Annotated in this window: 54 protein-coding genes and 1 pseudogene (2 of these 55 cut by a window edge); 27 read left to right on the top strand and 28 right to left on the bottom strand. The window is 63.4% G+C overall.

From position 1 onward, the window contains the following. Both CAPP_RS10800 and CAPP_RS10805 read left to right on the top strand, forming a co-directional pair. Positions 1–233 (top strand): annotated as a pseudogene (locus CAPP_RS10800) (heavy metal translocating P-type ATPase) (its annotated part extends 1,438 nt beyond the left edge of the window); the annotation flags it as partial. Between the two features lie 53 nt (positions 234–286). Next, positions 287–1,615 carry an MFS transporter gene (locus tag CAPP_RS10805; protein WP_076598314.1) on the top strand — a complete coding sequence of 443 codons (1,329 nt, stop codon included), beginning with the start codon at positions 287–289 and terminating at the stop codon, positions 1,613–1,615. Here the strand turns inward: CAPP_RS10805 and dnaB are convergent. The 8 genes from dnaB to CAPP_RS10845 form a co-directional block, all read right to left on the bottom strand. Then, positions 1,612–3,144, bottom strand: coding sequence for a replicative DNA helicase (dnaB, locus tag CAPP_RS10810; protein ID WP_234958687.1), 1,533 nt, complete (start codon positions 3,142–3,144; stop codon positions 1,612–1,614). The genes CAPP_RS10805 and dnaB overlap by 4 nt on opposite strands. A gap of 545 nt (positions 3,145–3,689) precedes the next feature. Further along, positions 3,690–4,142, bottom strand: a complete 453-nt coding sequence (gene rplI / locus CAPP_RS10815; protein ID WP_076598313.1) for a 50S ribosomal protein L9 — start codon at positions 4,140–4,142, stop codon at positions 3,690–3,692. Positions 4,143–4,190: 48 nt separating this feature from the next. After that, positions 4,191–4,769: a single-stranded DNA-binding protein gene (locus CAPP_RS10820; protein WP_076598312.1), complete on the bottom strand. Its 579-nt coding sequence runs from the start codon at positions 4,767–4,769 to the stop codon at positions 4,191–4,193. A gap of 143 nt (positions 4,770–4,912) precedes the next feature. Continuing rightward, a complete protein-coding gene (gene rpsF, locus CAPP_RS10825) occupies positions 4,913–5,203 on the bottom strand; it encodes a 30S ribosomal protein S6 (RefSeq protein ID WP_200803250.1) in 291 nt (96 codons plus the stop codon). A 153-nt stretch (positions 5,204–5,356) separates the two neighbouring features. Beyond that, positions 5,357–5,806: a hypothetical protein gene (locus tag CAPP_RS10830; protein ID WP_143313809.1), complete on the bottom strand. Its 450-nt coding sequence runs from the start codon at positions 5,804–5,806 to the stop codon at positions 5,357–5,359. 210 nt (positions 5,807–6,016) lie between these two features. Beyond that, a complete protein-coding gene (locus CAPP_RS10835) occupies positions 6,017–7,453 on the bottom strand; it encodes a glycosyltransferase family 87 protein (RefSeq protein WP_234958699.1) in 1,437 nt (478 codons plus the stop codon). A 124-nt stretch (positions 7,454–7,577) separates the two neighbouring features. Next, positions 7,578–9,998 carry a transglycosylase domain-containing protein gene (locus tag CAPP_RS10840; protein WP_076598307.1) on the bottom strand — a complete coding sequence of 807 codons (2,421 nt, stop codon included), beginning with the start codon at positions 9,996–9,998 and terminating at the stop codon, positions 7,578–7,580. A 28-nt stretch (positions 9,999–10,026) separates the two neighbouring features. After that, positions 10,027–10,419, bottom strand: a complete 393-nt coding sequence (locus CAPP_RS10845; RefSeq protein ID WP_076598306.1) for a DUF5318 family protein — start codon at positions 10,417–10,419, stop codon at positions 10,027–10,029. Between the two features lie 110 nt (positions 10,420–10,529). On the opposite strand from CAPP_RS10845, the gene CAPP_RS10850 reads away from it, so the two are divergent. The 3 genes from CAPP_RS10850 (at position 10,530) to CAPP_RS10860 (ending at position 12,603) form a co-directional block, all read left to right on the top strand. Then, positions 10,530–10,991, top strand: coding sequence for a MarR family winged helix-turn-helix transcriptional regulator (locus CAPP_RS10850; protein ID WP_076598305.1), 462 nt, complete (start codon positions 10,530–10,532; stop codon positions 10,989–10,991). Positions 10,992–11,084: 93 nt separating this feature from the next. Then, positions 11,085–12,047, top strand: a complete 963-nt coding sequence (locus tag CAPP_RS10855; protein ID WP_076598304.1) for a universal stress protein — start codon at positions 11,085–11,087, stop codon at positions 12,045–12,047. A 25-nt stretch (positions 12,048–12,072) separates the two neighbouring features. Further along, complete coding sequence (locus CAPP_RS10860) at positions 12,073–12,603, top strand: hypothetical protein (protein ID WP_234958685.1); 531 nt, start codon at positions 12,073–12,075, stop codon at positions 12,601–12,603. Between the two features lie 16 nt (positions 12,604–12,619). On the opposite strand, the gene trhO is transcribed toward CAPP_RS10860, so the two are convergent. From trhO to CAPP_RS10875, 3 genes are all read right to left on the bottom strand, one after another. Further along, on the bottom strand, positions 12,620–13,495 hold the full coding sequence (trhO, locus tag CAPP_RS10865; protein ID WP_076598303.1) for an oxygen-dependent tRNA uridine(34) hydroxylase TrhO: 876 nt from the start codon (positions 13,493–13,495) through the stop codon (positions 12,620–12,622). 10 nt (positions 13,496–13,505) lie between these two features. Continuing rightward, entirely contained in the window at positions 13,506–14,999 is a 1,494-nt protein-coding gene (locus CAPP_RS10870; RefSeq protein WP_076598302.1) for a DUF1846 domain-containing protein, read from the bottom strand. Positions 15,000–15,118: 119 nt separating this feature from the next. Then, on the bottom strand, positions 15,119–17,323 hold the full coding sequence (locus tag CAPP_RS10875) for a malate synthase G (protein WP_076598301.1): 2,205 nt from the start codon (positions 17,321–17,323) through the stop codon (positions 15,119–15,121). Between the two features lie 480 nt (positions 17,324–17,803). Between CAPP_RS10875 and aceA the strand changes: the two genes are divergently transcribed. The 3 genes from aceA to CAPP_RS10890 all read left to right on the top strand — a co-directional run bounded on the left by aceA (position 17,804) and on the right by CAPP_RS10890 (position 20,689). Further along, positions 17,804–19,096 (top strand): isocitrate lyase, encoded by a 1,293-nt coding sequence (aceA, locus tag CAPP_RS10880; protein WP_076598300.1) that lies wholly within the window; start codon positions 17,804–17,806, stop codon positions 19,094–19,096. Between the two features lie 269 nt (positions 19,097–19,365). Continuing rightward, complete coding sequence (gene rraA / locus CAPP_RS10885; protein ID WP_076598299.1) at positions 19,366–19,863, top strand: ribonuclease E activity regulator RraA; 498 nt, start codon at positions 19,366–19,368, stop codon at positions 19,861–19,863. Positions 19,864–19,873: 10 nt separating this feature from the next. Beyond that, complete coding sequence (locus CAPP_RS10890) at positions 19,874–20,689, top strand: Fpg/Nei family DNA glycosylase (RefSeq protein WP_076598298.1); 816 nt, start codon at positions 19,874–19,876, stop codon at positions 20,687–20,689. 156 nt (positions 20,690–20,845) lie between these two features. Here CAPP_RS10890 and CAPP_RS10895 read toward each other — a convergent pair whose 3' ends face one another. Together CAPP_RS10895 and CAPP_RS10900 are read right to left on the bottom strand one after the other, a co-directional pair. After that, on the bottom strand, positions 20,846–21,559 hold the full coding sequence (locus CAPP_RS10895; RefSeq protein WP_076598297.1) for an ABC transporter ATP-binding protein: 714 nt from the start codon (positions 21,557–21,559) through the stop codon (positions 20,846–20,848). Beyond that, the gene (locus CAPP_RS10900) at positions 21,560–22,549 is read right to left on the bottom strand and encodes an ABC transporter permease (protein ID WP_076598296.1); all 990 of its coding nucleotides are present in this window, start codon (positions 22,547–22,549) and stop codon (positions 21,560–21,562) included. A 115-nt stretch (positions 22,550–22,664) separates the two neighbouring features. Between CAPP_RS10900 and CAPP_RS10905 the strand changes: the two genes are divergently transcribed. From CAPP_RS10905 to CAPP_RS10915, 3 genes are read left to right on the top strand one after another with little or no spacing between them, the layout of a single operon-like run. Beyond that, positions 22,665–23,819 carry a sensor histidine kinase gene (locus tag CAPP_RS10905; RefSeq protein ID WP_084560456.1) on the top strand — a complete coding sequence of 385 codons (1,155 nt, stop codon included), beginning with the start codon at positions 22,665–22,667 and terminating at the stop codon, positions 23,817–23,819. Next, positions 23,819–24,427 (top strand): response regulator, encoded by a 609-nt coding sequence (locus CAPP_RS10910; RefSeq protein ID WP_076598294.1) that lies wholly within the window; start codon positions 23,819–23,821, stop codon positions 24,425–24,427. The genes CAPP_RS10905 and CAPP_RS10910 overlap by 1 nt, the downstream gene beginning before the upstream one ends. Positions 24,428–24,457: 30 nt before the next feature. After that, entirely contained in the window at positions 24,458–26,044 is a 1,587-nt protein-coding gene (locus tag CAPP_RS10915; protein ID WP_076598293.1) for a bifunctional ADP-dependent NAD(P)H-hydrate dehydratase/NAD(P)H-hydrate epimerase, read from the top strand. On the opposite strand, the gene CAPP_RS10920 is transcribed toward CAPP_RS10915, so the two are convergent. Beyond that, on the bottom strand, positions 26,010–26,744 hold the full coding sequence (locus CAPP_RS10920) for a YwaF family protein (RefSeq protein ID WP_076598292.1): 735 nt from the start codon (positions 26,742–26,744) through the stop codon (positions 26,010–26,012). The two genes, CAPP_RS10915 and CAPP_RS10920, sit on opposite strands and share 35 nt — an antisense overlap. 195 nt (positions 26,745–26,939) lie before the next feature. Here CAPP_RS10920 and CAPP_RS10925 point away from each other — a divergent pair, with 195 nt between their 5' ends. The 3 genes from CAPP_RS10925 to CAPP_RS10935 all read left to right on the top strand — a co-directional run bounded on the left by CAPP_RS10925 (position 26,940) and on the right by CAPP_RS10935 (position 30,059). Further along, positions 26,940–28,070 (top strand): MFS transporter, encoded by a 1,131-nt coding sequence (locus CAPP_RS10925; protein ID WP_076598364.1) that lies wholly within the window; start codon positions 26,940–26,942, stop codon positions 28,068–28,070. Between the two features lie 19 nt (positions 28,071–28,089). Beyond that, positions 28,090–28,689 carry a pirin family protein gene (locus CAPP_RS10930; protein ID WP_076598291.1) on the top strand — a complete coding sequence of 200 codons (600 nt, stop codon included), beginning with the start codon at positions 28,090–28,092 and terminating at the stop codon, positions 28,687–28,689. Between the two features lie 62 nt (positions 28,690–28,751). Beyond that, on the top strand, positions 28,752–30,059 hold the full coding sequence (locus CAPP_RS10935; RefSeq protein WP_076598290.1) for an IS1096 element passenger TnpR family protein: 1,308 nt from the start codon (positions 28,752–28,754) through the stop codon (positions 30,057–30,059). An 11-nt stretch (positions 30,060–30,070) separates the two neighbouring features. Here CAPP_RS10935 and CAPP_RS10940 read toward each other — a convergent pair whose 3' ends face one another. The 8 genes from CAPP_RS10940 to CAPP_RS10975 form a co-directional block, all read right to left on the bottom strand. Next, the gene (locus tag CAPP_RS10940; protein WP_076598289.1) at positions 30,071–30,400 is read right to left on the bottom strand and encodes a DUF202 domain-containing protein; all 330 of its coding nucleotides are present in this window, start codon (positions 30,398–30,400) and stop codon (positions 30,071–30,073) included. Positions 30,401–30,421: 21 nt separating this feature from the next. After that, positions 30,422–30,784 (bottom strand): YidH family protein, encoded by a 363-nt coding sequence (locus CAPP_RS10945; protein ID WP_076598288.1) that lies wholly within the window; start codon positions 30,782–30,784, stop codon positions 30,422–30,424. Between the two features lie 21 nt (positions 30,785–30,805). Then, positions 30,806–31,339, bottom strand: a complete 534-nt coding sequence (locus CAPP_RS10950) for a VanZ family protein (protein ID WP_076598287.1) — start codon at positions 31,337–31,339, stop codon at positions 30,806–30,808. 4 nt (positions 31,340–31,343) lie between these two features. Further along, positions 31,344–34,217, bottom strand: coding sequence for a leucine--tRNA ligase (gene leuS, locus CAPP_RS10955; RefSeq protein ID WP_076598286.1), 2,874 nt, complete (start codon positions 34,215–34,217; stop codon positions 31,344–31,346). 89 nt (positions 34,218–34,306) lie between these two features. Next, positions 34,307–34,831, bottom strand: a complete 525-nt coding sequence (locus CAPP_RS10960) for a flavodoxin domain-containing protein (protein ID WP_076598285.1) — start codon at positions 34,829–34,831, stop codon at positions 34,307–34,309. A gap of 32 nt (positions 34,832–34,863) precedes the next feature. After that, entirely contained in the window at positions 34,864–35,394 is a 531-nt protein-coding gene (locus CAPP_RS10965) for a flavodoxin domain-containing protein (RefSeq protein ID WP_076598284.1), read from the bottom strand. Between the two features lie 20 nt (positions 35,395–35,414). Next, the gene (locus CAPP_RS10970) at positions 35,415–36,860 is read right to left on the bottom strand and encodes a hypothetical protein (RefSeq protein WP_076598283.1); all 1,446 of its coding nucleotides are present in this window, start codon (positions 36,858–36,860) and stop codon (positions 35,415–35,417) included. Between the two features lie 108 nt (positions 36,861–36,968). Next, positions 36,969–38,195, bottom strand: coding sequence for a dicarboxylate/amino acid:cation symporter (locus tag CAPP_RS10975; RefSeq protein ID WP_143313808.1), 1,227 nt, complete (start codon positions 38,193–38,195; stop codon positions 36,969–36,971). Between the two features lie 184 nt (positions 38,196–38,379). Here CAPP_RS10975 and CAPP_RS10980 point away from each other — a divergent pair, with 184 nt between their 5' ends. Genes CAPP_RS10980 through CAPP_RS11025 form a run of 10 tightly spaced genes read left to right on the top strand, consistent with a single transcriptional unit; the run spans position 38,380 to position 46,924 of the window. Next, on the top strand, positions 38,380–38,811 hold the full coding sequence (locus CAPP_RS10980) for an SdpI family protein (protein ID WP_076598282.1): 432 nt from the start codon (positions 38,380–38,382) through the stop codon (positions 38,809–38,811). A gap of 27 nt (positions 38,812–38,838) precedes the next feature. Then, positions 38,839–40,380, top strand: coding sequence for an anthranilate synthase component 1 (locus CAPP_RS10985; protein WP_076598281.1), 1,542 nt, complete (start codon positions 38,839–38,841; stop codon positions 40,378–40,380). Next, on the top strand, positions 40,377–41,033 hold the full coding sequence (locus CAPP_RS10990; protein ID WP_076598280.1) for an anthranilate synthase component II: 657 nt from the start codon (positions 40,377–40,379) through the stop codon (positions 41,031–41,033). Before CAPP_RS10985 ends, CAPP_RS10990 begins: the two co-directional genes overlap by 4 nt. After that, the gene (trpD, locus tag CAPP_RS10995) at positions 41,026–42,054 is read left to right on the top strand and encodes an anthranilate phosphoribosyltransferase (RefSeq protein WP_076598279.1); all 1,029 of its coding nucleotides are present in this window, start codon (positions 41,026–41,028) and stop codon (positions 42,052–42,054) included. Before CAPP_RS10990 ends, trpD begins: the two co-directional genes overlap by 8 nt. Positions 42,055–42,079: 25 nt before the next feature. Then, positions 42,080–43,516: a bifunctional indole-3-glycerol-phosphate synthase TrpC/phosphoribosylanthranilate isomerase TrpF gene (gene trpCF / locus CAPP_RS11000; RefSeq protein WP_076598278.1), complete on the top strand. Its 1,437-nt coding sequence runs from the start codon at positions 42,080–42,082 to the stop codon at positions 43,514–43,516. 27 nt (positions 43,517–43,543) lie between these two features. Continuing rightward, on the top strand, positions 43,544–44,800 hold the full coding sequence (gene trpB / locus CAPP_RS11005; RefSeq protein WP_076598277.1) for a tryptophan synthase subunit beta: 1,257 nt from the start codon (positions 43,544–43,546) through the stop codon (positions 44,798–44,800). Beyond that, positions 44,800–45,642 carry a tryptophan synthase subunit alpha gene (trpA, locus tag CAPP_RS11010; protein WP_076598276.1) on the top strand — a complete coding sequence of 281 codons (843 nt, stop codon included), beginning with the start codon at positions 44,800–44,802 and terminating at the stop codon, positions 45,640–45,642. The genes trpB and trpA overlap by 1 nt, the downstream gene beginning before the upstream one ends. After that, positions 45,639–46,037, top strand: coding sequence for a Rieske (2Fe-2S) protein (locus CAPP_RS11015; protein WP_076598275.1), 399 nt, complete (start codon positions 45,639–45,641; stop codon positions 46,035–46,037). The genes trpA and CAPP_RS11015 overlap by 4 nt, the downstream gene beginning before the upstream one ends. 26 nt (positions 46,038–46,063) lie before the next feature. Next, positions 46,064–46,387: a hypothetical protein gene (locus tag CAPP_RS11020; RefSeq protein ID WP_076598274.1), complete on the top strand. Its 324-nt coding sequence runs from the start codon at positions 46,064–46,066 to the stop codon at positions 46,385–46,387. 6 nt (positions 46,388–46,393) lie between these two features. After that, complete coding sequence (locus CAPP_RS11025) at positions 46,394–46,924, top strand: hypothetical protein (RefSeq protein WP_076598273.1); 531 nt, start codon at positions 46,394–46,396, stop codon at positions 46,922–46,924. Here the strand turns inward: CAPP_RS11025 and CAPP_RS11030 are convergent. The 6 genes from CAPP_RS11030 to CAPP_RS11055 form a co-directional block, all read right to left on the bottom strand. Continuing rightward, entirely contained in the window at positions 46,921–48,615 is a 1,695-nt protein-coding gene (locus CAPP_RS11030) for an HNH endonuclease signature motif containing protein (RefSeq protein WP_084560454.1), read from the bottom strand. The two genes, CAPP_RS11025 and CAPP_RS11030, sit on opposite strands and share 4 nt — an antisense overlap. Positions 48,616–48,852: 237 nt before the next feature. Continuing rightward, entirely contained in the window at positions 48,853–49,407 is a 555-nt protein-coding gene (locus CAPP_RS11035; RefSeq protein ID WP_076598272.1) for a hypothetical protein, read from the bottom strand. Between the two features lie 242 nt (positions 49,408–49,649). Beyond that, positions 49,650–49,997: a branched-chain amino acid transporter permease gene (locus CAPP_RS11040; RefSeq protein WP_076598271.1), complete on the bottom strand. Its 348-nt coding sequence runs from the start codon at positions 49,995–49,997 to the stop codon at positions 49,650–49,652. Positions 49,998–49,999: 2 nt separating this feature from the next. Then, positions 50,000–50,731, bottom strand: coding sequence for an AzlC family ABC transporter permease (locus tag CAPP_RS11045; RefSeq protein ID WP_076598270.1), 732 nt, complete (start codon positions 50,729–50,731; stop codon positions 50,000–50,002). Positions 50,732–50,740: 9 nt separating this feature from the next. Next, positions 50,741–51,349 carry a YqgE/AlgH family protein gene (locus CAPP_RS11050; RefSeq protein ID WP_076598269.1) on the bottom strand — a complete coding sequence of 203 codons (609 nt, stop codon included), beginning with the start codon at positions 51,347–51,349 and terminating at the stop codon, positions 50,741–50,743. Then, positions 51,342–52,811 carry a CCA tRNA nucleotidyltransferase gene (locus tag CAPP_RS11055; protein WP_076598362.1) on the bottom strand — a complete coding sequence of 490 codons (1,470 nt, stop codon included), beginning with the start codon at positions 52,809–52,811 and terminating at the stop codon, positions 51,342–51,344. Before CAPP_RS11055 ends, CAPP_RS11050 begins: the two co-directional genes overlap by 8 nt. A 143-nt stretch (positions 52,812–52,954) precedes the next feature. Here CAPP_RS11055 and CAPP_RS11060 point away from each other — a divergent pair, with 143 nt between their 5' ends. The 3 genes in view from CAPP_RS11060 to murJ are tightly spaced (at most 54 nt apart) and all read left to right on the top strand, a layout consistent with a single transcriptional unit that may run on beyond the window. Beyond that, positions 52,955–53,764, top strand: a complete 810-nt coding sequence (locus tag CAPP_RS11060) for an NUDIX hydrolase (RefSeq protein ID WP_076598268.1) — start codon at positions 52,955–52,957, stop codon at positions 53,762–53,764. Further along, a complete protein-coding gene (locus CAPP_RS11065; protein ID WP_076598267.1) occupies positions 53,761–56,223 on the top strand; it encodes a DUF6049 family protein in 2,463 nt (820 codons plus the stop codon). The genes CAPP_RS11060 and CAPP_RS11065 overlap by 4 nt, the downstream gene beginning before the upstream one ends. Before the next feature lie 54 nt (positions 56,224–56,277). Continuing rightward, positions 56,278–56,930, top strand: the beginning of a protein-coding gene (gene murJ / locus CAPP_RS11070; RefSeq protein ID WP_084560453.1) for a murein biosynthesis integral membrane protein MurJ. Its footprint extends 2,533 nt past the window's final position; 653 of the gene's 3,186 nt are visible here — the first part of the coding sequence; it begins with the start codon at positions 56,278–56,280; the stop codon falls past the right edge of the window.

The raw sequence follows: 56,930 nt of genomic DNA on the forward strand, positions 1-56,930 counted from the left end.
TGGGCGACGACCTGCGGTCCGCCGCCGACGCCATCCGGCTCTCGCGCGCGACGCTGCGCACGATCAAGGGCAATTTGTTCTGGGCGTTCGCGTACAACGTGATCCTCGTGCCCGTGGCCGCGTTCGGGCTGCTCAATCCAATGCTGGCGGGCATCGCCATGGCTTTTTCGTCTGTGTTCGTCGTGACCAATTCGCTGCGTCTGAACCGTTTCCGGGCGGGAAGTTCTGAATAGATATCGCTCGCCCGCTTCTGTATCCCGATTGATGCTGGCTACTATTTCGGTGCATGAGCACCACTGCCAGCACAAATGCATTGTCCCGGAACGAGCGGCTCGACCGACTCCCCGTCACCGGCAAGCACAAACGCCTGCTCGTCGGCTCGGGCATCGGGTGGGCGCTCGACGCGATGGATGTCGGGCTGGTGTCGTTCATCATCGCGGCGCTGGCTGTGCACTGGGACCTGGATAAGTCCACGACCTCCTGGATCGCGTCGATCGGCTTTATCGGCATGGCCATCGGCGCCTCTCTCGGCGGTCTGCTCGCGGACAAGATCGGCCGCCGCCAGGTCTTCGCCGCGACGCTGCTGCTCTACGGCCTAGCCACGGGCGCATCCGCGCTGGCCTGGTCGGTCGGCGCGCTGATGATCTTCCGCTTCCTCGTCGGGCTCGGCTTGGGCGCGGAACTGCCCGTGGCGTCGACTCTGATCAGCGAGTTCTCCCCGCGCAAGGTCCGCGGTCGCATGGTCGTGCTGCTCGAAGCTTTCTGGGCGGTCGGCTGGATCTTGGCCGCCGTCATCGGCACCTTCGTCGTCTCCCAGGGCGAGACCGGCTGGCGGTGGGGCTTCGCGCTCGGCGCTGTTCCTGCGGTGTACGCCATCTATGTGCGCCTCGGGCTACCGGAATCGGTGCGCTACCTCGAAACGGCCGGACGACACGACGAAGCCGAAGAAATTGTCCGGTCCTTCGAATCCGCCGCCGACCCGGCGAAGATCGACCACTCCCCCGCCCCTGCTGCCACCGACGACGATGTCCGCGGCGGGATTTGGAGCCCGGCACTGCGTCGCCGCACCGCAGCATTCTGGGCAGTGTGGTTCGGTGTCTCCCTGTCCTACTATGGCGCTTTTATCTGGATCCCGTCGCTGCTGGTCGACCAGGGCTTCACCCTGGTGCGCTCGTTCACCTTCACGTTGATCATCACGGTCGCGCAGCTGCCCGGGTACGCCGCCGCCGGCTGGTTGATCGAGGTCTGGGGCCGCCGTATCACCTTGTCCGTATTCCTCGCCGGCTCCGCTCTAGCCGCCGTGCTCTACGGGTTCGCCGCCGTACCGTGGCAGATCATCGCCGCCGGCTGCCTGCTGTCATTCTTCAATCTCGGCGCCTGGGGCGCGCTCTACGCAATCGGCCCGGAGCTCTACCCCACCGCGATCCGCGCGACCGGTACCGGCGCTGGCGCCGCCTTCGGCCGGATCGGCTCCATCATCGCGCCGCTGATCGTCCCGCCGGTGCTGAATTTTGGCGGTCCGTCGGCGGTATTCTGCGTCTTCGCCGCCGCATTCGCTCTGGCTTGTATCGCGGCATTCACACTGCCGGAGCAGCGCGGTAAGGCGTTGAGCTAACCGCGCGCCATGTTGACGAAGCGCGAGTAGTGCAACTGGTGCGCCACGGCGACGGTGTCGATCGGGCCGCCACGGTGCTTCGCGATGATGATGTCCGCCTCACCCGCGCGCTCGTTGTCGCGGTCCTGCGAGTCCGGGCGGTACAAGAGCATGACGATATCGGCGTCCTGCTCGAGCGAGCCGGACTCACGCAGGTCAGCGAGTTGCGGCCGCTTGTCGGTACGGGCCTCCGGACCACGGTTGAGCTGAGAGATCGCGATGACCGGAACCTCTAGCTCCTTGGCCAGCAACTTGAGCTGGCGGGAGAAGTCCGACACCTCCTGCTGGCGTGATTCGACCTTGCGGCCGGAGCTCATCAGCTGCAGGTAGTCGAGCACCACAAGATCTAGGCCGTGCTGCTGCTTCAAACGGCGGGCCTTGGACCGGATCTCCATCATGGTCAGATTCGGAGAATCATCGACGAAGATCGGCGCCGCCTGGATCTCGCGGAGACGTTGGGTGAGCTTCTCCCAGTCGGCTTCTTCCATCTGGCCGGAACGCATCGCCGCCAGCTTGATCTCGGTCTCGGCGGAGAGCAGACGCATGACGATCTCGGAGGCACTCATCTCTAACGAGAAGATGACCGACGTCAGTCCGTTGTGGATAGAGCACGAGCGCACGAAATCCATGGCCAAGGTCGACTTACCCACACCGGGACGCGCAGCGATAATGATCATCTGACCGGCGTGCAGGCCATTGGTCAGGCGGTCCAAATCGATAAAGCCGGTGGGCACACCTGCTGCCAAGCCGCCTTCCTTCTCGTAGGCGGCGAGCTCGTCCACGGTGGGCTTGAGCAGGTCAGCGAGCGCACGGTAGTCCTCGCCTGTCTTCTGCTGGGCGACCGCGAAGACTTCCTGTTGCGCACGGTCGACGAGATTCTCGATTTCCATGCCTTCGGCGCCGTCGTAACCGAGCTGGGCGACGCGGGTGCCGGCATCTACCAGCTGGCGGAGCGTCGACTTCTCCCCCACGATGTCCGCGTAGTAGCGGGCGTTCGCCGAGGTGGGCACCTCGGAAATCAGCGTGTGCAGGTACGGTGCGCCGCCCGCACGCTCCAGCTGGTTTAAGCGGTCCAGGCGGCCGCTGACAATCAGCACGTCCACCTCGGAGCCTTGTGAGTACAGATCCAGAATCGCCTGATAGATCAGCTGGTGCGCCGGGAAGTAGAAGTCCTCCACCCGCAGTAGCTCACTGACGTCGATGACCGTGTTCGGACTGAGCAGCATCGCACCGAGCACACCCTGTTCGGCTTTCCGGTCATGCGGAGGCTGACGGTATTCGCTCAGATCATCTCGGTCCTGCGAGAAGCCCTTTCCTCGGCTGTAGCGCGAAGAACCACCGGATCGCCCGGATCCACCCCGGTAGTCCTCCGGCGGCCCGTCGGTGGGTTCCGGCGGCAGAGGCACTGCTTCATCGGCGAAGCTGTCGCCCCCGTTGGGGGTGTCCTGCGACGAGTTTCCCTCAGATGTTCCCGCTGTACCCGATGCCATATTCTCCCGCTCCTTACACGTTGTCAGGTCGTGTGAGATGTTACCTGCCAGGGTGAACCACACCCGCGTCTAGCAGCTCTTTTAAACACCCCCCAACAAAGTTATCCACAGCCCCATGTGGACAACTTCCACAAAGCCCTCGACCTATTTCACACCCCCGCAGCCTTCCTTGTGGATAACTTGTGGATAACTTCTGTAGCTATCCCCATTCAGCGCGTAAGATGCAGCTGAACAGGCTTTTATTCAGACCACAGAACCATCACGTCCGGTGAATAACTTCACAACCTGCGGGTTTGACAACAGGAAAATCAGCCTCATAATCATCGCGACCCGGTGTAATTTACGCATAGTTTTGCGCTGTGAACTGCAGCTTTTCCACCGGTTATCCACAACGTCTGTACGCAACCGCAGGTCAGCGCCGAAGAAGAAAATCGTTCAAAAGCCACGCAAAAAGAGCGTGGGCCCCACTCCTCACAAGTGGGACCCACGCTCAAAGCTGTTGTCATTGGATCGCGTCTGGCGCGATCGCCGCTAGGCGCAATTATTTATGCGCTAACGACCTCGAAGTTCACCTTGCCCTCCACGTCATCGTGGAGTCGGACCTTGACCTGGTAGCCGCCGGTGCTGGTCACGAGACCCTTCGGAACGTTGATGCGGCGTTTGTCCAAGTTCGGGCCACCTGCTGCTGCAACGGCATCAGCGATGTCGGCCGGCTTGACCGAGCCGAAGATCTTGCCACTGTTGGAGGTACGCACCTTGACGGTGACGCCCTGCAGCTGGTCGAGCTGGTCACGCAGTTCCTTTGCGTGGTCCAGGTCGCGCACTTCGCGCTCCTGCTGGGTGCGCTTAATGTCTTCAATCTGCTTCTCAGCACCGCGGGTGGCCACGATGGCCAGGCCGCGCGGAAGCAGAAGGTTACGTCCGTAGCCGTCCTTGACCTCGACAATGTCGCCGGGTTCACCAAGGTTCTCAACGGCAGCGGTGAGGATCAGTTTCATAATCCTGACCTTTCCTTCTGAAAGTTGATGGTGTTTTGTCGATGTGTTTTAGAACGGGGGCTCGTCGTCCATGCCGCCGAAGCCGCCGGCAGGGGGTGCAGAGTTCCACGGGTCGTTGGCGGGCTGGTTGTTCTGCTGGCTGCCCTGGTTGGACGGACCAGACTGACCTCCGCCTTGGTTGCCGCCGCCACCGAATCCACCGGTGGACTGGCCGCCGCCCTGGTTGCCGCCGAAACCTCCGCCGGAGCGACCGCCCTCACGCGGGTTCCGGTTCACGTTCGCGGTGGCGTACTTCAGGGACGGACCGACCTCGTCGGCCTCAACCTCGAATACCGTGCGGTTTTCGCCCTCACGGTTCTGGTAGGAGCGCTGCTTCAGGCGGCCGTTGACAATCACGCGCATGCCCTTGGTCAGCGACTCCGCAACGTTTTCCGCGGCCTCACGCCACGCGTTGCAGGTCAGGAACAAAGCTTCGCCGTCTTCCCACTGGCCGGAATCGCGGTTGTACACGCGCGGGGTGGATGCGATGCGGAAATTCGCCACCGCAAGCCCCGTCGGGGTGAATCGCAGTTCCGGGTCAGCAACGAGGTTGCCTACGACAGTGATTGGGGTATCGCCTTGTGCCATTTTTCGTCCTTACCTTTTCGACCTTGTGAACAGTGTGCTGTATCGACGTTTATTGTCGTGTGCAAGCCAGTGTATAGCCCGCACCGAACACAGCCCGTGCGCTGGGGTTTTCACCTTCGCGCGCCGTTCTAAAAGTTCAGCGCTTACTTGTTGTCGGTGCGCAGAACCTTGGTGCGGATAACAGAGTCGTTCAGGTTCAGACGACGGTCGAATTCCTGCACGGTCTCCGACTCGCAGTCCAGAGTGACGACCGCGTAGACGCCTTCTTCCTTCTTGTCGATCGGGTATGCAAGACGACGCTTGCCCCACACATCGACGTTTTCCACCGTGCCGTTATCCTTGCGGACAATTTCAAGGTACTTGTCCAGGGACGGGGCAACAGTGCGTTCATCCTGACTCGGGTCGAGAATGATCATTACTTCGTAGTGACGCACGGACCTCATCACCTCCTATGGTCGTTTCATTGGTTTCGGCCACCGCCCTTGTGGCGATGGCAGGAGGGTCGTTGCGTCAAGCAACCAGTCCAGCGTACCGCAGGGATCGAGCGCGGAGAAATTGCTTATCGACGCCCCGCGTTGCCGTCTCTACTAGTCGTCCCGGTCAACATCGCGCACTAGTCCATCGGGGTCGACATCGATGTCGATGTCGCCGAACTCGATCTCCCAGTACCCGTCATCGTCCCATTCGATCTCGACGCCGCCCTCATTGTTGTTGGCTGCAGCGAGGACGCGCTCGACTTCTTCTGCGGAAACCCCTTCATCAGCCATCTCGGCTTCCGCTTTGCCGGTGTAGCCGGTCACTTCGGCTGGCAGGTCACCCTGTGCGCTGCCCGCGGCCTGCGACTGATCGTCTTGGTCATCAGCCTGGTCATCGTCACCGTCATCTGCCGCAGGAGTGGTCTCCGTGACCTGTTCGGTCACGGTCTCAGGGGCGGCAGAAGTTTCGGACGGAGCATCGTCGGCAGTGTCGCTACATGCGGCAAGAGAGACGGAAAGAGCAGGCACAGCGAAAATCGTCGTTAGTTTCTTCAGCCTCATGATTTCCACCGTACGTAGCCATGAAGATTCGTCAACGAAATCTTTGTTCTCCCTGGGCACACCGTGAATATTGTCCGTAAGGCTCGCCCGTGGAAACTTACTGGCCCGCGTTCGGCGCGGCGACGAAGACGGCCAGGAAGACCGGGACGAAGGTCATGAAGATGAATGCGGCGAGCCCGAGCCCGACGGACAACGCTGCGGGTTTGTTCTTCACGACTGTCCAGTAGCAGGCAGTGAAGAGACCGAATGCGACGAGGATGGAACAGATTCCGAGGATTGTGGTCGCGGTGAGACCCATGTGCGTTTCGCCTCCTCCCAATCAGCCGGGCTGGTCATGAGCGGGTCGCAGCCGAAGTGGGCGTCACGGACCTTGTCGCGGCGGCGGCCGCACATCTGTTGAACGACCAGCACCATAATCGCCACGATGAACGCGTCGCGGGCGATCACGATGATGTTGAGCGCCGCGCCAGGCAAGCCGAGGTTGTCGGTGCCCATCATGTGCCACATGAGGATCGGCCACACCATCATGTCCACGGTCATCCACGTCAGCAGCAGACGCCAATAGGGGAGTGCGAGGACGGCGGGTACGACCAGCCACAGGGAGTACTGGGGGCTCCACACCTTGTTGAACAGCAGGAAGAAGCCGATGATGAGCACCACCAGCTCGGCGATGCGCGGTTCCTGCGGGGCTTTCAGCCCCGCAACCAGGACGAACAGGCACCCCAGAAGGAAGAGCACGAGAGTCACCGCGTTGAGGATGACGGGAGCGCCCTCGCCGGAGTCGAATCCGGTCCATCCGGTCATGCGCGATATCACCGCGTAGATCGTGGTCCACTCCCAGCCGCGCTCAGTGTTGAGGCGCTGGAATTCGTGCCAGGAATCGTAATTGTGCAGCATGAGCGGAACATTGACCGCCATCCACGTCGCGGCGGCACCGACGGTCAGCTTCACCCACGGCATCATGTCGCGGCGGCGCAGGAAGACAACGAGGTACGCACCGAGCAGGAAAATCGGCCACATTTTGAACGCCGCTCCCGCTCCGATCAGCACGCCGGCCAGCCAGAACCGCTTGTTGCGCGCGGCCAGCATCGCGCCGACCGCGAATGCGATGGAGGGAATGTCCCAGTTGGTGAACGCGTGCACGATCAGCAGGGGAGAGGCCACCACGAGGATCGTGTCCCAGATGCGGTTGCCGGCCAGTTCCGCGACCATGCGCGCAGTGGCCACCCAGATCACGGCCATCACGAAGGCAGTCACGTACAAGTACCAGCCAGAGTCGGGCAAAAGCTTATCGACGACCGGATACGTCGTTCTGGCGATCCACCCCATCAAACCCTGGAACAGGCCGCCCAGGACCGGGTACTCCATGTACCGGGTGAGGTCGCCCTCCACCCACGAATAGTCGTAGACGAAACCGGGCTGGTCGAGCCCGCGCCCGCCGTAAAGCGGGACGATGTCGTTGTAGCAGAACGAGGTGTACTGGCGGTTTCCGTCCCAGTTGAGCTGCATCGCGCCGTCGACAAGCTTGCCGCGTGCGCAGTTCGATTTGGACAGCGCACCGAATGCGAGGAATGTCCACGCGACCGCGATGATCGCGCGCAGGGGAGTCCACCAGCGCCCGCGGCCGATCTGCGCGAACCGGCCCATCGGTCCGCCGAGTACGCGCACCACGCCCGCCGCCGCTGGCTCGGTGGAGGCCGGCTGGATACGGTCTGCCGGATCAGGCCAGCGCGCGCCGCTGTGCTGGGTGGCGTCCTGCTTCGTGGTCACGTTATCCGACCAGTTCGTCGATCAGGCCGCCGATGTCCACCTCTGGCTGGCGTTGCGCCGGCGGTGCCGGAGCAGGCGCGGGTGCCGGAGCAGGCGCGGGTGCCGGAGCTGGTGCAGGCGCTTCCGGCGCCGGCGCCGGTTCAGCCAGAGCCTCCGGTGCGGGCGCCTCCGCCGCGCCCCCCTGGCCGGTGCCCGTGCCCCCCTGGCCGGTGCCCGTGACGGTACCGTAGTCGTAGCTCTGGTAGCTCGGGGCGGTGCCACCGCCGTACTTACCGCCCGAGTACGGGTTGATACCCCAATTGATCGGCTTGGCCTCGGGGAACTGCTCGTACTCTTGGCCCTCGAGGACTCCGTCGAGAACGCCCTTCCAGATCGCGCCCGGGGACATGGAGCCGTACATGTTGCCGCCCCACTGGTTGAAGATGGGGGAGGTGTTGTCGGCGGTGCCCACCCATACGGCGACGGAGAGCTGCGGGGTGCCGCCGATCATCCAGGCGTCCTTGTTGTTGCCCGAATCGCCCATCTGTGCGGTACCGGTCTTAGCGATCGACGGGCGGCCGCCCGCCAAGGCCTTATTCGACCAGCCGGCGATCGGCTGCATCGCCTCGATGACGTTGTCGGCGACGTGGGCGTTGACGCGGCGCTCCTTGTACTCCGGGTCGAATTCGTAGAGCACCTCGCCGTCTGCGGTGGTGACCCGCTGGACGAAGTGGGGCGGGTGCCAGACGCCGCGGTTGGTCAGGGTGGCCACGCCGGTGGCCAGATCGATCACGCGGGACTGGTACTGGCCCAGGATGATGCCGTCGTACGGGGTCTCGCCGTTCTCGGTCAGCGTGTGCGGAATATTCGGCAACTCGCGGGCGACACCGAGGGCGTGCGCCATGTCGGCTGTGTCCAACGGGCCGTTGTCCAAATCGGACTGCATGCGGATGAACGAGGTGTTGTAGGATTTCTTCAACGCCTCAGCCAAGGTGGTCACGCCGCCGTAGACACCGGAGTTGTTGTCGATGGTCCGGTCGCCCACGGTGACCGGTGACGAGTCGTAGTACGCCGAGAGCGGAATACCCTGCTGAAGGGCGGCTGCCAGACCGAAGATCTTGAAGGCGGAACCGGTCTGCAGGCCGGCGTTGGCGTAGTCCCAACCACTGGGGTCGTCGCCGCCGTAGTAGCCCTTGATCGCGCCGGTGGCCGGGTCCATGGCCACAACGCCGGCGCGCGCGTCCTCCTGCAAGAGGCTGAGCTGCTCCTCGGAGGTCTTGAGCACCTGGTCCTGGGTGCGCTGGTCGATGGTGGTGGTGATCTGCAGACCGCGGTTGGTCACGTCGGCCTCGGTGATGCCCACCTGCTCGAGCTCAGCCATGACCTGGTTCTTGATTAGGCCGTTCGGGCCGGTCGCTTCGGTGTAGGCGGAGTAGCTTTGCGGGTCGCGGGTATCAGGGAATTTCGCGCCGGCGCGCTCCTCCGGGGTGATCGATCCCATGCCCACCATGCCGTCGAGCACATAGTTCCAGCGGTTCATCGACTCCTGCTCGTTATTCCACGGGTCGAGTTGGCTGGGCAGCTGAATCAGACCGGCGAGCACGGCGCCTTCCTCGAAGGTCAGTTCGGAGGCGGGTTTATCGAAGTAGGCGTTCGCCGCCGCCTGGATGCCGTAGGCGTTGCGCCCGAAGTAAATGGTGTTGAGGTAGCCGGCGAGGATTTCTTCCTTCGACCAATGGCGGGTCATCTTGATCGAGTAGACCAGCTCGTTGAACTTGCGCTGGTAGGAGCGCTCGTTGCCCACAATGGTGTTCTTCACGTACTGTTGCGTGATCGTGGAGCCGCCGCCGGCGGAATCATCGCCGGTCAACTGGCCGAGCACCGCGCGGCCGAAGCCGGTGAAAGAAAAGCCTGAGTTTTCCCAGAAGTCTCGGTCCTCTGCGGCCAAGACGGCGTCCTGGACATGCTCGGGCACCTCGTCGAGCGGGATCTGCTCGCGATTGCCCTCGGCGGGGACGATGCGTGCGAGCTGGGTTGCGCCGTCATTGGCGAAGATGGTGGACACCTGCGCTGTTTCCATCTCGCCCGGCTGCGGCAGGTCCGCTTGGGCGTACTTCACACCGAAGATGGTCAGCGGAACTGCCATGATCAGTACGAGCGCCAGGACGAAGGCCGCGAGCCACTGGCTCTTGCGGCTCTGCTCATTCTTCCCCGCGTTCTCCGCCGTGCGCTTGCCGGACGTGGCCTCCGTTTTAGCGGACGCTTTCGCAGTCGAACCAGCTCCAGCCTTGGATCCCGCCTTGGAATTGGCCTTGCTTGCGGTGTGGTTCTGCTTGCCTGCACCGCTGCGGGTTGCGTCGGTCTTCTTCGCGGTCTCGCGGCGCGGCGCATCCGGTTTCTTGCCGGAGCCGTTGCCGGACTCTTTATCTCGGTCTCGTGCCAATTGAAGTGTTCCTGCCTACTCGATTCCTCTAGGACAGAGTACTTCCTTGAGCGCCGAATGACGGAACCGGAACAGCTTCAGCGGTGCTCAAAAGATAGTTCCAGCGGCAGTTGCCGCAAACCTCGACGGTGTGGACGGTGAACGGGCCGGTTTCGTCGATAAGCTCCGCGATCTCTTCTTCGTTGCGTGCGGACCCGCAACGGCGGCCCAAGTTGTCTCCGTAGACCCATAAGACATTCCGCATTGTGGATTCACAGATGGGGCAGGGGCGGTCGGAGTCGACGCCGTGGTGTTCGCCCGCGGCGCGGAGGAGAAAGTCAGCGTCGCAGAGTTCGTCGCGGCTCTTCTTTCCTGCCCGAAATTCACGCACGGCAGTGCGCCTTTCCCATTCGTGGGAGACAATATGAACCAGTTTGAACATCGCGACCAGCGTACTCTCTGCGCGCCGTCAATGGGCACTTTCGATAATTCGGCGTAAAAGAATGCGCGCTAGCTTCTTTATTTCGTTGTTGAGCACCTACACTTGGTGGCATGTCACAGAACTCCGCCAAGGACGCGTATACAGTCGCTAAAGAAGTCCGTCCCTTTCTCACCAAGCTTTACGTCGCCTACTTCCGCATCGCCGAGGCGTCGGATATTACTGGCCCGCAGCTCTCCATCATGGAGCGTCTAATCGAGACGGGTCCGATGCGCATTAGCCAGCTCGCGCAGGAGGAAGGCATTCGCATGCCCACTGCGTCCAATACTTTGCACCAGCTTGAGCAGCGCGATCTCGTGCGTCGCGTCCGCGATGAAACCGACCGCCGCGGCGTCAAGGTCGAGATCACGAACAAGGGCATCAAGGAGCACAACCGTGTCGCGGAGGAGCGCACGAAGTACGTCGCTGAAATGGTGTCTACCCTCGACTCGGACTCGCTCGAACAGCTCAAGGCCGCCACCCCGGCGCTCGCAGAGCTGGCGCGCACCTACAACACGGGGAACCGTCCGGGGTAACTTGTGGCCCGTCCTAGAGGGGCGAATTGTCCGCACAGCGCGCTGACATATAAAATTAAAGCGTTGTTGGTCTTTCATTAACGCTTGCGCTATATGGACACATACCCCCTCACTCCGGAGCTCCTCCCGCATGTCGGCGAGGAGCGTCCTTTGCGCATCCTTGTCGGCTGGGACCAGTCGGGGGAAGAAGCGGTCGAGTTCGCCGCTTGGCTCGCGCGCACCACGAGTTGCAGTATTCGCGTCATCAGCACTGCTCCGCGCCCGTGGTCGTCGCTGCGCGGCAAAAAGAGCAAGAAATACAAGAAGTGGTTCAAACAGACCGAGGACAAGCGCGCCAGCTCAATCCGCCACGCACTCAAGCACCAGGTAGCGCGCGACGCTTGGGACGGTGAGTGGGCGGTCTTCCGCGACGGGGCACCGCGCCGCGAGCTAATTTCGGCTGAAGCTCAGCGCTTCAAGGCAGATCTTATTCTGCTCGGCTCGAAGTCCAAAGCGAAAAAGGGCCGTTTTTTGGCCACGTCCACCGCCGACGCGATGCTGCATTCTTCGCCCATCTCGGTCGGGATTTCCCCGCGCGCGGTGAAACTGTCCAAGAAAGGCATCACACGCGTCAATTACGCGTTTCTCGAGGAACGCACCGACGCCGCCGTCCGCGGAATCAAGGTCGCGGCGTCCGTCGCAATGCTCCTCGACGTCGACCTGCGCATCATGGCTTTCTCACCCAAGGAGACGTACAAGCACGAAGCGGAATTCAACGGCCAGTCGCAGCTTATCGACGAATGGAATGAATCCTCCCTCGCCCTGCTCGACCGAGCCCGCGACTGTGTCAGTGACACCGCCGCGCAGCTCGGAATCTCGGAGCCGAAGAACTTCGAGGTGGAGACCTGTGTCAGCGCCGGCGAGGGCTGGAAGTCCGTGGTCAATTCCCAGAAGTGGAAGAAGGGCGACATCCTCTTCCTCGATTCCCAGCCCACGGAGCGGGCGCGCGTACTGACCAACCCGCGAACTGAGGATTTCCTCACCCACGCACCGGTGCCCGTGGTCATTTTCCCGTAGTTCACCCGGGACTACACTGGCGGGCATGTCCTCCAGCACGCCGAACTCGAATTCCAATCCCCGCGCCGGGTTGCGCCGCGATGTGCCCGAGCACCCGGAGAACGATCTGCACGGCGCCGCGGACTACTACAACAAGGTGCCCCCGGAGCCGCGCAATTTCGACGAGCTCGCCGACCAGCCCGATCCCGCGGAACTCGATGCCCGCAACCGCGCCTCCACACGCCAGGCGGTCATTTTCGCCGTCGCCGCCGTGCTGGGTACGCTCTTGTTCGGCGGCATTCTGGCAGCCGTTGCCCGCCTTGCAGGCGGCCCGCTGTGCGAGGCGGGGGAGGCGGTGTGGCTGTGTAGCCCCGGCTGGCGCACCGCCTGGGCGCTGCTCGCCTCGATTCCGCCGGTGGTGGCGCTGTTAGCCTGCGCGGTGATCATGGTGCGCAAGCTCAACCGTTACGAGCGTTGGGTTCCGTGGATGGGCGTGTTCTGGATCCCACTCGTACCGTTCACCATGGCGTGGCTGATTCTCACCGTGGGCATTCTCGCCCGCGACGGCGTCTACTAGAGGCTTCTAGCGATCCCTAGCTGCACGCCGGGCAGTACGGGTTTTTCTCCCGGCACGCCTCGCAGCTGACGTACTGCTGGCGGCAGTGCGGCTCGTTGGCGCAGTTGTAATGCTGATTCGACGGTTCGCCGCAGTGCACGCAGTGGCCGACTTGGACGAAGTCCTCGTCGTTCTCCGGCCCGAATTCGGTGTGCATGCGCTTATCGAAGACGTACAGCGATCCCTCCCAGAGCCCCTGGTTCCCGAATTTCTCGCCGTACTGGACGATTCCGCCGTCGATCTGGTAGACCTCCTCGAAACCGCGGTTAATCATCAGCGAAGACAGGATCTCGCAGCGGATGCCGCCGGTGCAGTAGGAGATGACCGGCTTGTCCTTCATCCAGTCGTATTTGCCGGATTCAAGCTCCGCGATGAAATCGTGGGTAGTGTTCACGTCCGGGACGACCGCATTCTTGAATTTGCCGATCTCGGCTTCGTACGCGTTGCGCCCGTCGAAGAAGACCACGTCATCGCGGGAAGCCGCCAACTCGTTGACCTGCTCCGGCGAAAGGTGGGTGCCGCCGTCGACGACACCGCGGTCGTCGACACGCAATTCTTCCGGCGTGCCGAAGGAGACGATCTCGTCGCGCACCTTCACGCTGAGCTTTGGGAAGTCCTCCGCTCCGCCCTCGGACCACTTGAATTCTATGCCACAGAAGTACTCTTTCGTCTTGCGGACGTACGCCTTGCAGGCATCCATGTCGCCGCCGACGGTGCCGTTGATGCCGTCGGGGGAGATGATGATGCGACCGTTCAGCCCCAGACCTTCGCACAGATCGCGCTGCCACAGCCGGATCGCTTCCGGGTCCGAGATCGGGCGGAACTGGTAGTAGAGCAGGATTTTACTGGGCATGCACCCAAGTTTACCGCCGGTGGTACAGCGCCTTGCGCCAGTACTGGGGCTCCGTGGTGGCCTGCACGCCGAGGTTGCGGAAGATACCCTCGTCGACCGAGCCGAGAATCGTGGTGATGTGAGCATCGCAGCCGCGCAGCGACTGCAGTTGCTCCAGGGCGAGGCGCGCATTCTCGTCGGAATTAGCCGAGGCGGACAAAGCAATGAGCACCTCGTCGGTGTGGAGGCGCGGATTGCGCGAGCCGAGGTAGCGGGTCTTCAAGGTCTGGATCGGCTCAATCGAATCGGGGGAGAGTAGGTGCACGTCATCATCGATCCCCGCGAGCTTCTTCAGGGCGTTGAGCAACACCGCCGCCGACGGCCCGAGCAGGTCCGAGGTCTTGCCGGTGACGATCTCCCCGTCGGGCAGCTCGAGTGCCGCGCCCGGGTTGCCGGTGCGCTCCGCCACAGCGAGCGCCGGGCCGACGACCGGGCGGTGGTCCACCGTGATCCCCGCCTTGCGCATGACATTCGCCGCGCGGTCGGGAACAGCCGGGTCCACGTCGCCCCGGCGCGCATCCACCTGCGCGGCGAGGAAACGGCGGATGATCTCCTGGTTCGCGGCGTACCGGCAGGCCTTGTCGTCGGAAATGCAGTGGCCGGCCATATTCACGCCCATGTCGGTGGGGGACTGGTACGGCTCGGTTCCCGTCGCCTCGCGCAGCAGCGCTTTGAGCAGCGGGAAGACCTCGATATCTCGGTTGTAGGACGAGACCTGTTCGCCGTAGGCCGCCAGGTGGTACTGGTCGATGACGTTGATGTCGTCTAAGTCGACCGTCGCCGCCTCGTACGCGAGATTCACCGGGTGGGACAGCGGCAGGTTCCAGATCGGGAACGTCTCGAATTTAGCGTAGCCCGCGGGAATTCCACGTTGATTGTCCAGGTACACCTGGCTAAGGCACGTCGCGAGCTTGCCGGACCCGGGGCCCGGCGCGGTCATCACCACGACATCGCGGGAGATCTCGACATAGTCGTTGCGCCCGAAGCCGTCCTCGGAGACAATGCGCGAAATATCGTTCGGGTAACCCGGGATGATGTGGTGGAGGCTCACGGTCACACCGAGGCGCTCCAGCTTGTCACGGAACGCATCCGCCTGCTCAGTGCCGTTCTCGTACTGCGTGATCACCACATTGTCGACGAGGAAGCCACGTTCACGGAAGACGTCGATAAGCCTCAGGACCTCGTCTTCGTACGTGATGCCGAGGTCCGCGCGGACCTTTTGCCGCACGAGGTCGCCCGCCGCGACGCACACGACGATCTCGATCTCGTCCTTGATGCGCTCGAGCATCGCGATTTTATTGTCGGGCGTGAAGCCGGGCAGCACGCGGGAGGCGTGGTGGTCGTCGAAAAGCTTGCCGCCCATCTCGAGGTAGAGCTTCCCGCCAATCGCTTTTCGACGCTCCGAGATGTGCTCCGACTGCATGTCGATGTATTTCTCGCGGTCGAAACCGATTGTGTACACCATAATCCCGGCTAACTCCTTCGCGTCGATCTCTTGCGAGAATACGCGCGCGGGTGGAAACAGGTGAAGCGCACCACGCCCGGCGGGCATGATGCGCTCCTGTTCTTCAGCGGTCGACGCTGCTATGCGATGCCGTTAGCTGCCTTGAACTCGCGGCGCTTCGCATGAAGGATCGGCTCGGTGTAGCCGGCCGGGGACTCGGTGCCCTTCAGGATCAGGTCCTTCGCCGCCTGGAAGCCGATGGATGCGTCGTAGTCCTTCGCCATCGGCAGGTAATTCGGGTCGCCGGCGTTCTGCTCGTCGACCTTCACCGCCATGCGCTGCAGCGAGTCAAGCACCTGCTCCTCGGTGACCACACCGTGAACGAGCCAGTTAGCCAGAAGCTGGGAGGAGATGCGCAGCGTCGCGCGGTCCTCCATCAGATCGACGTCGTGGATATCCGGCACCTTGGAGCAGCCGACGCCCTGCTCGACCCAGCGGACCACGTAGCCCAGGATCGACTGGCAGTTGTTGTCCAGCTCCTCCGCCTTCTCCTCGTCGGACCAGGTGTCGCCCTCAGTGTTGACCGGAACGGTGAGCAGGTCCTTCAGGGAATCGCGGCGGCCAGCCGCACGCAGCTCGTCCTGCACCTCGTGGACATCCACCTGGTGGTAGTGGACCGCATGCAGGGTCGCACCGGTCGGGGACGGGACCCACGCTGTGTTGGCACCCTCGCGCGGCTGTCCGATCTTCTTCTCCATCATCTTCGCCATGTGCTCGGTTTCGGCCCACATGCCCTTGCCGATCTGGGCACGGCCCGGCAGGTCGTGCGCGAGACCCGCGTCGACGTTGTGGTTCTCGTAGGCTTGCTTCCACGGCGCGGTCTGCATGTCCGCCTTGCGGACCATCGGGCCAGCGTGCATGGAGGTGTGAATTTCGTCGCCGGTGCGGTCCAGGAAGCCGGTGTTGATGAACACGAGGCGCTCGGCTGCCTCCATGATGCAGGCGTCCAGGTTGACTGAGGTGCGGCGCTCCTCGTCCATGACGCCGACCTTGACCGTGTTCTTCGGCAGGCCGAGGATCTCCTCGACACGGTCGAAGATCTCGTTGGTGAACGCGACCTCTTCCGGGCCGTGCTGCTTCGGCTTCACGATGTACATGGAGCCGGTGCGGGAATTTCGGTGCGGGTTGTCCTCGCGCAGACCCGGGATCGCGGCGGCGGCAGTGATCAGGCCGTCGAGCAGGCCCTCCGGCACCTCCTCGCCGTCGAGCAAAATTGCCGGGTTGGTCATCAGGTGGCCGACGTTGCGGCACAGCATCATGGCGCGGCCGTGCAGGGTCTCCTCGGAGCCGCCCCTGGTGGTGTAGACGAGGTCGTCGGCCTGGGTGCGCTCGAAGGACTTATCGCCCTTCTTCACGGTCTCGGAGATATCTCCCTTGTTCAGGCCGAACCAGGTGGCATAGGAAGCAGCCTTATCCGTGCCGTCGACAGCCGCGGCGGAGTCCTCGAAGTCCATGATCGCGGACACGGCGGACTCGAGCAGGACATCGGCCACGCCTGCGCGGTCGGTCTTGCCCACCGGGTGCTCACGGTCGATCTGGATGATCAGGTGCAGGTTGTTGTTGCGCAGGACGATGCCCGACGGATCGTTCTTCTCGCCCTGGTAGCCGAGGTAGGCCTCCGGGTTTGTCAGCGCGACCTCGTTGCCGTCGGCGGTGATCTTCAGGTCGCCGTCCTCGGTGATCTCGAAAGAATCGACATCGGCGTGCGATGCGCCCTCCAGGGGCACTGCCTCGTCCAGGAAGGTGCGTGCCCACTCGATCACACGGTCGCCGCGGACCGGGTTGTAGCCCGTGCCCGGCTCAGCACCGCCGTCGGTCGGGATGACATCGGTGCCGTAGAGCGCGTCGTACAGCGATCCGTAGCGCGCATTCGCGGCGTTGATGGCGAAACGGGCGTTAGTAATGGGCACCACCAGCTGCGGGCCGGCGACATCGGCGAATTCCGGATCGACATTCTCGGTGCTGATCGCCCCGTCAGTCGGCTGGTCCACCAGGTAACCGATGGAACGCAGATATTCCTCGTGCTCCGCCGGGTCCGGTTGGCCCGGATTCTCGCGGTAGTACTGGTCCAGCTGCTCCTGCAGCTCGTCGCGGCGTGCGAGCAGCGCTTTGTTCTTGGGGGTCAGGTCCGCAAAGTATTTCGCCGTGTCGGCCCAGAACTTCTCGGCGTCGAGATTGATCTCCGTCAGCAGCTGCTCCGTCACAAAGTCGTACAACGGGCGTGCGACCTGCAGGCCGGCAGCCTCCACGCGCTCGGTGCGGTCCTCGAATTGCGGCGTAGTCATCGAATGAGATCCTTTCAGCCAATTGAAATGTATGGCACCAGTCTAAAGGTGCCTTAATGCGCACGACACCACATTGACCCTGCGGTGTTAGGTGAGCGTTGTTGGCAAGATTAAGTGATTATGGTCACCGGCGGTTAACTTTCTCTTTAGATAGCCTTATAACTACCCCCGAAATTGTGATTCTGCGGGCCGGTCCATGCCCGCTCTCCCAGACGCACCGTTCTCGGAGCAGGGGCCTGTTTTCCCATCATTAGACCGCTTTTATTCGTCCCCTTCGGGTTTCGGCAGGGGGATCTCTAGGACCAGAAAGGCTCATACCGGACAGTCAACTCACCCCCTCGAATGACGGCGAAAAGGGGTTCTGTTGACGTTTCAGGTGACGCTTGGGGATACTAAGCACCAACGCCAAGAGCGTGGCTCACTTCACTTTATTGTCGTGAGAGTCTTCCATCGCACACCCAATGAAAGGGGACAAGCACTATGACCACCACTGGACAGGCTCGTACTGCTCAGGAAATCCAGAAGGACTGGGACGAGAACCCCCGCTGGAAGGGCGTGACCCGCGACTACACTGCAGAGCAGGTCGCTGCGCTGCAGGGCAACGTCGTCGAGGAGCAGACCCTCGCACGCCGCGGTGCTGAGATCCTCTGGGACGGCATCACCAAGGGTGACGGCTCTTACATCCACGCTCTGGGCGCCCTGACCGGTAACCAGGCTGTGCAGCAGGTCCGCGCCGGCCTGCAGGCTGTTTACCTCTCCGGTTGGCAGGTCGCCGGCGACGCTAACCTTTCCGGCAACACTTACCCGGACCAGTCCCTGTACCCGGCTAACTCCGTGCCGAACGTTGTGCGCCGCATCAACAACGCTCTGAGCCGCGCCGACCAGATCTCCCGCGTCGAGGGCGATGACTCCGTCGACAACTGGCTCGTCCCGATCGTCGCTGACGGCGAGGCTGGCTTCGGTGGCGCTCTGAACGTCTACGAGCTGCAGCGCGCAATGATCCAGGCTGGTGCCGCCGGTACCCACTGGGAGGACCAGCTCGCTTCCGAGAAGAAGTGCGGCCACCTGGGCGGCAAGGTCCTCATCCCGACCCAGCAGCACATCCGCACCCTGTCTTCCGCTCGTCTGGCAGCTGACGTCCTCAACGTCCCGACCGTTGTCATCGGCCGCACCGACGCTGAGGCCGCTACTCTGCTGACCTCCGATGTCGACGAGCGCGACGCGAAGTTCCTGACCGGTGAGCGTTCCGCTGAGGGCTACTACTACGTCAAGAACGGCGTTGAGGCCTGCATCGACCGTGCGAAGTCCTACGCTCCGTACGCCGACCTGATCTGGATGGAGACCGGTACTCCGGACCTCGAGCTGGCGAAGCAGTTCGCCGACGGTGTCCACGAGGAGTTCCCGGACCAGCTTCTGGCCTACAACTGCTCCCCGTCCTTCAACTGGTCCTCCCACCTGGACGAGGAAGAGATCGCCAAGTTCCAGAAGGAGCTGGGCAAGATGGGCTTCGTGTTCCAGTTCATCACCCTGGCTGGCTTCCACGCCCTCAACTACTCCATGTTCGACCTGGCCCACGGCTACGCTCGCGAGGGCATGCCGGCGTTCGTCGACCTGCAGAACCGCGAGTTCAAGGCTGCTTCCGAGCGCGGCTTCACCGCTGTGAAGCACCAGCGCGAGGTCGGCGCAGGATACTTCGACCTCGTCGCCACCACCGTCGACCCGAACTCCTCCACCACCGCCCTGAAGGGCTCCACCGAGGAGGGCCAGTTCTAAGCACTAGCTTGAACTGATCAAACCCGCACTGTCACCGCACAGTGCGGGTTTTTCGTCACCGCGCTCCCTCAATTCCTGACCTTTTGATCGCCGCGATCGCCGAGACTGCCGGACTCTCTGTCCTCGCCATGGACAAAGACTTCGATCTCATCGCCGCAGTGACAGGCCAGCCCGTCCATCAATTAGATGGCGCATTCCACCAACTCGCCCTAGTTCAAGTGCGTAAACTCGGACCACGTCCGCTACCGAAGAACCGAAGGAGCACCGTCATGGCCGACATTCAGTTCGTCCCCACCGCCGACATCGCCGATATCCACGACACGGATGTGCGCAGCTGCGATATCCAGTTCCGCAACTTCGGAGGCACGGTCGATTTCTGCGGCGAGATCCACACCATTTCCTGCTTCCAGGACAATGGCCTGGTGAAGAAGACGCTGAACTCGCCGGGTGAGGGCAAGGTCCTCGTCATCGACGGCCACGCCAGCATGCACACCGCGCTCATGGGCGACATGATCGCGGAAGCCGGCGTTAAGAACGGCTGGGCCGGCGTGATCATCAACGGCCCGATCCGCGATTCCGCCGAGGTGGCGAAGATGAACTTCGGTTGCAAGGCGCTGGGCTCCAACCCGCGCAAGTCCGCGAAGGACGGCGTGGGCAAGGAGAATATCGTGCTGCGTCTTGGCGGCATCGACTTCGTTCCGGGCGAATACGTCTACGCCGATTCCGATGGCGTCGTCGTCTCCGAGAATCCGGTGGAGCCCAAGTAGACTTGGCTGAATGCCTGAAGGTCACGTTCTCCACCGCCTCGCCCGCACTCTCAACGCGGACTTCCGCTCGGGCCCGGTGGAGGTGACCAGCCCGCAGGGGAGGTTCGAGGCAGAAGCAGAGCTTATCGACGGCACGTGGCTCACCGAAGCTACCGCCCACGGCAAGCACCTGTTCATCTCCTTCGGGCACGAACAGGGCGAGCCGGAGCACACGATCTATATCCACCTCGGCCTGATCGGCTCATTGCGTTTTGAGCCCGCCACCGACGAATGGGGCCAGATGCGGCTGCACATCTCCAACGGCGAGACAGCCGCCAACCTGCGTGGCCCGCAGAAATGCGAGCTGATGACGCCGGGGGAGGCGGCTGCGATCGTCGATAAGTCTGGCTTCGACCCCATCGTCGACCTGGACCCGCCTGCCGCACTGTGGGAGCGCGTCCACCGTTCGAAGCGCACCATCGGCTCCCTCCTGATGGACCAGAAGCTCTTCGCCGGCGTGGGCAATATCTACCGCGCCGAGGTGCTGTTCCGGCAGAGAATCGACCCCGCCCTGCCCGGCGACCAGCTCGACCGCGCCCAGTTCGACGCGATCTGGGCTGATCTGACCGAACTGATGGCTTACGGCGTCGACCACGGCCGGATCGACACCGTCCGTCCTGAGCACACGCCGGAGGCGATGGGCCGCCCGCCCCGCAAGGACGACCACGGCGGCGAAGTCTACGTCTACCGCCGCTCGGCGGATCCCTGCTATGTCTGCAGCACCCCCATCGAGACCAAGGTCCTCGAGGGCCGCAAGCTGTACTGGTGCCCCGAGTGCCAGGCTTGATACAGTTTCATATGTGAAACAGAGGGTGCCGAACAAAAAGCATTCGTGCAGGCGACCTACCCAATGGGGATGAAGGTCGACTGCACGAATGTCGGCGAAGTGTTAGACGCGCTGGACCGCGAGGAATTTAGCGGATAACGTGCCCGAGCTACCCGACTAGCCCTCCGTGACGTGGCCGTCGGAGACCTCGATGACGCGGTCGCCGTTTTCGATCAGCTCAGTCTCGTGGGTGACGATGAGGCAGGCCGGACCGAGTTCCTCGGTGACATTGCGCAGGAGCTTGATGATCTCCTGAGAGCGGTTGGTGTCTAGGGCGGTGGTGGGCTCGTCGGCAAGCACGAGGCTCGGCTCGCCCATGAGCGCGCGGGCGATGCCGACGCGCTGGCGCTGGCCGCCGGAGAGCTGCTGCATGCGGCGGTCGCCCAGGCCCTCCAGACCGACGAGCTCGAGCAAGTCATCCGCGTGGGACTTCTTGGCGCGCAGCTCCTTGCCGCGTACGCCCCGGATGTGCTCGGTGACCAGCAGCTGGTCGCGCACGGTCAGCGAGGCGATGAGGTTCGGCTGCTGGAAGACCATGCCGATGCGGTTGAGGCGGACCTTTTCGCTGATCGGCTCGCCGGCGACCTCGACGGTTCCGGAATCGGGGGTGAGCAGGCCCGCAGCGGCGGACAGCAGCGTGGATTTGCCGGAGCCGGATGCGCCGACGACGAAGGTGACGGTGCACGGATCAGCCGACAAGGTGGCATTGTCCAGAGCAGTGATGCGTCCGTCGCCGTCCGGGAAGGTGACGGTGACATCCTTCATCGACAGTGCCGGGGCAGTACCGGTGGTGGACTGGGACGTGTGACGGATACCGGTAGCGGTAGTCATTTAGGCTGCACCTCCAAGTGCGAGTTGCGGGTCAACGCGGGAGATCGAGCGGGTGGCTAGTGCGGCACCGCCCATGCCGAGGATCCAGATGGCCAGGGCCGGAAGGATAACGCTGGCGGGGCTCAGGACAAACGGGGCGACCTGCGCAGCGGCGAGGCCCAGGCCTGCCGCGGCAGCGGTGCCGATCAGGGCGCCGATCGCGAGGATGAGCGCGGCCTGGCCGATGCTGTCCTTGAGCAAGTAGCGATTGGAAGCGCCGATGGCCTTAAGGATGGACAGGTCGCGTGTGCGCTGCGCCGTCCACACGCTCAGGAAGGCGACGGTGACCAGCGCGGAAATGAGGTAGAGGAAGCCCTGGATCATCTTCAGTGAGCCCTGCTCGGAAGAATAAGCCGGCAGTGCCTCGAAGGAGTCCTTCAGCGAGACGGAGCCCTCCGGGGCGGTGTCCTCATTGTCGGACAGCTCCACCGTGCCCACCGCCTCGGTGTGCATGGCAGCCTGCCAGGTCTCAGTCGGGACCCACAGGACGGGGGAGTGGGCGAAGTACAGGTCTTCGGCCTGCTCACTCACCGTGACGGGGGCGCCGCCGACGGTGATGGACTCGCCGTCGGCAAGCTCGAGCGACTCGGACGCGATCGCGTGGTCCTCGAGCACCTGTCCGGTCGGCAGTTCGGTGCCGGACGGTAGACCCAGGACGGCAACGGATTCTTCCGTGCCGTCATCACGGGTCATCAGCGTCTGGCCGGTTCCCAGAGGAGTCGTTCCATCATCGGCTTCTGCTATGCGGGAGGTGGTGTAGGACTGGTTGCCGGCGTCGTCGAACGTCACGGCGGCGGGGTCGAGGGCCTCGAGGGCAGAAGTGTTCTGCTTGCCCAGTCCGGCGGTGAGGCCGGTGAGCATGACAACGAGGAACGTCACGAGAGCGACCACGCCCGCGATGAGGCCGAAGCGCCCTTTGGCATTCAACAAATCTCTCAGTGCAACAAACATGACTCTATTTTGACGTCGTCGCAGGTCAGCCCACATCAGGTGAGCGGGTGATTTACCAGTCAACCGATCGGTTGATTGGCGGTGTGCCCCGAGTCGACGAGATACGGTGAGAGCCGTGAAGACCACAAGCAATATCCTCGCTTTTCTCCGCGTGAGCCTGCACGTGCTCGTCGCCGTGCTCCTCCTCGTGGGTCTGCTCGGCGTGCAGCACTCGCGGGTCCCGGCGCTGACCGTGTGCCTGGCGGCGCTGTTCTCCGGGCTCTACCTCGCGGGCACGGTCATGCACCACCGCGGGCGCGATATCCGGCCGGGTACCGGTGCCGCGTGGCTGGGCATCGTCGCCGCGCTCTGGGTGGCGCTAGTGTGGACCTCCCCAGACTTCGCGTGGCTGGAATTCCCGCTGGTCATGCTCGCTTGTTACCTGCTACCGACGCCCCTAGGCATCGCGGCCTCGCTCGCGGCGGGGGCGTTCACCGTGGCAGTCATGGCGCCGGAGACAGGAATCGGGGGCATTATCGGCCCGACCATCGGCACGCTCGTCGCGGTGGTGGCCAGCTTCGCCTACCAAGCGCTGCGCGGGGAAGCCGAGCACTACAAGCTCATCGCCGCGCGCCTGGAGGCCACGCAGATGGAGCTCGCTGAGAGCCAGTACCAGGCTGGCGCCCTGCAGGAGCGCACGCGCCTGGCCCGCGAGGTCCACGACACAATGGCGCAGGGATTGAGTAGCATCGTGCTCTTCGGCCGGGTCGCCGCCGGCCACCTCGAGTCCGGAAACCCGGCACGCAGGGAAAAAGCGCAGGAGATTCTCGGCACGATCGTCGACACTGCCAGCGAGAACTTGTCGGAGGCGCGGCGCTTCGTAGCGGCGAACTCGCCGGAAGCGGCCCCGTTGAGCGATCGGCTTGAGGCGTTGGCGGCGTCGGCACGCAGCAGGCAAAAGGCGATCGATTCCCCGCTCGATCTCACCCTCGTCGCGCCCGGCGCGGACCAGATCACGGGTGAGGCCGCGGATGTCGTCGAGCGCGTCGTGCGCGAGGGCGTGAGCAATATCGTGCGCCATTCGCACGCAGGCAAGGCGGTGGTCACTGTGGAGAAACTCGGTAATGTCGCCACCGTGGACGTGTTCGACGACGGCTCCGGAGTGAAGCGCCCGGCGGGCCACGGGCTGACCGGCCTCCGCGCCCGCGTCGCCGAAGTCGGGGGCACGCTCGAACTGGAAAGCTCGCCGCGCGGCACGGTCCTCGCGGCACGAATCCCCTTGGAGGATTAATGGTCCGCATCATGCTTATCGACGACCACCCCGTCGTCCGCGCGGGGTTACGCGCCGTGCTGGAAAGCGACGGCAAGATCGAGGTCGTGGCGCAGGGCTCCGACGGCACCGCCGTCGACGATCTCCCCGCAGACGTCGACGTAGTGGTGACCGATATCCAGATGCCCACGACGAGCGGCATCGAGGTGGCACAGAAACTGCACGCCGCAGGCGGTCCGCCCGTGCTGATCCTGACCACCTACGACACGCAGGCCGATGTCGTCGGAGCGATGGAAGCCGGCGCGTTGGGGTATGTACTCAAAGACGCCCCGGAGGAAGACTTGCGTGCCGCAGTGCTCGCCGCCGCCAAGGGAGAGCGCACCCTATCGCCGCAGGTGGCGAATGTGTTGGCCGAACGCCTCACCCGCCCCGATGTGGCGTTGAGCGCCCGCGAGATCGAGATCCTCGAAGCTCTGGCCACTGGAGCATCCAACCGGGACATCGCCACGCAGCTGTTCATCTCCGCCGCGACCGTGAAGACACACCTGGTGCACATCTACAGCAAGCTCGGCGTGGACAACCGCACCGCTGCCATTGCCGCCGCGCGTCAGAAGCGCATCATCCAATAGCTCACAGGTTGTGTCGCTACCGTGGGACACATGGTTTACGCGTACACAGCCGAACAGATCCGCGCGGCGGAAAAGCCCTTGCTGGATGCGCAGGCCAGCACAGATGAGCTGATGAAGTCCGCGGCCCACGCCGTCTTCGAGGCCGCCGAGGCGATGCTCGCGTGGCCCGACGCCTTGGCAGACCTCCGGCACAACCGCAGGACGCTCCTGCTGGTGGGCAAGGGCGGCAACGGGGGCGACGCGCTCTATGCCGGTGCGGAGCTCGCCCTCGCCGGCCACGCCGTCGACGCCTGGCTGGCGTGGGGGAGCGCCCACGCTCCGGCGCTGAAAGCCTTCCGCAATGCCGGTGGCACGGTGCTCACGGATCTTCCGGAAGACATGCGCGAATACCGTTTTGCCATCGACGGGCTCACCGGTCTCGGCGGCGCCGGCAGCCTCGACGAGCAGACTGGACGCGTCATCCAGGGCCTCGCCGACTGGTACGCGCACGTGCTCGCCGTCGACGTGCCTTCCGGCATCGACGCGGATACGGGCGAAAAAGGCGAATTTCACGTCACCGCCGACGCTACCGTCACCTTCGGCTGCTGGCGTCTCGCCCACGGCCTCGCCCCCGAATGCGGCATCCAGCTGCTCGCCGACCCGCACCTTAGCGACGGCAGCACGATCAGCGGCAATCTCTCGCCGCTGACTGCTGCTGCCATGCTCCACCGCTCGGTCAACGACGACCACGAGTGGCCCGAGAGTCTCGCGCGGATCACCGCGACCAATGTGCCGAGCATGGAGCCACGCTTCCACGACGATAAATACACCGGCGGTGTCGTGGGTGTCCGCGCTGGCAGCGGCACGTATCCCGGCGCGGCAATCCTGTGCGTCGCAGGCGCCGTGCACGCCACCCCGTCGATGGTCCGCTACGCCGGCCCCCAGGCACTCGAGGTGGTGCGGGCGCTTCCAGAGGTCGTCGTTACGCGCAAGCTCGAAGACGCCGGTCGCGTCCAAGCCTGGGTTTTCGGCCCCGGCACGGGCACCGACAGCATCGCGCGCAGCGAACTCGCGTACTTGCTCGGCCGCGAGGAGCCACTGCTTATCGACGCCGACGGCCTCACCCTTCTCTCCCTCGACCCCGAGCTGCGCGAGCTCCTCCGCTCCCGTTCCGCCCAGACGCTGCTGACCCCGCACGACGGCGAATTCTCCCGGCTGCGCGATGCAGAGGGGATCGCCGAGTCCGACCGGCTGGCTGAGACCCGCGCAGTGGCGGAATCCTTCAATTGCATGGTGCTGCGCAAGGGGCGCACCACCATCCTGTGCGACCCCCGCCACGAAGCCGCGGACTCTGTCATCGATGCCGGTAACTCGTGGGCGGCGACGCCCGGTTCCGGCGACGTGCTCTCCGGAATCACCGGCGCGCACCTCGCCCAAACAGCCGCACGCTGGGGCAATGACGCCTTCCTGAGTGATACTCAGCCCGTGGTCGTTCACGCCGTGGCGAGCGCCCTGGCTGCGCAGACGGAATTTGGCCCCGCGCCCGCCCGCGCCTTCGCTATCGCGGAAGCGGTGCCCGCCGCGACGGCGAAGCTGCACCGATTCAGCGGTCTGCCGGCAGCTTCCACACAGCGGTAAGCAGAGCGAAGACGCCGATCACGCCCGGGCCGACAATGGCGAGGTAACAGGGCCAGCGACCGAAGAGGTTCAGGGGCGACCAGCCACGCGGGTGACCTGCGACGAACATGTAGTTGCCGCCGGTGAATTTGTTCATCGTCGCGGCGAATGCGCCCCAGGCGAGCGTCACGCCGGTGATCATGCGCCAGTCTTTCCAGCTCGGGCGGTACCCGAGACCGAAAGTGAGAACGACCGGCACGACGCTGGCCGCCATGTGGAAGTACCAGTAAGCGATCTCTTGCAGCACCTTATTGTCCTGCACGAATGCCATGTCGGGGAAAAAGAGCGCCATCGGGTTGAGGAAGAGGCCCCAGTAATAGCTGATCGCCGTCGCAGTCGGGTTGCCCGTGCCCAGCGCCAGGGGAGTGATCACGCGCAGTGCATCGGTGATGTGGAACGGCGCAGTCTCATCCCACACCAGGCGCTTCGGATTGAGCACCCAAAGGAAGTACGCCACGGAGATGATCCCCATGATCGCGCCCGCCACCTTGCGCGAGGCCTTCACCACCGAGCCCGACAACTTCTTCACCGCAACGACGAGAATCCCGCACAGCATGATGAAAAAGACCATGAGCACCAAGTGCTTCTGGTCGTACTGCGTGATTGTCGGGTACGTCTTGCCCGTGTGCTTCGACGTCCACGGGGCGGGTTGGTAGGGCATTGTCTCTCCGTCTAACTGCGGATCTTTTAATGTTGTACCACCCGAGTAGGACATTAGAATGGGAAACCCTCTGAATGGGAAACCCTCTGAATGGGAAACCCTCCCGCCTCATTCGCGTGACCCCGGATCACGGTTTAGCTTGGGGATGTGTCTGTTTCCCAGAAGACTTCTTTCCCGTACCTGGCCTTGTCGGCCATGGGCTTCGCGGCCTTCGTATACGTGACATTCGAGATGTTCGCCGTCGGCCTGATCACTCCGATGTCCCGCGACCTCGGGGTCAGTGAAGGCCAGGTGGGCCTGCTCATGACGGTGTATGCCTCGATCGTCGCCGTCGTCACCATCCCTTTGATGGAGGTCACCCGCCGGTTGGACCGCAAACCGGTCTTCATCGCCACGCTTGTCTTCCTCATCGCCGGCATCGCGCTTCAAGCCACCGCCGGTAGTTACTGGATGCTCGCCGTCGCGCGTATCTGTGCCGCGCTGACCCACGGCTTGTTCTGGTCCTTGGTCAACCCCATGGCTGCGCGCCTGGCACCTGCGGGCATGACGGGCAAGGCCGTCGGTGTCGTCTCGCTCGGTTCGACAATGGCGCTCGTGGTGGGCTCACCCTTGACGACACTGCTCGGCGGCGCCTTCGGCTGGCGGATGGCCACATGGATCCTGGGCGGCTTCGTCGCACTCGCTTTCATCCTCCTGTTCTTCCTGCTGCCCTCGATGCCTGCGATTCCGCCTGCCGGCAAACAGGAAGGGGAGCAGAAGCGCTCGGCGTTGCCAGCCCTCGTGCTCTACCTCGCCCTCGTCATCACCGCACTCTTCTGCACGTACACGTACCTCGGCCTCTTCGTGCACCGCACGGCCGGCCCGGAGTTCGTCGCTATCGGCCTCGCCGCTTACGGCATTTTCGGAATTGTCGGCGTGGTCGCCGCGGGCCAGCGCGCTGACCGCCGCATGATCCGGATGAATATCCTCGGCACCGCCCTGATCATTTTGGCCGGTCTCACCGGCGCACTCGCGTTGACGGTCAGCAGCGGTTCGTACGTGCTCGGCTTCATTCTCGCTGTGCTAGTCGTCGGATTCCTCGGTCTCGCGGGCGGTGGCCTGCCCACGGTCGCTACGACAATCTTCCTTTTCGCAGGCAATGCGAACCAGAACCGTGCCTCGTCTATCTATGTGGTCACTTTCCAAGTCGGCATCGCCAGCGGTTCAGCGGTCGGCGCTGTGCCTGTAGATTCCGGCTTCTTCCCCGGCACCCTGCTCATCACCGCCGTGCTCGGCACTCTCGCCCTTATCGAGCTGAGTCTGCGCGCCCGCCCGCTCTTGCGTTAGCTCATGTAGCCTTTGGCTCATGACCACCCCGCAGGAACGCCGCCCAGGCGCGGCAGACGTGGATGTCCGCCCACTGCCCATCGACCCGCACACCGGCCCGGGCGCCTGGCATTCCATCGGCACTCTTCCCGACGACAACGCCATTGCGGTCACATGGGAGTTCTCCGATGATGAAAATCCCGGCATCCTGCATGCCGGTGCGCAAAACACCGGGCGGCGCAGCCTCTTGCTCTGCCTGGATTCCCCCAATGGTGGAGTGCATCCAGATTTTGAACAGCAGCTTCCCGCGTCTTTCAGCTTGACCGGCTTCAACACCAACGAGGCAGGCGAGGCGCGCGTTTTCGCCGGTTCGATCTTCGGCCAGACTGGCCCAGTCGATTTCGGGGCCGATATCCTCGCCGCCGAATTGCGGATCAAGCCGCACGAGGAATTCGTCTTCGTCATCGACCGGAAGTACGCTCACGCGCTCCTGAACGTCCACGGCGACCTCTACCTCGAGGATATTTCGGTGCAGCCTGAGACCGTTGGCTTCACCAACCAAGGGGTAAAGACTCTCCACATCATTAATGCTGGCGACGAAACGGCGCTCGCGGTGTTGCTCGGCGGTAGTGTCGACTGAAGTGGACATCATCCGCTGTTTTCGCCCCGCAATGAGGTGCAGCGGTCCGTAAGGTGGCAACCATGATCCTCACGTTGCTCATGTCCCTCGAAGGATCACGCCCGGAAATTTCGCGGCTGGTCAATGTCGAGGACGACGTCCATCTCGGCGAGTTCGCTCCCGTGATCGACGCCGCCTTCGGCTTCTCCGGCATGGCTACGCACCTGTACATGGGCACCGCCGACGGCGAGCCCGTCCTCTACTCCCCAAATCCGAGCGCGGGAGAGCGCGACGAGGCTGTCGTCACGCTGGGCGATGTCGACGCGCTGACGTACGTCTACGACACCTCCGCGAACTGGAATATCAAGCTCGAGATCCTAGGCGTCACAGACATCGACACCCCGTCGCCCATGCTTATCGACGTACAGGGCCCCGACATCATTGAGCCCTGCGGCGGCCCCGATCTGATGACCGCATTCCACGCCGAGGCGCGCCGATTGGCCGCGGGCCTCAGCCCAGATATGAAGGTCTCCCCGCTACTGCTCAGCTTCATGCCGGTCATGAGTCCGGAACGCCTCATCCAGCGTCTTTCCCAGGCCGACCACACCACTGTGGCTGAGCGAATTGCCTTCACCGCGGAGGATCTCATGCTCGACACGGGCAGTGACGATTTCACCGACGCGTCGAACTCGCCTGAGCTATCTCACGAGTTCGATTCCTTCATGGAAACACGGCCCGACCTGCAGCAGATCCTGTCCCTCGATCCCAATCCCGAACGCAACCCAACGCTCATTGCCGCGATATCAGAGTTCTTCTCCGACCATTCCCCGGAATTCGTGGAGGACACGCTCTATCCGTTCACGCGCATCGTCGGCAATATACGCGCGTTCATCAACCATTGCTCGGAGCCCATCCGCCTTACGGCCCGCGGTAAGTTGCGCTCGCCAGACGTGCGCTCGCTTTCCGACGCTCTGAGCCTCAACGTCAGCCCTGGTAAGCACCGCGAGGAAGCCGTTCCAGCCTTGGGCGCCCTCCGCACGTTTCTGCAGTTCGCCGACCTCCTCGAGACTGACGAGGGGATGCTCGAAGCCAGTGAGGAAGCTCTCGAACTCATCACGAGTGCCGAGGCGGTGCTCTACATGTTCGAGGAGGAGTTCTTCCGCTTCTGCGCGATCAACCACGACGACGATGGTGAACAGGTGCTCACATGGGCCGCGCACATGGCCGGTCTGGGCAGTCCCCCTGTCTTCTTTACCCCGCCGGCAGATCCCGTATTCACCGTGAACCTGCTCGTCGCCCTCGGGATTTACGAGCCAGCATCCACCGTGCAGGCCCCGATCCTCACCGAGCCCGGCAGGGGAGTGCTCAGCATTCTCCTCGACTTGGAGTGACCAGCTCTGGGCTAGCCGACTACCGCGAGATACAGTCCCAGCCCTCCCAGCACCGACATGCCTGCCGTGATGGCGAGGACACCGAATACATTGGCGTCCACGCTTTCTTTCCTCAACCCTTGCGCCTCGTCCCGGTATCCTGCCCGGCTTCTCGCAATGATGGCCAGCGAGAGCACCGCGAGCAATCCGATCGCCCCGAAAACGAGCGCCGAATAACTGTCTGACCAGCGAAGCAATGTGAGAGAACACACCATCATTGACAGGGCGGTGCGCGTCCACGACAGCGCTGTCCGTTCTGCTTGCAGTCCCGCATCCGCCACGGGAATCGTAATGCGTGCCATTCTCACTCCGGCGGCTAATTCCTAAAACAGCGCCGCCAGGACGATGACGCTGGCGATCCCGATTCCGAGGCCCAGCACTGGCACGATGGCGGGAGCCGGAAGCGGGTGATCGGCTCGGAGCGCACGCTCGATCCGGATCCACCGCACCGCCGATCCGACGGCAATGGCCATGCCGACGAGGATCAACGTGATTGCCGCGACCGCGCGCCAGCGTTCGTCGAAGTCGGGAAACGCGAAAGCTTCAAGCGCGATACCTCCGGCGAGAAATGCCAGCGCCGTGCGCGTCCAGGCAAGGAAAGTTCGCTCGTTGGCGAGCGTGAAGCGGGGATCCGGCTCCGTGCCGGTGGGGAACACGGTGCGGGTAAACCAACCACGATCGCTCATAGGCCACAGTCTAGATCCGCGCTAGAGCTGCTTCACCCTGCTCGGGCCGCCAAGGCTGTCACCTGCGAGAACAAGCCCAATAAACACAGCCACCGCCGCAAACGTCAAACCGATCCACACCCGGTGCATCTTCGGCCCGCACCATCGCGCGAGGGTCGCTCCGACGAATGCACCTACGGTGTTCATGATGAAGTCGTCGACATCCGTGTAACCCAGTTGCGCAAAGAATTGCGCCGCCTCGATCGCCAAGCTGAAACCTCCGCCGACGATCGTCGCCCACTTCACCCGGCCGAATATGACATAGAGCAGCAGCCCGACGGGAACGAAGAACGCCAGGTTGCCGCCGTATCCGAAGAGCGTGCCGAACCACGATGATGCCGTGAATATTTCGTGGAAGGGGATGAACGAGTACCCGACAAAGGGCTGTTTCGCCGGATCCCACAAGTACCCGATACGGAAGAATTGCTTCAGCATGGTCAGCGCGATGACCACGCCTGAGTAGGCGAGGAGCGCACCTATCGCCGCGCCCCGGGTCACGCGCTGCCGTGCCCGCATCCTTTTACTTCACCACCAGGTTGACCATGCGGCCGGGGACCACGATGGTCTTGACCAGGTTCTTTCCCTCGATCAGCCCGGCCACTCGATCGTCGGCAAGCGCAATGCTCTCGATCTCGTCCTTGGACGCTTCCGCCGGAACGTCGACACGTGCGCGGACCTTGCCATTGATCTGGACGGGGACTTCCACGGTGTCGTCGACAAGCAAGCTCTCATCGAAGGTCGGAAACGCTTGGAAAGTGATGGTGCCCTCGTGTCCTAGTCGCGCCCACAGTTCCTCTGCTATGTGCGGCGCGACAGGGGAGACCATTTGGACAAGCGGTTCGACTGTTTCACGTGAAACATCGCCGCCAGCCTTCTGTTCGCGCGCCTTGGTCAAGTAGTTGACGTACTCAATGAGTTTAGCTACCACGGTGTTATCACGCAGGTGATCGTAGTCCTCCCGCACGCCTGCGATGGTGCGGTGGAGCTGCTTCGCGTCCTCCTCGCTCATCGGGTCGTCGGAAACGGTGACTTCGCCGGTCTCCTCGTCTACGACCAGGCGCCACAGACGCTGCAAGAAGCGGTGCGCACCGACGACGTCCTTTGTCGCCCACGGACGGGAAGTGTCCAACGGACCCATCGACATCTCGTAGACGCGCAGCGTGTCGGCGCCGAAGTCGCGCGCTATGTCGTCCGGGGCCACGGCATTCTTGAGGGACTTACCCATCTTGCCGTACTCCTGCTTGACCTCTTCGCCGTTGTAGAAGAACTTCCCGTCCTTCTCCTCGACCTCGGCCGCCGGGACATATACGCCACGCGAATCCGTGTAGGCGTACGCCTGAATATAGCCCTGGTTGTACAGACGGCGGTACGGCTCCTTCGAGCTAACATGCCCCAGATCGAAGAGCACCTTGTGCCAGAAGCGCGCGTACAGCAGGTGCAGCACTGCGTGCTCGACGCCGCCAACGTAAAGATCCACGCCGCCCGGGTCATTCGCGCCGTGCTTCTCCGGCTGCGGGCCCGTCCAGTAACGCTCGTTCTCGATGTCGCAGAACTTTTCCGTGTTCGTCGGATCGATGTAGCGCAGCTGGTACCAGGACGAACCTGCCCACTGGGGCATGACGTTGGTGTCGCGGGTGTACTGCTTCTCGCCGTCACCCAAGTCCAGCGTGACGTTCACCCAGTCGGTAGCCTTCGCCAGCGGGGGAGAAGGCTCCGAGTCGGCGTCGTCCGGGTCGAAAGAGACCGGGTTGTAGTCCTCCACATCCGGTAGCTCGACCGGCAGCATCGACTCCGGCAGCGCGTGCGCGACACCGTTGTCGTCGTAAACGATCGGGAACGGCTCGCCCCAGTAACGCTGGCGGGCAAAGAGCCAGTCGCGCAACTTGTACTGAATGCGCTCTTCGCCGGCGCCTTCGCCGACCAACCATTCTATGGCCTTCTCAATTGACTCGTCCTTGCCCAGACCATTCAGATCCAGGCCGCGGTCATTCGCGGAGTTGATGTGCGGGCCGTCCTCAGTGAACGCCTCCTCATCGATATTCCCGCCTTCGAGCACCGGCACGATCGGCAGACCGAAGACAGTAGCGAATTCGTAGTCACGTTCGTCGTGCGCCGGCACCGCCATGATCGCGCCAGTGCCGTAACCAGTCAGAACATAATCCGCAATGAAGACGGGCACCTGCTCACCGTTGACCGGGTTCGTGGCATAGGTGCCCAGGAAAACGCCGGTCTTTTCCCTATTCTCCTGCCGTTCCACGTCAGACTTCGCCGCGATCGCGCGCTTGTACACGTCCACCGCAGCCTGCGGCGTAGCTTCGCCAAAGGTCCAACGCTTATCGACGTCCGCCTCGTACCCCTCGGCCACCAGCTTCTCTACGAGCTCGTGCTCCGGCGCGAGAACCATGTAGGTCGCGCCAAACAGGGTGTCCGGACGTGTGGTGAACACGTCGATGGGGTGCTCGTTGCCGTCGGTGCCCTGAGCCTGGAACGTCACCTCCGCGCCGCGGGAGCGGCCGATCCAATTCCGCTGCATCGTCTTGACCTTGTCCGGCCAATCCAGCAGGTCGAGGTCGTCGAGCAGGCGGTCCGAGTAGGCGGTGATGCGCATCATCCACTGGCGCAGGCGCTTACGGAAGACCGGGTAGTTCCCGCGCTCCGAACGGCCTTCGGCAGTGACCTCTTCGTTGGCCAGCACAGTGCCCAGTCCCGGGCACCAGTTGACCATGGAATCTGAAAGGTAGACGAGCCGGAACTCGTCGACAGCTTTCTGCTTCTCCGTTGCGTCAAGGTCCGCGTAGACGCGTCCGTCCTTGGTGGTGCGCTTTCCGGACTCGAGTTCGTCGATAAGCTCCGCGATCGGGCGCGCCTTTTGCTGCTCATCGTCGAACCATGAGTTGAAGATCTGCAGGAAGATCCACTGCGTCCAGCGGTAGAACTCCGGGTCCGTCGTCGCCACCGAGCGACGTCGGTCGTGGCCCAGACCCAGTGCGTCGAGCTGGCGGGTCATATTCTCAATATTCGCCATCGTTGTCGTGCGCGGGTGCGTGCCCGTCTGGATTGCGTATTGCTCCGCCGGCAGCCCGAAAGCGTCGTAACCGAGCGTATGCAGCACGTTCTTGCCCAGCATGCGGTTGTAGCGTGCGAAGACATCCGTAGCGATGTATCCCAGCGGGTGGCCCACGTGCAGGCCTGCGCCGGAGGGGTAGGGGAACATGTCCTGGACATTGAGCTTGTCAGCAGGCAGGTTTTCCGCGCCCGATTGAGGAGCTAGAGGACCGACAGGGTTCGGTGCGTTGAACGTCCCGTTGTCGATCCAGTATTTCTGCCATTTCTGTTCAATCTCATTGGCAATGCCCGCCGAATAGCGGAACGCCGGTCCAGTAGCGCTAGTCATGGTTATCCAGTGTAGTAGGCGGCATCTTCAAGTACACCGCCTGGATCTGGCCACGATTGTTTCACGTGAAACACGCAGAGGGAAGGGTTTCAACCCTCCACCCACTCGGCGATCGGGTCGAGGCGGCTGAGATCGACACGGTCGACATCTGTGTCGTAGGTCTCCACCATCATCTCTTCGTTCTCGGACCGTTCGTCCTTGGCCTTCATCTTCTCGACGCGGGTCTCCATGATGTCGTGGTGGTCGGGGGCGAGTTCGGAGTAGTTCAGGCGGCCGGGGAGGTACACGCGTTTCACGTGGTCGGCCATGTCGCCGAGCAGGACAGCGGCAGGATCGGTCTCTTCGAGGACGTGGTCGAGGGCGATCCCGACCGGTGCGAGGCAGACTTTTCGCTTTTCGACGACCTCCGGCCCCAGCTCATTCAGGAACTTCGCTCCGCGGATGAACGAGCCGTGAATGGGGGAAAGGACGATGATGGGGTCGACGGAGGTAGCGTCGACAAGAGATGCGCTGTCCTTAGTGATCTCCTGGGCCTGGACGCCGAGACGCTCGGCGAGAGCGTCCGCGTATTGCTTGGTCGAGCCGTACAGGGTGGCGTAGAAGATGTCAGTCATGCTTCCACGCTAGCTGCGGTTCAGGGGTCGTTCTATGTGTTATTGCCCACCCATGCGGCGACGGGCTCGAGTTTGCTGAGGTCGACGCGGTCGACATCTTTGCGGTAGGTCTCGATCATCATCCGCTCGTTCTCGCCGCCGCTGCGCATCATTTTCATCGCGGTCACGACGCCCTTCATGATGTTGCGGTGCTTGCGGTTCAGCTCGGAGTAGAAGAGGCGGCCGGACAGGTAGAAGCGGTGGATAAAGGAGGCGCGGTCGCCAAGGAGCCGTCCGGTCGGGTCCTGATCGTACGCAACGTGCTCGAGGGTCATCCCGACGGTGGCGAGAACAATGGGGCGGCGCCGCACGACATCCTCCGGCAGCTCCGTGATCAGCTTCACGCCGGGGTGGGTCGGGCCGTGAATGGGGGCGACGATGTCGACAGGGTCGGCAGTGGAGGCGTCGATAAGCGATGCGCTGCTGTCGCTGATCTCCTGCGGAACTACGCCGAAGTGTGCGGCGAGCGCGTCGGCGTACTGCTTGGTGGAGCCGTAGAAGCTGGCGTAGAAGACGGAGACCATCACTCGATTTTAGGCCGAAACTAGAACGAAGAGGAGCTACCCGCGGCGGAGAAGCCGGACGAGGCGACACCTGCAGATGTTCCGCCGCTATCGGTATGCGCCTGGTGGGTCTCCACATTGCTCGTGTGCCAGTCGTTCATGACGACGAACGGAACGTAACCGTAGTAGTTGTAGCCGCTGTCGTAGATGGCGGGCTGGCGCAGCGGCTCGTATTCCTTGACGTCGGAGAACTCGCGCATCTTCACTTGGTCGAGAAGCAGGCGGTAGTCGCCGAGAATGCGAACGAAGTCGTCGACGAAGGTGGGGGAGCTGGGATTCGCGTCCAGCTGGTCGATGCGGTGGCCGAGCTGCTCGAGGTCGGATTTCAGCTGGGAGTCTTTCACCTTGTGCTTGGCGACGATCACGTCTTCGCGAATATCGGTGAGCGCTGCCCGGCGGCTGGGGGCATCACCCTGCTCGATCTCGAAGAGCCTGTTGATGTTGTCCTCCGCGTTGGAGACGTGCTCGACGGATTCAGTTGCTGTGCGAAGCTTCTTGTGGTTGCGCAAGGCCGCCTTGTCGTCGTTGATGTCGATATCACCAATGCCGCCGGCGCCGCTGACGGTGTCGTGGTAGCCGAAGAAGGTGTCGCGCACCTCAGCCCACTGCTTGCGCAGCTCCGCGTCGGCGAAGGCGGACGAGACGGAGTTGGCACGGATGTCGATCTCGTCGAGACGGCCGGCAAGAGTCGAGTATTCCGTGGTGATCGCCTCATAGTCCTCCCGCGCCTGCGCGATCTTCTTCCGGCGGCTGTTGGTGATGCCGAAACCGGTGAGTGCGCCAGCGGTGCCCAGTCCTAGACCGGCACCGCCAAGGCCGAGCATTGCGCCGACACGGTCATCTTCGGCGCTGTCCACCGAATAGTTGGCGGCGGCTTCGGAATCCATCGCGGTCCGGGCGGCTGCAAATAGTCCGGCGGGAATATTGCCGTCGCGCACCCCTGTCTTCATGGCGTCCAGGACCTCGGAGTCGCGCTGTCCGTGGTCGACCTTCAGCTCCGCGGCCACATCGTCGCCGTAGTATGCGAAGGCCTGGCGTGGATCCAAGCCCACACCGATGATCACGGTGCCGTCAGCAAAACGGTCGTCGTCGTTATCCGCGTTGCCGATCAACGCCGGATGGGTATCGCGTAGGTACTCCTCGACAGTGTCGAGAACATTCTCGTGGTTGGTCGCGAAGACCATGTAGTGGATTTCCGTGACGACCGCTGGGATGTCGAGGCGTACGGTGTTGTCGGAAAGGCGCTCTATATCATCGTGAGAGAGCACATCGTCCGGATTGTCGATAGTCACCTGATGTGTTGGTCCCTTTTTGACGGCCACCTCACTGGCCTCTGGGACATCCGTGCTGACGTACCCCGCAGTCGCCCCACCGGCCGCCAATGCCGCTGCAATGCCGATAGTCGCCAAGACCTGCTTACCGTTCATGGGCACATGATAACGCCGTCGGAAGCGCTTATAGAGACAGGAGAATAGCAAAATGATAGTGCCCATGTTTCACGTGAAACATGGGCACTAAGCGCGGGGAGAAATTGACTACGCGACGGTGGCGTCGTCACGCTCCTTGCTCTCGTCGTTCTTCTGGCCTTCGATCTTGCCTGACGCGAAGCGGTTGAGCACGAGCGCGATTGCGCCGTCGCCCGTGACATTGGCCGCGGTGCCGAAGGAGTCGACGACGATGTAGGCCGCGATCATGAGAGCGACCATCTCGTCGTTGAAGCCGAGCATGGAGGCGAGCAGGCCGGTCGCCGCCATGATCGCGCCACCAGGGACACCCGGAGCGGCGATCATCATGATGCCCAGTAGAAGAATGAAGCCGAGAGAGGGGCCCGGCGACACATCGAGTCCGCCCATGTAGATGACGGCGAAGGCGTACAGGCCGATCTTCATCATGGAGCCGGACAGGTGAATCGTCGCGCAGAGCGGAACGACGAAGCCCGCGACATTCTCGTCGACCTTGTTGTTCAGCGTAGAACGCAACGTCACCGGAATGGATGCGGCGGACGAAGACGTGCCCAATGCGGTGAAGTAAGCGGGAAGCATATTGCGCAGGGCTGTGAGCGGGTTGACTCCCGCGACGGCTCCGGCGATCAGGTACTGGATGACCAGCAGCACGATCGTCATGATCACGGAAAGCAGAAGCACCTTGCCGAATGCCGCCATGGTGGCGCCCATGTTCTCGTTCATGCCGAGGTTGAGGAAGATACCGAAAATGAACAGCGGCAGGAGGGGAATCACGAAGGAGGTGACCACCTTCATGATGGCACCTTCAAGGTCAGTGGCGACCTTGTACATGGTCTCGGACTTCACCGCGGTCATGGCCAGGCCGAGGCAGAAAGCGAGCACGAGCGCCGTCATCACCTCGAACGGGGCAGGGATCTCCACCTCGAAGAAGGGGGAAAGGCCGCCAGCATCAACGTCCTCGACATCAGTGACGAGAGCCTGGTCGCCGAGCAGCCACGGATACAGAGCCGTGGAGAGAGCCCAGGCGATGAGACCGGAGATGACGGTCGAGCCGTAGGCGATGCCCGCGGTGATGCCCAGCCACTTGCCCGCGCCGCGGCCGAGGCCGGCGATCGCGGGAGTGATCAGCGCGAAGATAAGGACCGGGACAAAGAAGCCCAGGAAATTAGAGAAGAGCCCGTTGAACGTGATGAAAATGCGGGCGAGCCACTCTGGGAAGAAGAAGCTGCAGCAGATGCCGAGCACGATGGCCACGACGATCCAGAACAACAGCGACCTCGTGATCGTCTTGGTGTTCATGTTTTACCCCTTGCTCGGAGTGCCTGATTCTGTCGGTCAAGCGCTTGTTACGGGAAATGAATAAGGTGGCACTGCACCTTATTAATTACTATTCTTCCCGACACCCCCTGCCAGATGGAAACCGCGTTTCCCCAGGACCCCCAATTACGTGCTGTAGACCACACGGAAAGTAGACTCGAGAATTATGACTGGCGTGGTTATCGGTGTTGTCTTCATTGTCTTTGCGCTCGCGCTCTTGATCCCGGGATTGCTCGCTGCCCTTGGACGTTTGCCCGGCAACAACGTGGTAGGGCTGCACGTCCCGGAGGTGCGCAAGGACGAAGAGATCTGGGTCCAGGCTCACAAGGTCGCCGGGCCGTATTTAATTCTTGGCGGGCTGGCTCTCGCCTTCGGTTCCGCATTTGCATTCATCGCTGACGGCTGGCTGTGGATGGGCCCCGTGGTCCTCGGTGCCGTCGCGGTCGCTGCCGTCGCGGCGGCGGGTAACCAGGGTGCACGCGCGGCGCGACTCTTCGCGGAGGCGAAGGAGAACGAGGCTGACGCTGACGCCGCACCAGCCCCGCAGGTCGATCTCGGGGCGCTCCGAAACGCAGCCCGGCGGGCAGACGACAGGTAGTCTCTCATTTCAGGAAGGAGGCCAGCCGTGAGCGAGTTCCGCCCGCAGGTCACGCACCGCGAGGTGCGCTACCACGCCGACGCGTCGAGCCTGTTTGCCGCAATCGGCGGCACCGGGATGACGGACGCGGTGCTGCTGGAGAGTGCCGACATCACCACGAAGTCCGGCCTTCAGTCGGTCGCCGTCCTCGGCGCCTCCCTGCGCGTCACGTGCAACGGCCCGTCGGTGACGGTAGACGTGCTTAACCCGGACGGGGAGGCGCTCGCGGACCGGCTCCACGACCAGCTCGGCGAGTACGCGACAGGGGAGCGCACCTTCAGCTTCCCGCCCGTGGACGCGGACGACGAACGCGAACGCCTCACTGCCCCGAGTCCCGCGGACGTGCTGCGCGCGCTCACCTTCGACGCCGGATACACCGACACCGAGCACGCGACACTTCCCATGCTCGTCGGTGGTTTCGCATTCGACTACCTCGCCACATTCGAGGAGCTGCCGGACGTTGCCGAAGGCTCCAACACATACCCCGACTACCAGTTCATTCTCGCGGACATCGTCCTCACGATCGACCACCGCGCCAGCACCGCCCGGCTGACAGGAGTGGACGGGGGCAGGGGAGACGTCGATAAGCGAATGCGCACGTTCGCCGCGCTTATCGACGACGCCGGGGACCCCGCCCCCCGACGCTCCTCCGCGCAAGGACCTTTGCGCGTGGGGACGAGCACGGACGACGCCGCGTTCCGCGCAGACGTGGACAAGCTCAAGGGCCATATCTATAACGGCGATATCTACCAGGTGGTGCCGGCACGCGCTTTCACGGCCGAATGCCCCGACGCATTCGCCGCGTACCAGTGCCTGCGCAAGACGAACCCGTCGCCGTACATGTTCTATGTGCGCGGCCTCGACCGAAACGGCGAGCCGTACGAGCTCTTTGGCGCCTCGCCCGAGTCCAACCTGAAGTACGACGCCGATTCCCGCGAGGTGCAGCTGTACCCGATCGCCGGCACCCGCCCGCGCGGCGCCACGCACGAGTTGGACACACGCATGGAACTCGAATTGCGCACTGACGCGAAGGAGATCGCGGAGCACACGATGCTGGTCGACCTCGCACGCAACGACATGGCGCGCGTCGCCGAGCCCGGTACCCGCCAGGTCCGCGAGCTGCTCCAGGTCGACCGCTACTCGCGCGTCATGCACCTCGTCTCCCGCGTGACCGCGACCCTTGCCGCCGACCTCGACGCACTCGACGCCTACCGCGCGTCGATGAATATGGGCACGCTGACCGGCGCTCCGAAGCTGCGGGCCACCGAGCTCCTCCGCGAGCACGAAGGCGTCCGCCGCGGCTCCTACGGCGGGGCAGTGGGGTACCTGCGCGGCAACGGCGACTTCGACACTTGCATTGTCATCCGCTCCGCCTATGTCCACGGGGGAGTGGCCACAGTTCAGGCTGGCGCCGGTGTCGTGCGCGATTCCGTTCCACAGGCAGAGGCCGACGAGACCCTGCACAAGGCATACGCCGTGCTCAACGCCATCGCGATGGCCTCCGGCCAGGAAGTGGAGGTCAACCGATGAGCGCCCGCATCATTCTGCTGGATAACCGCGATTCATTCGTCTACAACCTCGTCGATGCCCTGTCGACGCTGCCCGACGTCGAATTCACCGTCTTCCGCAACACCGTCGCGGTCGACCGCGTGCTTGCAGCCGACCCCGACATCATCATTCTCTCGCCCGGACCCGGCTATCCCGCCGATGCCGGCTCCATGATGGAGCTCATCGAGCGCGTCCAAGGCCGCATTCCTCTGCTCGGAATCTGCCTCGGGTACCAGGCGCTCATCGAGTATTTCGGCGGCCGCGTCGCACCGTGCGGGCCAGTCCACGGCATCAGCGAAGCTATGCACCTCACCGAGGAGGGCATCGCGCATCCGCTTTTCGGCGGCCTCACCACCGACTCCGGCCCCCAGCACCGCGACAATCCCGGCCGTCTCGTCCCGGTGGCCCGTTACCATTCTCTCGGAACTGTTGATGTGCCCCAGGGACTTGTTGCTCTGGCCCGGGTTCCCGCCGAGCTGGGCGATGTTGTCATGGCCGCCGAGACCACCGATGGAATGTCTATCGGCCTCCAATTCCACCCCGAGTCCATCCTGACCCCTCAAGGACCACTGATTTTACAGCGATGCGTCGACCAATTATTGACGCGCTCCACGAAAGGTGACCTCAATGGCTAGCCCGTCCGCACTTGACACCCTACGGGTCTTCCTCGACAACAAGCAGCCGACTCTCGAGGAGGCGACCGAAGCATTCGTTCCCCTCACCGTGGGCGATTACGACGACGTCCATATCGCGGCATTGCTTGCCACAGTGCGCACACGTGGCGAGACCTTCGCCGATATCGCTGGCGCCGCGAAAGCCTTCTTGGCCGCCGGACGGCCATTTCCGATCACCGGCGAGGGTCTCATGGACACCGCGGGCACCGGCGGTGACGGCAAAAACACGATCAACATCACCACCGCTGCCTCCCTTGTCGCCGCCGCCGGGGGAGTGAAGATGATCAAATGCGGCAACCGTTCCGTGTCCTCCAAGTCCGGCTCCGCTGATGTGCTCGAGGCACTCAATATCCCCCTCGACCTCGACCCCGACCGTGCGGTGCGACAGTTCGAGGCGTCTAATTTCACTTTTCTCTTCGCTCCGGCTTACAACCCCGCCATCGCGCATGTCCAGCCGGTCCGCAAGTCCTTGGGCGTACCCACATTGTTCAATACCCTCGGCCCGCTGCTCTCCCCGGGCCGCCCGGAGTACCAGATCATGGGCATTGCCAATCCGGCCCTCGGACAGACCATCGCCGAGACGATGCGCGAACTCGGCCGCGGTCGCGCCATGATCGTGCACGGTGCCGGGACCGACGAGATCGCCGTCCACGGTGAGACCCTCGTCTGGGAGCTCGACCGCGCGGGCGATATCTCCCGCTACACCATCACGCCAGAAGACATGGGTCTTCCCACCTATTCTCTTGGGGAACTCGAAGGCGGCGACGGAAAGGAGAACGCCGCGGCGATCCGCGCCATTTTTGACGGCACCGCTCCCGATGCCCACCGCGATGCCGTCGCCGCTACTGCTGGCGCTATTTTCTACCTCTACGGCACCGATCCGACGATCGCCGCCGGAGTTGACCGCGCGCAGAAACTGCTTTCCGACGGCACCGTCGCCCAATGGCTCTCGACCCACGAGGGGGCCGATTACAGTGGCTAATTCTCAGCCCTCTGACCAGCATGTATTGTCTACGGACAATTCTAACGGCTTGGCCACGGTCCTCGATAACATTGTCCACGCCCGAAAGCGTCACATTGACGGTATTAAGTCCCGGATCGCGCATGTCGACCCGGCGAGCCTTCCGCGGTCCGAGCGGTCCCTCTATGATTCGCTCGCCCGTCCCGGTACACGATTCATTATGGAGTGCAAATCTTCCTCGCCGTCGCTCGGTATGATTCGAGAGCATTACGAGCCGGGGGAGATCGCTTCCATCTACTCTCGATATGCCGCTGGCATTTCCGTTCTGTGCGAACCGGAGCGCTTCGGGGGAGACTACGACCATCTCGCCACCGTCTCCGCGACGACGCATCTTCCCGTGCTTTGCAAAGACTTCATCATCGATCCGGTGCAAATTCACGCCGCGCGATATTTCGGTGCCGATGCGATCCTGCTCATGCTCAGTGTTCTCGACGACGAGGAGTACGCCTCACTTTCCGCCGAGGCCGAGCGCCTGGGCCTCGATGTCCTCACCGAGGTCATTGACGAAGAGGAAGCCGCTAGGGCAACGAAGCTCGGCGCGAAGATCTTCGGCATCAACCACCGTAACCTGCATGACCTGAGCATCGATCTCGAGCGTTCCGGCCGCCTCGCGCCGCTCGCCCCGAAAGGCGCCCTCACCGTCGCCGAGTCGGGAATCCGCGATGTGCAGACAGTCCGCGAACTCGGCTGCCACTCCGACGGATTCCTCGTCGGATCGCACCTCACCGGGCACCCGGATATCGATTGGGCTGCGCGAATGCTGGTTTATGGCCCCAATAAAGTCTGCGGACTGACCTCCCGCACTGCTGCACAGGCCGCCCGTGCCGTCGGCGCAGTCTACGGCGGGCTCATCTTCGAAGAACCCAGCCCGCGCAATGTTTCACGTGAAACAGCGAAAGACATTATCGTCAACGAGCCCGGCCTCCGCTATGTCGCGGTCAGCCGCCGCACCGAGGGGTGGGACGAACTCGTCCTTCCGGGGATCCACGCAGTGCAAATCCACGCTCCGTACCAAGGTTCTCTCGACGCAGAGCGCGAACTCATCTCGAAGGTCCGAGCAACCGTCCGAGCCCTCGATCCGGAAATTGAGGTCTGGCGGGCCGTCTCCATGTCAGACCCCGACGGGCCGGCAGTGGCTCGGGGACTGGCAGGAGACGTCGATAAGCTAGTGCTCGACGCGAAAGACGGCGGGTCGGGGACCGGCTTCGACTGGTCCACGATTCCCGATGCTGTCCGCCCCCATGCGCTTCTTGCCGGGGGGCTGGGCCCAGATAATGTGGAGGATGCGCTGCAGGTTGGATGCCTAGGTGTGGACCTCAATTCCGGCGTCGAATACCCGGCCGAGGCAGGCCGATGGTCCGGCACCAAAGACTCCGGTGCGTTACGCACCACCTTCGACCGGATCAGAAATTTCCATTACTGAACAACGCTCAATATTCAAGGACTCTTCATGACTGACTCCACAGACTCGCGCAACGGCGGACGCACAATCCTGCCGGCATACTTCGGTGAATTTGGCGGACAGTTCGTCGCTGAATCGCTTCTGCCGGCCCTCGACCAGCTTGAGCAGGCTTTCGTCGACGCGTGGAACGACGAGCAGTTCATGACCGAATACCGCGGTCTGCTCCGCGACTACCTTGGCCGCCCGACGCCACTGACTGAGGCGAGAAACCTCACCAAGGGCAACGATTACGCGCGGATCTTTCTCAAACGGGAAGATCTTGTTCACGGCGGCGCTCACAAGACCAACCAGGTGATCGGCCAAGCCTTGCTGGCTACGAAGATGGGGAAGAAGCGCATCATCGCAGAGACTGGCGCCGGCCAGCACGGCACTGCGACCGCCCTCGCGTGCGCACTCATGGATCTCGATTGCGTGATCTACATGGGCGCCAAGGACATGGAGCGCCAAGCACCGAATGTCTACCGCATGCGCCTCATGGGGGCGGAAGTCATCGGCGTTGACTCGGGATCCGGCACGCTCAAGGACGCCGTCAACGAGGCGCTGCGCGATTGGACCGCGACCTTCCACGAGTCTCATTACCTGCTCGGCACTGCCGCCGGCCCGCACCCGTTCCCGACGCTGGTGCGCGAGTTCCACAAGGTCATTTCAGAAGAGGCAAAGGCCCAGCTCGAGGAACGGACGGGTGCGCTTCCCGACGTCGTCGTCGCCTGCGTCGGCGGCGGCTCCAACGCCATCGGCATGTTCGCGGACTTCATCGACGACGAATCCGTGGAACTCGTCGGTACCGAACCGGGCGGCGAGGGCATGGACAGCGGCATGCACGGTGCCGCCATCGCCGCAGGTACCGTTGGCATTCTGCACGGCACGAAGTCCTACCTGATGCGCAACACAGACGGCCAGATCGAGGAATCCTACTCCATCTCCGCCGGCCTCGACTACCCGGCCGTCGGCCCGCAGCACGCGCACCTCGCCAAGTCCGGCCGCGCCACGTACGTCCCCGTCACCGACGGAGACGCTCTCCGCGCATTCCAGCTCTTGTCGCGCCACGAAGGCATCATTCCCGCCCTCGAATCCTCCCACGCCCTTGCGTACGCCCTGCGCCGCGCCGAGGAGGCCAAGGAGACACAGTCGCCGACCACCATTCTCGTCTCCCTGTCCGGGCGCGGCGACAAGGACATCGCCCACGTCCAGCAGACCCTCGAAGAGCACCCGGAGTACGTCCTGAATATCTCGGAGGAGAAATAATGTCCCGCTTTGACACCCTTTTCGCGGACCTCGACACCAAGAACGAAGGTGCATTCGTGCCTTTCGTCATGCTCGGAGACCCCTCCGCCGAAGATGCCGTCGACATCATCAGCACACTTATCGACGCCGGCGCCGACGCCCTCGAGCTAGGCATTCCCTTCTCCGATCCCGCAGCAGACGGCCCGACCATCCAGAAATCGCATTTGCGTGCGCTGGACGGGGGCGCGACCGTCGATAAGTGCTTGGACCAGATAAGCGAGATCCGCCGCCGCTACCCTGAGGTGCCGATCGGCATGCTGGTATATGCGAATGTCCCGTACGTCCGAGGACTGGAACAATTCTACGCTGACCTGCACACATCTGGCGCAGATGCCGTCCTGATTCCCGACGTGCCCGTTCGGGAAGGTGCCCCCTTCATCGAGGCCGCGACCGCCGCCGGCATCGACCCCGTCTACATCGCCCCCGCGCAGGCCCGCCCCGAGGTTCTCGAAGGTGTCGCCGCGAACTCCCGCGGCTACATCTACGCCGTCTCCCGCGACGGAGTCACCGGTGCCGAGCGCGAATCCCAGACGAAGGGGCTTGCCGACGTCGTCTCTAACATCTCCACCTACGGCGGCGCCCCGGTACTCCTCGGTTTCGGTATCTCCACCCCGCAGCACGTTGCCGACGCTGTCGCCGCTGGGGCCGCCGGTGCGATCACCGGCTCCGCCATCGCGAAGATCATCGACGCCCACGTCGAGTACTCTCACCCGAACCCGGGCACCATCCGCGATAAGGACGCCCTGACAGCGGAGCTTCGCGAGTACGTCGCCACCATGAAGCAGGCTACGATCAAGCCATGACTGAGTTCTCCCGCCCCGCGCCCGGCCCCTCCTGCTCCCGCCGCACGTTCCTGCTCGGCACAGCGACGACTTTCGCCGGTGTTTTTCTCGCCGCCTGCGGCAAGGCCCCGTCCGCTGACGTCGCCGCGACGGAGGTTCCCGTGGGTAGCGCGGTGATCGTGGACAACATCATCATCGCCCAGCCCAGCGAGGGGCAGTTCGTCGCCTACTCCACCACGTGCCCCCACCAAGGCAGCCCTATCACGGAGGTCGACGGCGACACTGTCCGTTGCCCATCCCACGGCTCGACGTTCGATATCGCGACGGGCGAGCCCGTCTCCGGCCCGGCAACGAGCGGCATGACTACCGTCCCTGTCCGCGAGGAGGGCGGCACCATCGTCGCCGGCGATCAGTAAGACAAGGAAGGCAGGGAGAATCTCCGATGACACTCTTCGTAAAGACGATCTTCACCGCCCCCGACGGATCCGGCCTCGTCAACGTTGCTGAACTCGCCGAGCTCGACAACACCCGCACCAATTGCCGCATGGTCCGGATGATCGAGCTCACACCGGACCACTCCATCGTCGGCGCATTCACCGACGGGAAGGTCCACGGCAGCGCGAACACCCCCCTCGATGTCGTGCCCCACCCCGACAGGCTGGGCCAATTCGACGACATTGAACACCACATGCTCGAGCAAGGCGAGTTCGACGGTCTCTGGGCCGAAGCGCAGACTCTCTTCCCCGATCTTCCTGACCGAAAGTAAAAGCACATGGCGCAGTCGCTGGCCCACCGTTCCACGAAGATTCTGGCCGGTATTTTCCTCGCGTCCACAGCGCTTGCGGGTTGCGGTGAGTCTTCGGACAATCTCGACGAGCCCTCGCTGACCGCAAGCACAACTTCGAGCGAATCTTCTACTAGCGAACAGCCCAGCAGCTCGTCCCCCCGCGAGGCAGAGGCTTCGGGGTCTGAGAAAGATTCTGCCCCAGAATCCGAACCGGCTTCCGAGCGGAAATCTGAGCCGACATTCGTGGAGTGCTACGAAGCGAACGCTGCACTGCTTTCCGACGGCAGCGTCGTCACCGACACCATCAACTGCGGCGTCGAGGAAGAACCAGAACAACCATCCGAACCTGCCGCTCCTGCCGAACCGGAATGCTCCGGTGGTGCAGCTGAATGCGGTTACGGCTACGACGAAAAGGGAAATCCGAACCCGTCCTCGGGTGAGCTCCAGACCCAGTGGGGTTGCGAGCAGGGCTACATCACCGACCCCGAATTGTGCGCTACGGTGAGCGAACTCTAGAACGGCGGTTCCTCCGGGAGTCGACGGTGGGCCTGGGTTCCGGGTCTATCGTCCGGCTCCTTTTCTGCTCCATTTTGCGGACTATTTTCTGGCCCATTTTTCGCCGATTCTTCTTCTTCCTGGTCCTCGGGTGGCTGGGGTCGGAAGGGGAACTCGAGATTGAATTCCTTCTCCAATTCGGCGATGGCTTCGAGGGTCTCTTCGTACGTGATGGGCGGGGGCTCTGCCGATTCGGAACCAGATTCTGGGCCAGAATCAGCTTTGTCGTTGGTGGGGCGGGGGAGGTGGGCCTCGTAGGCGTCGATCAGCGTGTGCCCTTTTGCGAGAAAATTGGCCTTTTTGCGCTTCCGGTGCTCGATGTCGGACGTGGATGCGCGCCAGCGCGGTGCGGTCGGGGAGACCTGGGTGCCAATGAAACCGGAAGGTTCGGTGCGGGCGTACGTTCCGTCGTCGAAAAGCCAGATGATTTCGCCGGTGACTGGGTCCGGGACGTAGAACGCGCGGCGATCGGTCTTGATGTTGTGGTGGTGCGCGCAGAGGCAGTAGAGGTTCGCGGCGGTGGTCTGGCCACCGTCGTCGTACGGGATGCGGTGATCGAGCTGGCAGCTCCACGCGGAGCGCGTGCAACCGGGAAAGACGCAGGTACCGTCGCGTCCGCGGACGTAGGCTTTGATCTTGTCGGGCGCGACATAACCGGCGACTGCGTGGTCCTTGTATTCCTCGAGGTCGATAATAGTGTCAGCCAGCTCGTGGAAGGCCTCGGTGCCTGCGCCAGTGGTCCAGCCGAAGCCCGGCAGGAACGCGGCCCTGGACGGGTCGGGCAAGCCATTCTTCATCGGCGCGTAGCCGTAAATGGTGGCCGAGGTGGGCTGAACCTGGCCGAGAATGAGGAGGCGCAGTGCTTCCCACTGGTCGACGCTGTGCTCGCGAGCGATCGAGTTGAGCTGTGCGCGCATCGCGGCGACTTCCACCTTGTCGCCACCGACGTTCATGTACGCATTGCCCGGTTCCCCGGATCCTGACGGTGGCATGGAGAACGAAACCTCGCCTTCACCGGGGCCGAAAGGCTGCTTCTTCTCTTCGCGGTCCTTGCGCTTCTTCTCGTCGTACGCGGCCGTGGAATCGAAGTCCGCGATCATGGAATTGATCCGGTGAGTGATCGCCTTCTTGGTGGGCAGCTGCTGGTTCATCTTTTCCGGCGTGAACAGGGCCGTGAGCACGTCGTCGAACTCGGCGAAGACCTCGTCCGTCACGTTAGGGCCCAAGTCGGCGAGGCCATTGGCGACGGCGTTGATGCGCTCGAGGTCGAGACGGTAATGCGCGAGCTGAAGAGCGCGGAGCTTGGGCAGATTTCGCAGGCACATATACGCGGTGATTGCGTTGTCCACCTGTGGTTTCGTCATGCCAGTCTGAGTGCAAACCTGGACGACTTCGCGGTCGTGGTCCGTGGAGCAGAACCCTTCACCGGGCTCAGAATAGCGGGCGAATATCTCCGTCTGCGCCTGGCGAATGGCCAGAGCCGAGCGGCAGTCCGCGTTGTCGAAATTCTCGGTGGCGAAGCATGCCTGCTTCTCAGAGCGGGCTCCTTTCTTATCGGTGTTCGTGCTGGTCGTGTTGTTGTCGGAATCAGCGGGATAATTCTTCGGGTGGCTGTCGGGCTTTCTATCTTCGGGTGGTCTCGCTGCAGTCATTGTGTTGGCCTTCAGTGAGTATTCTGTTTGGTTGTATAGAACACTCTTTCACATGGAGTGAACCATAGACCTGGACAACAACTGTGTATTCGCTTTTATGTTCGCTTTTGCTGAAGAATCCCCAGCTCAGCCCTGTGGATAACTTTTGCTATTCGAATGACCACGGACGCAAGACCGCCCGAAAGAAGACAGCCCGCGAAGCACCAAACCGGCCCGCGAAACTACGGCAAGTACGCGTCAAGCTGCGCGCGCATCCTCCTGCACACGCGCGACATTCGCCTGAGCATCGCTCTGCAGGCGCGCGACATCAGCAGCAGTAGGCAGCGCGATCAGACCAGCCTGATCAGCCGCAACAACGCCTCCGAGCAGTCCCGCCAGGACACCGGCGGCAATCCACCAGTTCAGCGCCGTGCCCAGCTGCTGGCCGCGCGCCATGTCCCACTTCAGGGAGCTACCGAGCACCGGATTCGCGGAACCATTGTTGTCGTACCGCGCGACATTCCCGTCCTCCGCGGCCATGCGCTCTTCGTAACCATCCGGAATGTCTAGGCCGTAAATCGACTCGATGATCGGGGAGAAAAAGCCCTTCCGCGCAGCCTCGGCCCACTCCTCGCGAAGCTTCTCATTCGTCGCCATGCTTGAGTGCTCGGAGCTATGTGCAGGGGAGCTGAGCTCGAACAACGGCTTGATCGAACTACGGTCATCAACGGGCCGCTCCACGCCAGCATGCGCAGGCACAGCACCCGCAACGAGTGCGACGGACAGGGCAGCAGCGACGACGCGACGCTTCATCAAAACTCCTTGCTCAGCAGAATTGCAGCACCGCAAACATAAGACCTCCACGCGGCCCCAGCAGCGCGTTCACAAGAAGTTCACCGGCAGAGAAACAAGCATTCGCTTATCGACGCCCACCCCTCCCGCACCAAACCCCCGACCGACAGAATGGGAGAGCCTGGGCGGCGGGTGAATCGATTTGGGTCCTTGTGCTCCTGGATCGAAATCCTCTTCAGAAGCCCGAAGAAGGGGGGTCGCACCTAGAGGACCAGATTGATGAGCAGCATGTAAATGGCGGTGCCGGTGAGGATCGATAGGCCCGCGCGGCGTTTCCAAGCATGGAGGGCGAGGGTGATCCCGGCAGCGATGAGGGCGGCGGCAAGGCCGTGGGGAATGTCAGGGTCGCGGGAAATAGAAGACATTGTGTAGACAACGAGGACAGTCATCACGCCGACGGGCATGGTCGCGCCGAGGAACTGGACGACAGGGCTGTCCTTGAGCAGGCGCAGGAAAGAAAAGGGGAGGGCACGCAGGAGAACGGTCACGATGCCGACCGGAATGAGGACGGCGGCGACCATCGAGAGGGTAACGCCTTCGGGAAGACCCATGATTAACGACCCTCCTCGCGGGCGGGGCGGAGCTCGAGGGCGCGGTCGACGTTGGGGAGCGCGTAGCGGAGCAGAAGGACGAGGAAATAGGTGGTCAGGGCGGCCATGAGGAGCCAGGACGGGGCGATCACGGCGAAAAGAACGGCGATCGCGGTGGCGGCCAGCGGCAGGGAGAAGTCGCGGTTGGAGGTGAAGGACTCGTAGGCGAGCACCACAAAAAGGGCGGTCAGGGCGAAATCCATGCCTTTGACCTCCGCCGGGATGACCACACCGAGAAGAGCACCGAGGATGCCGGGGATGACCCAGAGCAACTGGCAGACAATCTCGACGGTGAGGATGCGGGTGCCGGAGAGGGTCGAGCGGGTGGTCAGGGGAAGGGAGGAGATGACGGCGTAGGTTTCGTCGGTAAGCGCGTAGGTGGAGTACGCGCGGCCGAGGGACGACGAAATGCGGTGGCGGGGAAAGGTGAGGCCGTAGAAAATGTGGCGGAAATTCACCATGAAACCGGTGACTGCGGCGGACAGCGGGCCCACGCCGGCGCTGACGAGTTGGACGGCGAGGAACTCCATCGAGCCGGCGTAGATGACAATGGAGAAGATCGGGGTCCACCACCACGCAAAGCCTGCTTGTGTCATGACCAGGCCGAAAGCGAGACCGAGCGGAATCAGCCCAAGGCCGACAACCCACAGGTCTTTGAGGGCGGCGCGGATCTCGTTACGGGTCTCGTTCCTCATGGGCGGAGGCTAGTTGTCTTCGAGGTCGGCGGGGAACGTCGAGAAGAGGGGCAGGGGCATCGGCTGGCGGCGCAGCACATCGCTGTACAGGTCGGCCGCAGCGGGGGCGATGACGTCGGTGGGCAGGGCGGGAGCGACGTACCAGTCGCCGCGCTCGATCTCCTCGTCGAGCTGGCCCGGAGCCCACTCGGCGTACCCGGAGAAGACGCGCATGCCCTCGAGAAGACCCTCGACGGACTCGGGCTCGGCCTGCAGGTTCACGTGGACGAGGCGGTTGGCCAGGCGGGTGAGTTCGGGGTGGTCCTCAATGAAAGTACCGGAGGACGTCATGCCGACGGCAATGGCGGCCTGCGGGCGCAGCGGTCCGCCGACGTAGAGCGCCTGCGGCTTCGCCACGTGAGGCAGCCATTCGGGCATAACCGAGTGGACGGCCAGCTCAGAGCGGCGGTTGAGGACGACGCCGAACGTGGCTTCGGGGGTGACGTCGATAAGCAAAATGACGGTGCGCGCGAAATCATCGGCGAGCATGCCCGGCGCGGAAACAAGCAGCATGCCTGGAGCTGGCGTTTCGCGCTCGAGCGCGGTGAATAAGCGGTCCGCGTAAAAGAACTCAGCCATTTTCCTTCTCCCACCAAGCCTTGAGCTCCGCGACGGCCTCGTCGTGGTCGAGCTCGCCACGCTCGAGGCGCAGATCCTTCATATACTTCCAGGCTTTGCCGACCTCGGGGCCCGGTTTGAGGTCGAGGATCCGCATGATCTCGTTGCCGTCAAGGTCGGGGCGCACGCGAGCGAGATCCTCCTTGGCGGAGATGTCCGCGATGCGCTGCTCCAGCTCATCGTAGGTGCGGCGCAGACGCGCGGCCTTCTTTGGATTGCGCGTGGTGCAGTCGGCGCGCACGAGCTTGTGCAGGCGCGGGAGGAGATCGCCGGCGTCCGTGACGTAGCGGCGCACCGCGGAATCAGTCCACTGGCCCTCGCCGAAACCGTGGAAGCGCATGTGCAGGTACACGAGCTGGCCGACGTCCTCGATGACGTGCTTCGGGTACTTCAGCTTGCGCATGCGCTTGCGGGTGAGCTTGGCGCCCACGACCTCGTGGTGGTGGAAGGAAACGCCGCCGCCGGGCTTGATATCGCGGGTGTCCGGTTTGCCGATGTCGTGCAAGAGCGCCGCCCACCGCAACTTGAGATCCGGGCCCTCGTCCTCGAGCTCGGTGGCCTGGCGCAGCACGGTGAGCGAGTGGGCGTAGACGTCCTTGTGCTGCATGTGCTCATCGCGCTCGAGCTGCAGCGCGGGGATCTCCGGGAGGATGTGCCCGGCCAAGCCCGTCTCCACAAGCAAGTCAATGCCTTCCCACGGCTGGATGCCGAGCATGAGTTTGTCGAGCTCAGCCTGGACGCGCTCAACGGTGATGCGGCCGATCTCGGCAGCCATGTCCGTCATCGCCTGCTTCACCCGCGGGCTGACGGTGAAACCCAGCTGGGAAACGAACCGGGCGGCGCGCAGCATGCGCAACGGGTCGTCGCGGAAGCTCACCTCGGGTGCCTGCGGTGTGTCGAGGGTGAGGTTTAACAGGTCCTTGAGCCCGTCGACGGGGTCGTGGAAGTCGAGCGACAACGTGCCGCCGTCGGCGGGCAGCAGCTCGATCGCCATGGCATTCGCGCGGAAATCGCGGCGGACGAGATCACCCTCGATAGTGTCGCCGAAGGTGACCTCGGGGTTGCGGGTCACACCGTCATAGAGATCGGCGCGGAACGTGGTCACCTCCACCTGCTGACCGTGCTTCACGGTGGACACGGTGCCGAATTCAATTCCCGTGTCCCACACGGCCTCGCCCCACTCGGTCAGAATCGCCTTGATCGTCTCCGGGCGGGCCGAGGTGGTGAAGTCGAGGTCATGGCCGAGGCGTCCCAACATCGCGTCGCGCACCGGACCGCCGACGAGAAACAGCGACTCGCCCTCGGCCGCGAACGCGGAGGCGAGCGGCCCAAGCAGGTCAGCGAGCTCTCCCACGGCGCTTTCCGCCCGCGCGAGCAAGGCGATGAACGCCGTTGGATCGCCCTTCTCCGGCAGGTCGAACAGCTCCGCCGGGTCGGTGGACGGGGTCGCGCTGCTGTTCTGGGTGGTCACCCGCCCAACCTTACAGCCCCACGCAAACCAGCCGAAGCAGTCATAAGCTCAACTCAAGTACCACATGGTCACCACGGACCGATACGATTCAAGAGATGGCTCACGAAACCCCGCAGAACAACACGCGCAGGCGCAAACGCCGCCGGCGCGCGTCGAGCCACGCCCAGGGCAGCCAGGGGAACCGCGAAAACCAGGAGAATAAGGAAGACAAGGCCCAAGGAAAACAGGGCAATACTCGGGGCCAGAATCAAGATCAAAAGAACAACAGCCGTCGCCGCCGCCGTGGAGGCAGCAAGAACCAACGCAGCAATCAGCGAGGCAACCGCGGTAATCAGCGGAATAACCGCGGAAACAAGCACCGGAAGCCGTCGCACAGGAACGCCCCGTACGCGTCGCAGAATATGGAGACGCGGGACGAGACGAGCGCGGGCGGCCTCGTCGTTTCAGGCATGGCAGAGGCTGTCGCGCCTGACGGTTCCGTGGACATGTCGCAGATCTACGTCGCGCTCATCGGGCGCCTTGACAGGCGCGGACGTTTGCTGTGGTCCATGCCGAAGGGGCACGTCGAGCCGAACGAGCACCAGTGGGACACCGCGCGCCGCGAGGTGTGGGAGGAAACAGGCATCGAGGGGGAGCCGTTCGCTGAGCTCGGCGTGATCGATTACTGGTTCGTCTCGGACGGTGTGCGCATCCACAAGACGGTCCACCACAACCTGTTGCGCTATGTCGACGGCGTGCTCAACGACGAGGACCCGGAAGTCACCGAGGTGGCATGGGTGCCGGTCAGCGAGCTGATCGAGCACCTGGCGTACGCGGACGAGCGCAAACTGGCGCGCATCGCCTTCGACAAGATGCCGGAACTGGCGCGCGCGGAGAAGAAAGCGGGAAGGACCACACCGCGGTGACGGGCCGGCGCACGCGTAGGGCAGCCGCGGTGCTCGCCGCGGCGGTGCTCTCATGCGCGGCCCAGCCCGTCCCCGTCACCCCGAACGATCCCGCAGTCGCGCACGAATGGGTCAACGCGCAGATCCGTCCCGACGACGGGCAGCAGGGGATCACGCTTTCGCTTATCGACGCCCCGGCCACTGTCCCTTCCGGCAACCCCCTGTCCGTCACCGTGCGTGTCAGGAATGAATCCGACGCGGACGTCGCCGGGCTGACTATCGCGCCGCTGCGCGGACCGGCGTCAGGGTCGGTGGCGGATGCCCGGGCGGCGAGTGTGGCATCGGTCTCCGAGTACCACTCTGCGGGCGACGAAGTAGACATCCCGGAACTGGCGCAGGGGGAGGAGACCGAGGTCAAGGTCGCGATCCCCACGCAGAAGCAGCCGTTCACCAGCAGCTTTCCGATGATGCTGGTGCTGGGGCAGGACGGCGTGGCGCTGGACACGGAACGCTGGCACATGGCAGTCATGGGGGATACGCCTGAGAATGAACCGGAGGCGGAATCAACAGAGCCAGCCGGAATGAGCGTGCTATTCCCGATCTCTGCGCCGGTGGACATCGTGCCGGGGGAGACGGGGGAGGCGCCGAACCGTCCGCCGCTGATCTTGCAATCGGAGGACTTGACCGGACAGCTCGCCCCGGGCGGGCGCCTCGACGAGCTCGTGGACACGTACGCGGAAGCCACCGAGAACGACGGGGTGCGCGATTCGACATGCCTGGCCGTCGACCCGGCGCTCCTCGACGCCGTTGAGCGGATGACGCAGGGCTACACCGTGGACAACGACAGGCCCTCACCGGGACTGGACCGGAAACGCCTGCGCGATTCGTGGGGCAGCGACGACTCGGGCGAAGGCGCCGAGGAAGGCACGGGAGCCGAGGATGCCGCCGCATGGCTGGGCAAGTTGCGTGGCGCCGCGAAGGACAATTGCGCTGTCGCGCTGCCCTGGGCGAATACCGACCTGAACGCGGTTGCGCGCACCGGCGACACCTGGCTCATGCGCGAGGCACTGGAGCGCGGACCGTTCACCGCCGAGCGGATCCTGGATACCCCAGTGGTGCGCAACGTGGTGGTGCCCGGCGCGGGCTACCTCACTCCGGAATCCGCGCCGGGCATGGGCTGGGCGGATCTCAGCACATCAGATCTTCCCACCACGGGCATGCACAGCCAGTGGGAGATCGAGCAGAATGCGCAGTCCAAGGAGGCGGAGACCCCCGGCGGGCGCGTCGAAGGGGAGCAGCGCTCCAACCTGGACAACCCGGCGCTGCCCAATGCCGCGGACGCAGCCGCGCCGGCGCCGCAGGAGGACGTGCGGGTGCTGGTGGCGGACAATACCGTGAATACGACGGATCCCAACCAGCGGTTCGCCGATCTCACGCCGGGCATCACGGCGGTGACCTTCGACAGCGGGCTGGCGGCCACATTGGCGGCGACGGGTCCACTGCCGGAGACCCCGGGATACTCGGACGAGCTCCTGCGCTACGATTTCACACTCGACTCGGTGGCCGCGCGCGACCTGACGGCGGCGACGGCAGTGCGCACTGCTGCTCAAAATGCTGAAGATCTCGACCCCACCCTGGTGAACCCGCCAGCAATGTGGGAGGCCACCACGGCCACGGCAGTGATGTCGACGGTGGAGGCGCTGTTCGGAGAGAAGACTGCGACACCCATGCCCCTGGAGGATTATGCGGGAAAGCAGGGGGATGTGGGGCAGGGAGACGTCGATACGCTGGGCGTTCCTGCAAGCGACCCGGGCGAGCTCACGGACACCGAGCTGCTGAATTCCGGGCAGCAAGCGCGCTTCATCAACGACCTGACCGCGCTTCTGGCCAACGACGAGGCCATCGCGCTGACGCGGTACGGGTACACGCTGCCGCTGCGCACGGACCTGCTCACGGCGCTGACGGTGAACGGGCGGCGGGCGTACGCGGGCTACACGGACGCGGAGAAGCGCACGCGCGAACGGCTCAACAGCGACCGGGACACGCTCGCGGCGCTGCGGTCGTCGATCGCGCTCATCCCGCCGGGGAATGTGTACACGCGCACGTCCGCGTCGTCTCCGCTGTTCATCGTGGCGCAGAACGGTCTACCGCTGCCGGTGGACGCGACAATCCTCTACAACGGGCCGGACGGCGCGAAGCTGAACACTCCGACCAAATTCCGCATCCCGGCGCGGGGCTCGCTCACGCTGCAGATGACGGCGGACCTGCCGTCGGACTCGGAGCGCACCGACCTGCAGCTGTTCCTGGCCACCCCGCACAACCAGGCGATTTCGCAGCCGGTGGAGATCGGGGTGCAGACGGCGGGGGCGTCGATAAGCAGCTGGGTGCTCATCTCGCTGCTGGCGGCACTGTTCGTGCTCGCTGTTCTCGCGCAGTTCGGGAAACGCCGACGAGATAGAGATTCGCGGCGGGCGGACTAACATACCCTTGACCCAGAATTCTCGAACTCGGGATTCTCAAGACTTGGAGTGTGTATGGCGGAACCGACGACGGAGGAGAAGACGGGGGAGCAGAAGACGACGAGCGATAAATCCGTCGTCCGCTCCACCGGCTCCATGGCGGTGGCGACGCTGATGTCGCGCATCACCGGCTTCATCCGCACGGTGATGATCACCTCCGCACTCGGCGGCGCAGTGGCGTCGGCGTTCAACACGGCGAACACGCTGCCGAACATGATCACGGAGATCGTGCTCGGCTCGGTGCTCACCGCACTCGTGGTGCCGGTGCTCGTGCGCGCGGAGAAGGAAGATCCAGACCGCGGCGCGGCCTTCATCCGGCGCCTGTTCACCCTGACAGTCACGCTGCTGACCGCGGTCACTCTGATCACGGTGGTCGGTGCACCGCTGCTCACCGAACTGATGCTGGACCAAGACGGGCACGTCAACCTGGTGCAGGCGACGTCGTTCGCCTACCTGCTTCTGCCGCAGATCATGTTCTACGGCCTGTTCTCTCTGTTCATGGCCATATTGAACACGAAGGAGGTGTTCCGGCCGGGAGCGTGGGCGCCGGTGGCGAACAACCTCGTCTCCATCGGCGTGATGGCCCTGTACATGATCCTGCCGGGCCAGCTCGACCCGAAGGAGCACACCGGCGTCACCGACCCGCACATCCTGCTGCTGGGTCTGGG

Source organism: Corynebacterium appendicis CIP 107643 (assembly GCF_030408415.1).
GTDB lineage: Bacteria > Actinomycetota > Actinomycetes > Mycobacteriales > Mycobacteriaceae > Corynebacterium > Corynebacterium appendicis.

Coding starts and splice junctions, on each gene's coding strand:
- CAPP_RS10900 (WP_076598296.1), bottom strand. CDS start 22,549: ATGTTTGTTGCACTGAGAGATTTGTTGAATGCCAAAGGGCGCTTCGGC.
- CAPP_RS10835 (WP_234958699.1), bottom strand. CDS start 7,453: ATGGGCCGGTTCGCGCAGATCGGCCGCGGGCGCTGGTGGACTCCCCTG.
- aceA (WP_076598300.1), top strand. CDS start 17,804: ATGACCACCACTGGACAGGCTCGTACTGCTCAGGAAATCCAGAAGGAC.
- CAPP_RS10945 (WP_076598288.1), bottom strand. CDS start 30,784: ATGAGCGATCGTGGTTGGTTTACCCGCACCGTGTTCCCCACCGGCACG.
- CAPP_RS10950 (WP_076598287.1), bottom strand. CDS start 31,339: ATGCGGGCACGGCAGCGCGTGACCCGGGGCGCGGCGATAGGTGCGCTC.
- CAPP_RS10930 (WP_076598291.1), top strand. CDS start 28,090: ATGACCACCCCGCAGGAACGCCGCCCAGGCGCGGCAGACGTGGATGTC.
- CAPP_RS10940 (WP_076598289.1), bottom strand. CDS start 30,400: ATGGCACGCATTACGATTCCCGTGGCGGATGCGGGACTGCAAGCAGAA.
- CAPP_RS10990 (WP_076598280.1), top strand. CDS start 40,377: ATGAGCGCCCGCATCATTCTGCTGGATAACCGCGATTCATTCGTCTAC.
- CAPP_RS10895 (WP_076598297.1), bottom strand. CDS start 21,559: ATGACTACCGCTACCGGTATCCGTCACACGTCCCAGTCCACCACCGGT.
- CAPP_RS11060 (WP_076598268.1), top strand. CDS start 52,955: ATGGCTCACGAAACCCCGCAGAACAACACGCGCAGGCGCAAACGCCGC.
- CAPP_RS10855 (WP_076598304.1), top strand. CDS start 11,085: ATGGACACATACCCCCTCACTCCGGAGCTCCTCCCGCATGTCGGCGAG.
- CAPP_RS10890 (WP_076598298.1), top strand. CDS start 19,874: ATGCCTGAAGGTCACGTTCTCCACCGCCTCGCCCGCACTCTCAACGCG.
- CAPP_RS10805 (WP_076598314.1), top strand. CDS start 287: ATGAGCACCACTGCCAGCACAAATGCATTGTCCCGGAACGAGCGGCTC.
- CAPP_RS10820 (WP_076598312.1), bottom strand. CDS start 4,769: ATGGCACAAGGCGATACCCCAATCACTGTCGTAGGCAACCTCGTTGCT.
- CAPP_RS11050 (WP_076598269.1), bottom strand. CDS start 51,349: ATGGCTGAGTTCTTTTACGCGGACCGCTTATTCACCGCGCTCGAGCGC.
- trpB (WP_076598277.1), top strand. CDS start 43,544: ATGACTGACTCCACAGACTCGCGCAACGGCGGACGCACAATCCTGCCG.
- CAPP_RS10960 (WP_076598285.1), bottom strand. CDS start 34,831: ATGACTGACATCTTCTACGCCACCCTGTACGGCTCGACCAAGCAATAC.
- CAPP_RS11020 (WP_076598274.1), top strand. CDS start 46,064: ATGACACTCTTCGTAAAGACGATCTTCACCGCCCCCGACGGATCCGGC.
- trpA (WP_076598276.1), top strand. CDS start 44,800: ATGTCCCGCTTTGACACCCTTTTCGCGGACCTCGACACCAAGAACGAA.
- CAPP_RS10860 (WP_234958685.1), top strand. CDS start 12,073: ATGTCCTCCAGCACGCCGAACTCGAATTCCAATCCCCGCGCCGGGTTG.
- CAPP_RS11035 (WP_076598272.1), bottom strand. CDS start 49,407: ATGAAGCGTCGCGTCGTCGCTGCTGCCCTGTCCGTCGCACTCGTTGCG.
- CAPP_RS11045 (WP_076598270.1), bottom strand. CDS start 50,731: ATGAGGAACGAGACCCGTAACGAGATCCGCGCCGCCCTCAAAGACCTG.
- CAPP_RS10965 (WP_076598284.1), bottom strand. CDS start 35,394: ATGGTCTCCGTCTTCTACGCCAGCTTCTACGGCTCCACCAAGCAGTAC.
- CAPP_RS10925 (WP_076598364.1), top strand. CDS start 26,940: ATGGGCTTCGCGGCCTTCGTATACGTGACATTCGAGATGTTCGCCGTC.
- CAPP_RS11015 (WP_076598275.1), top strand. CDS start 45,639: ATGACTGAGTTCTCCCGCCCCGCGCCCGGCCCCTCCTGCTCCCGCCGC.
- dnaB (WP_234958687.1), bottom strand. CDS start 3,144: ATGGCATCGGGTACAGCGGGAACATCTGAGGGAAACTCGTCGCAGGAC.
- CAPP_RS10975 (WP_143313808.1), bottom strand. CDS start 38,195: ATGAACACCAAGACGATCACGAGGTCGCTGTTGTTCTGGATCGTCGTG.
- CAPP_RS10915 (WP_076598293.1), top strand. CDS start 24,458: ATGGTTTACGCGTACACAGCCGAACAGATCCGCGCGGCGGAAAAGCCC.
- CAPP_RS11030 (WP_084560454.1), bottom strand. CDS start 48,615: ATGACTGCAGCGAGACCACCCGAAGATAGAAAGCCCGACAGCCACCCG.
- CAPP_RS10875 (WP_076598301.1), bottom strand. CDS start 17,323: ATGACTACGCCGCAATTCGAGGACCGCACCGAGCGCGTGGAGGCTGCC.
- CAPP_RS10910 (WP_076598294.1), top strand. CDS start 23,819: ATGGTCCGCATCATGCTTATCGACGACCACCCCGTCGTCCGCGCGGGG.
- CAPP_RS10935 (WP_076598290.1), top strand. CDS start 28,752: ATGATCCTCACGTTGCTCATGTCCCTCGAAGGATCACGCCCGGAAATT.
- rraA (WP_076598299.1), top strand. CDS start 19,366: ATGGCCGACATTCAGTTCGTCCCCACCGCCGACATCGCCGATATCCAC.
- CAPP_RS10970 (WP_076598283.1), bottom strand. CDS start 36,860: ATGAACGGTAAGCAGGTCTTGGCGACTATCGGCATTGCAGCGGCATTG.
- CAPP_RS10870 (WP_076598302.1), bottom strand. CDS start 14,999: ATGGTGTACACAATCGGTTTCGACCGCGAGAAATACATCGACATGCAG.
- CAPP_RS11025 (WP_076598273.1), top strand. CDS start 46,394: ATGGCGCAGTCGCTGGCCCACCGTTCCACGAAGATTCTGGCCGGTATT.
- leuS (WP_076598286.1), bottom strand. CDS start 34,217: ATGACTAGCGCTACTGGACCGGCGTTCCGCTATTCGGCGGGCATTGCC.
- CAPP_RS10830 (WP_143313809.1), bottom strand. CDS start 5,806: ATGAGGCTGAAGAAACTAACGACGATTTTCGCTGTGCCTGCTCTTTCC.
- CAPP_RS10850 (WP_076598305.1), top strand. CDS start 10,530: ATGTCACAGAACTCCGCCAAGGACGCGTATACAGTCGCTAAAGAAGTC.
- CAPP_RS11040 (WP_076598271.1), bottom strand. CDS start 49,997: ATGGGTCTTCCCGAAGGCGTTACCCTCTCGATGGTCGCCGCCGTCCTC.
- CAPP_RS10845 (WP_076598306.1), bottom strand. CDS start 10,419: ATGTTCAAACTGGTTCATATTGTCTCCCACGAATGGGAAAGGCGCACT.
- rplI (WP_076598313.1), bottom strand. CDS start 4,142: ATGAAACTGATCCTCACCGCTGCCGTTGAGAACCTTGGTGAACCCGGC.
- CAPP_RS10920 (WP_076598292.1), bottom strand. CDS start 26,744: ATGCCCTACCAACCCGCCCCGTGGACGTCGAAGCACACGGGCAAGACG.
- trhO (WP_076598303.1), bottom strand. CDS start 13,495: ATGCCCAGTAAAATCCTGCTCTACTACCAGTTCCGCCCGATCTCGGAC.
- trpD (WP_076598279.1), top strand. CDS start 41,026: ATGGCTAGCCCGTCCGCACTTGACACCCTACGGGTCTTCCTCGACAAC.
- CAPP_RS10980 (WP_076598282.1), top strand. CDS start 38,380: ATGACTGGCGTGGTTATCGGTGTTGTCTTCATTGTCTTTGCGCTCGCG.